This window comes from Caballeronia sp. INML1, assembly GCF_023631085.1.
Lineage (GTDB): Bacteria > Pseudomonadota > Gammaproteobacteria > Burkholderiales > Burkholderiaceae > Caballeronia > Caballeronia turbans.
Genome location: NZ_JALQDT010000053.1, coordinates 1 through 55,345 on the forward strand (window position 1 = coordinate 1; position 55,345 = coordinate 55,345).

The window sequence follows — 55,345 nt, forward strand, 5'->3', positions numbered from 1 at the left end:
GTCACTTTCTTTGCAGCAGCAAAGAAAGTGACTGCCGCCCCGCATAGGGGCAACGCTAATAAACCAATACGAAAACGGGATCCGGCGAAAAACGAAACCCAAAAGCAATCCACCGTACAAACGCACAAAAAGCAAACCCACTACCATAGGAAAGCCCCCACCTCCGCCCTCGCCCTCAAAAACAAATGCCAGAAACCCTCTGGATTCTTCTGACAGCGATCGCGCTGCTCTACGCCATTGCCTTGGCGGGACTCTATTGGCTACAAGGCCGCCTGGTCTATCCATTGGAAAAGATCGAAGCTTTCAAGAACGCGGAACTGGAGGAGCAAACCGAAGCGGTCCGCATAAAAACCGAAGACGAACTCACCCTGACCGTCCGCTACAAAGCACCCAAACAAAAAACCGCCTCGACAATCATCCTCTTCCACGGCAATGGCGAAGACCTCGCCCAACGCGGCCACATCGCGCTCGAGCTGATCGAAGCAGGCTACGGCGTGCTCCTCGCCGAATACCGCGGCTACGGCGGCAACCCCGGCAGGCCGCACGAAGCCGGCCTCTATGCCGATGCACGCGCCGCCTACGCCTATGCATCGGCGCGTTCATCGAACATCGTGCTGCACGGCTATTCGCTCGGCTCGGGCGTCGCCGTGCAGCTCGCGAGCGAAGCAAAAATCAACGCGTTGATGCTCGAAGCCCCGTTCACGAGCATCGTCGATGTGGCGGCGATGCGATTCCGGCTCTTCCCGGTGCGGCTGCTCGCACGCGATCGCTACGATAGCCTTTCGAAGATCGCATCGGTGCGCGCGCCGCTTCTGATCTACGGCGGCACCAAAGACGGGGTGATCCCGCCCGCGCACTTCCAGCGCCTCTTCGACGCCGCACGCGGCGACAAGCGCCTCGCGCTCATCGAAGACGCCGATCATCTCGACGTCTGGACGATGGGCGGCCGCGAGCACGTCATGCAATTCCTCTCCTCGCTGCAACCGGCGCGGGACACGCTGCAAGCCTAAGCGCCCGCCGCTTTCCTGCGCGTGCGCCCGAGCTTGAGCGTGACCCATGTCGGCGCATGATCGCTCGCATGCGGCTCGCCGCGCACCCATGTATCCACGCCCGCGCTCTCGAGCTTCTTCGCCAGATCCTTGCTGAGCAAAATATGATCGATGCGCAGGCCCGAGTTGGTCTGCCAGTGATTGCGGAAGTAATCCCAGAACGTATAGATGCGCTCGTCGGGAAACGTCTTGCGCAACGCATCCGTCCAGCCTTGCGCAAGGAGATCCGCATATGCCGCGCGGCTTTCGGGCTGCAGGAGCGCGTCCTTCAGCCACGAGCGCGTGTTGTAGATATCCTCGTCGGTGGGCACGACGTTGTAATCGCCCGCGAGCACGACGGGATGACCGCTGTCGAACAACGCTTTCGCGTGCGCATTGAAACGCTCGAACCACGCGAGCTTGTAGTCGAACTTCGGGCCCGGCTGCGGATTGCCGTTCGGAAGATACAGACAACCGATCAGCAATCCGCCCACGGCCGCTTCGATATAACGGCTATGCGTGTCGTCCTCGTAGCCGGGCAGCCCGCGCCGGACCAGCACCGGCTCGGCATCCTTCGCGAGAATCGCCACGCCGTTCCACGACTGCTGTCCGTGCCATAGCGCGCCATAGCCCGCGCTCGCGATCGCATCGGCGGGAAACTGCGCATCCGTCGCTTTCAATTCCTGCAGACAGACGATATCGGGCGACTCGCGTTCGAGCCATTTCAACAAGGCGTCGAGACGCGGACGAATGCCGTTGATGTTGAAGGTCGCGATTTTCACTCGGCGTCTCTCCATCGGTGGATCGGGATCGATCGTACACGCGTCGCAGTTTGCGTGCCGCAACGTGCGCGAGCGCATCGGCGCAAAATCTGCGAAAGTCACGCGAACTCCGCGACCTCCTTGCATCCATGTCCGAAGGCTCCGCTCACTGGCAGCGCAATCTCTACGTCTGCGTATTCGGCTCGTTCACCACCATCATGGCGATGACGCTGCTCCTGCCCTTCCTGCCGCTCTATGTGCAGCAGCTCGGGGCCTCGTCGGTGGACGCGGCGGTGCAATGGTCCGGCGTCGCTTTCGGCGCGACGTTTCTCGCGGCGGGGCTCGTCGCGCCGCTATGGGGGCGTCTCGCCGACCGCTACGGCCGCAAGCCGATCCTGATCCGCGCGAGCCTCGGCATGGCGATCACGATGTCCCTGCTCGGCGTCGTACAGACCGTCTGGCAACTCGTGGCGATGCGCTTTCTCGCGGGGCTCGTCGGCGGCTATGCGAGCGGCGCCATCGTGATGATTGCAACGCAGACGCCGAAGCACCGCACCGCATGGGCGCTCGGCACGCACGCGGCCGGCATGATGGCCGGCAATCTCGTCGGACCGCTCGTCGGCGGACTCCTGCCGGGACTGATCGGCATACGCGCGACGTTCTTTCTCGCGGGCGGCCTCATCTTCTGCTCGTTCATCATGACGACGCTGCTCGTCAAGGAAGCGCGCCGCGCGCCCGATCACGCGAAGACAAGGCCTCGCGGCGGCTGGCGCGACGTGCCGCTGCTTACGCCCGTCATCGCGATGCTCGTGAGCGCGATGCTCCTCATGTTCGCGAACATGTCGATCGAGCCGATCATCACGGTGTACGTGGCGCAACTCGTGAAGGACGCGAAGCAGGTCACGCTCGTCGCGGGCTTCGTGATGTCGGCCGCCGCGCTCGGCAGCGTGCTCGCGGCGCCGCGCGTCGGACGGCTTGCGGATCGCATCGGCGCACCGAAGGTGATCGTCGCGTGTCTTGCCGTCTGCGGCGTGCTGCTGATTCCGCAGATGTTCGTCACCAACGGCACGCAGCTCGTCGTGCTGCGCTTTCTGATGGGCCTCGCTTTGGGCGGCCTGCTGCCCGCGATCACGAGCGTCGTGCGTCACAACGTGCCCGATCACGCAGCCGGATACATCCTCGGCTACGCGACATCGGCGCAATACATCGGGCAGGTGACGGGACCGCTCGCGGGCGGCTTCATCGCCGCGCATTCGGGCATGCACTCCGTCTTCGCGATGACGAGCGTGCTGATGTTCGCCGGCGCCGCGTTCAATGCGTGGGTGTTTCTGCGCGCACGATGAGCGCTTAGTTTTTCTCGCTGTCGAGGTGCGCCATCTGCACGGCCTCATAGCGATCGCCCGCCGCCGCGCCCCTCGGCACCGCCGCTTCGATCGCGGCGAAGTCATCCTTCGTGAGCGTCACGTCGAGCGCGCCGAGCGATTCCGTCAGGCGATCGCGGCGGCGTGCGCCGATCACGGGAACGATGTCATCGCCCTGCGCCAGCACCCATGCAATGGCGATCTGCGCGACGCTCACGCTTTTCGCATCCGCGATCTTGCGCAGCGCATCGACGAGCGCGAGATTGCGTTCGACATTGCCTTGCTGAAAGCGCGGACTGTTCGCGCGCCAGTCGCCCGCTTGCGCGGCGTCCTTCCTCCAGTGTCCGCTGATGAGCCCCCGCGACAGCACGCCATACGCCGTGATGCCGATGCCGAGTTCCCTGCATGCCGCAAGGATCGCGTCCTCGATGCCGCGCGAGATCAGCGAATACTCGATTTGCAGATCGCACACCGGATGCACGGCCGCCGCCTTGCGGATCGTTTCCGCGCCCACTTCCGACAGCCCGACATGACGCACATAGCCCGCCTCGATCATGTCGGCGATGGCGCTGACGGTATCTTCGACCGGCACGTTCGCATCGAGCCGCGCGGGGCGGAAGATGTCGATATGGTCGACGCCGAGCCGCTGCAACGTGTACGCGAGCGCGTTCTTCACGGCAACGGGACGTCCGTCGAACCCGATGAAATTGCCGGCCGGGTCGCGCATGCCGCCGAACTTGACGCTCACAATCGCCGAATCGCGCCGTGAAGGCGGCGCGCTTTTCAGCGCCTCGCCGATCAGCATTTCGTTGTGGCCCATGCCGTAGAAGTCGCCGGTGTCGAGCAGCGTGATGCCCACTTCGAGCGCCGCGTGAATCGTCGCGATGCTCTCCGCGCGATCCGATGGCCCGTACATGCCCGACATGCCCATACATCCGAGCCCGATGGCCGACGATTGCGGTCCGGTCTTCCCGAGTCTGCGTTGTTCCATGATGGTTCTCTCCTGAAGGACGTGGAGAGGATTATGGGAGCAATTGACACGTGCGATAATCCGCCTCAATGCGAATGGGCTGTGCGCCCATGCGAACAATGAGCAAACCATGGACGAGCCGGATTTGTCGGACCTTCACGCGTTTCTGGCCGTCGCGCGCTCGCGCGGCTTCAGGCAGGCGGCGCTGTTGCGCGGCGTGTCGGCGTCGTCGCTGAGCGAGGCGATCCGCAGGCTCGAAACACGGCTGGGCGTGCGCCTTCTCAATCGCACGACGCGTAGCGTCACGCCGACCGAAGCGGGCGAGCGGCTGATCGAACGCCTTGCGCCCGCCTTCGCGGAAATCGCGGGCGCGCTCGATACCGTCAACCACTTTCGCGACAGCCCGACCGGCACGCTGCGGCTAAACGTGCCGAGGATCGTCTCGCGCGAAATACTGCCGCCCATCGTCGCGCGCTTTTTGACGGCGCATCCGGGCATCAAGCTGGAAATCAGCGCAACCGATACGTTCATCGACGTGCTCGCCGCCGGTTTCGATGCGGGCATTCGCTACGACGAGCGCATCGAGCGCGACATGATCGCGGTGCCGATCGGGCCGCGCACGCAGCGCTTCGTCGCGGTTGCGGCGCCGTCCTATCTCGCCGCGCACGGCGAGCCGAAACATCCGCGCGATCTCGTGAACCACGCGTGCATCGGGCATCGCTTCGACAGCGGCGTGCTGGCGGTGTGGGAATTCATGCGCGGCAAGGAAGTGATGCGCATCGCACCGCAGGGTCCGCTCGTCACGTCGTCGATCGAAATAAGCAGAAGCGCGGCGATCGCCGGGCTGGGTCTCGTCTATACGTTCGACGAATTCGTGCGCGAGGCGATCGACGCCGGCGCGCTCGTGCCGGTGCTCAAGCCGTGGTGGCAGAGTTTCACCGGCCCGCGGCTCTACTATCCGAGCCGCGCGCACATGCCGGGGCCGCTGCGCGCATTCATCGACTTCATTCGCGACGGAAATTGATCGCGGTTATTGCTGCACGCCCCAGCGACGCACCGTGACGCGCTCGACGGTATCGAACACGAGATGCTCGACGGCGAGGCCGATCACGATGACCGCGGCGAGCCCGGCGAACACGCGATCCGTGTAAAGCTCGTTGCGATTCTGGAAGATGTACCAGCCGAGGCCGCCCTTGCCCGAGCTCGCGCCGAACACGAGCTCCGCCGCGATCAGCGTGCGCCACGCGAATGCCCAGCCGACGCGCAGCCCCGCGAGAATCGACGGCATCGCGGCGGGCACGAGGATCAGCATCACATGACGCATGCCGGTGAGACCGTAGTTGCGGCCGGTCATGCGCAAGGTCGAAGGCACCGCCTGGAATCCGGAATACGTATTGAGCGCGAGCGGCCACAACACCGAATGCACGAGCACGAAGAGCAGGCTTCCCGTCCCGAGGCCGAACCACAGCAACGCGAGCGGCAACAGTGCGATGGACGGCAGCGGATTGAACATCGCCGTGAGCATAGAAAGGATGTCGCGGCCGATGCGCGTCGATACCGCAAGCGACGTCAGCACGAACGCGAGCGCTGCGCCGAGCGCATAGCCGCGCAGCAATACCGACATCGAAATGCCGACCTTCGCGATCAGCTCGCCCGACGCAATGCCCTGCACGAACGCGACGAAAGTCGCGCTGAAAGTCGGCAGCAGGAGATCGTTATCGACGGCGCGCGCGGCGATTTCCCAGATCGCGATCAACACGATCGCGATGATGGACTTGCGCAGCCACGCGCGATCCGCAAGCCGCTTCGCAAGCGGCAGCGGCGCTTCGTGTTCGACCCCGGCAAGCGCGGCGGGCGTGACTTCGTATTCGGGCCGCACGGGCGGCACGATCAGATGCGGCGTGCTCATTGCGCCTCCTCTTCGAACAGCAGACGATGAATGCGCGCAACGCTTTGCTGAAACTCTCCGCGACCCATGCTTTCCTGCGTGTATTGATGACTGTTCAGTTCAGCGCGCACGCGCCCCGGATGCGGCGTCAGCAGCAGAATGCGATTGCCGATGATGAGCGCTTCCTCGATCGAATGCGTGACGAACAGCAACGTGAAGCGCTCGTCGCTCCACAGGCGCAACAGCTCTTCCTGCATGCGGCGGCGCGTGAGCGCATCGAGCGCGGCGAAGGGCTCGTCCATCAGGAGCACGCGCGGCTGCATCGCGAGCGCGCGCGCAATGGCGACGCGCTGCTTCATGCCGCCCGATAGCGTGTGCGGATAAGCGTCGGCGAATTTGGCGAGGCCGACCTTGTCGAGATAATGCAGCGCGCGCTCACGCGCTTCGGCGCGGCCGAGCTTGCGCGCGACGCGCAACGGGAAGGCGACGTTTTGGAGAACCGTCTTCCACGGCGGCAACTGGTCGAATTCCTGAAACACGACGATGCGATCCGCGCCCGGCCCGCGCACGCGCTCGCCGCCGATTTCGATGCTGCCCGCGACAGGCTCGATGAAACCGGCGACGGCCTTGAGCAAGGTGGACTTACCGCAGCCCGACGGCCCGAGCAGCACGAAGCGGTCGGCGCCGTACACATCGAAACTGACATCGTGCGTCGCGCGCACGAGACGCTCGGGCGTGCGGTATTCGAGCGTGACGTTCTTCGCGCTCAGAAGCTTGCCGCTCATGGAAGTGTGACGATCGGCTTCCTGTGAATAAAGCGCTTGGGGATTGGCGGCCATGATCTGTCTGCTGGATGGCAAACGAACACGATACCGGCGCGCTCGTCTCGAGCGAACCAATCAATGCGCATATCCAATTCGCGCTCGCCGATAAGCGCGCCTGTTCAGCTTCCGTCCTTCGTCGCGGGATCGGAGAAGAAGTAGTCCTGCCACGACTTCGGCTCGTTCTTGATCGCGCCGACGCGATGCATGAACTGCGCAAGCGCGAACGTGTTTTGCGGCGCGACCTTGAATTGCACCGACGGATCCTTGATCACCTTGATGAGCAGATCACGATCGATTTTCGCGTTGTTCACGCGCAGATAGATATCGGCGGCCTGATCGGGATGCTGCGTGATGTAGCGCGCGGCATCGGCGAGACCGGCGACGAACGCGCGATATGTCTTCGGATTCTCGTTGCGGAACTTCTCGGTCGCGTAGAGCACGGTCGCGGAACTCGGGCCGCCGAGGACATCGTATGAATTGAGCACGATATGCGCTTTCGGATTGCCCGCGAGTTCCTGCTGCTGAAACGGCGGATTGCCGAAGTGCGCATTGATCTCCGTGCCGCCCGCGATGATCGCCGCGGTCGCATCGGGATGCGGCACGGCCTGCGTGAGCTTGTCCAGGCGATCATATTGCTTGTCGCCCCATTGCTTGGCCGCCGCATATTGCAGGATGCGCGACTGTACGGACACGCCGACCGCCGGCACCGCGATGCGGTCCTTTTCGCTGAAATCGGCGATGGTCTTCACGCGCGGATCGTTCGATACGAGGTAATACGGAAAATTGCCCAGCGACGCGACGCCCTTCACGTTCTGCCGTCCGTGCGTACGGTCCCAGATCGTCAGCAAGGGGCCGACGCCCGCCGCCGCGATATCGACCGAGCCGGACAGCAGCGCGTCGTTCACGCTCGAACCGCCCGACAGCTTCGCCCAATCGACCTTGATATCAAGGCCTTCTTTCTTGCCTTCCTGCTCGATGAACTTCTGATCGCGCGCCACATTGAGCAACAGATAGACGACACCGAACTGCTCGGCGATACGCAATGTGCCTTCCGCATGCGCGCTCGCCGACGTGATGCCGAGCGAGACCGCGAGCGCGGCCATGAAGGCGCGCGGCGCGCCCTTCCCTGATCGAGAATGCATCGAAAAACCCCGTGAATGAAGCGATATTCGTATTTAGAAAGGCGCGTCGCCTTCGATGGTCGTGCGATACAGCTTGCGGCGCTGATCGTCGGGCGTGCCCGCCGCGAGATGCATGACCGAGCGGTTGTCCCAGAACACCATGTCGCTCTCGCGCCATTGATGGCGATAGATGAACTCTGGCCGCGTGCTGTGCGCGAACAGTTCCGCGAGCAAGGCGCGGCTTTCGTCTTCGGGCAAGCCGATCACGCGCGTCGTGAAATGCTCGCTGACGAAGAGCGCGCGGCGCCCGGTTTCCGGATGCGTGCGCACGATCGGATGCGTGACCGGCTTGACCTGCGCGATCTGCTCCGCCGAAAGATTGGGCCGCCATGGGCTGCGCTGTTGCAGCTCGGCGTATTTGGCGAGATACGTGTGCTCGGCCGCACGGCCTTCGACCGCATCGCGCAGATGCACGGGCAGCGTGTCCCACGCGAGATGCTGGTTCGCAAAGAGCGTGTCGCCGCCGACCGTGGGCAATTCCTGCGCATGCAAAAGTGACCCGAGACTCGGCTTGTCCTTGTACGAGAGATCCGAGTGCCAGAAATGGCCTGCATCGCCGAGGCCGATCGGCTTGCCGTTCTCGACGATGTTCGACACGATCAGCACTTCCGGATGTCCCGCGAGCGCGAACTGATGCAGCACGTGAATCTGCAACGGGCCGAAACGCTTGCTGAACGCGACCTGCTCATCGGGCGTGATCCGCTGATCGCGAAACACGAGCACGTGATGATCCAGGTGCGCGCGGTGAATGCGCGCGAAATCGGCTTTCGATATCGGCTTCGACAGATCGAGCCCGATCACTTCGGCGCCGAGCGGCGCGTCGAACTGGCGAATCTCGATGGGTTGATCGGCGGCTTCGCGGGATGTGGCAAGGGAAGCGAGAGCGGGATTGAAAGCGGTCTGAATCGTCACGGTCGAATCGATAACCATCGATAACTTCGGGGAAGCGAACAATCTAACGCGCGTCGATTGAGCCGGCAACGAAGGATCCGAGCTTTCGTTATGCGCCGCTGCGATAAAGCCCGCTCAGAGCGGTGAACCAATGAAAGACTTCTGTATTGATCAGCCTAATAGGCATTGGGTGACGAGTGCGCCGTACGGGGAAACGCTTAGTCGCCGGCGGCGTCGAACGGTAATTCGACCTGCACCGGCTCGGCGAAACCACTCTCATCGCGCCCCGCGAGCGCGCTGACGCGCACGCCAAGCAACCGGATGCGGCGATCGAGCACGATTCGCTTCAGGCATTCGGTCGCGGCGCGGCGGATCTCGACCGGATCAGCGGTCGCAACAGGCACGGTGAGATCGCGCGTCACGGTGCGAAAGTCGTCGAAGCGCAGCTTGATGCCCACCGTGCGCCCGACATAGCCTTTGCGCTGCAAGTCCTCGGCGACACGCGTGCACAGGCCCGTGAACTCCGCGGAGAGCGTCGCGCGATCCTGCTTCGGATGAAAGTCGCGCTCGAACGTGGTCTCGCGGCTCATCGACTTGGGTGTCGAACTCACGACGACAGGCCGCTCGTCCTGTCCCTGCGCGATGCGCGCGAGCCATGCGGCATACGTGCCGCCGAAGTGCGTCTGCAGGAACCCGGGATCGGCGGCGGCGATATCGCCCACAGTGACGATGCCGAGCGCCGCGAGTTTTTCGCTCGCCTTCGGGCCGATGCCGTTCACCTTGCGCGCGGCGAGCGGCCAGATGCGCGTCGGCAGGTCGGCCATCGTGAGGATGGTGAGGCCGTCGGGCTTGTCGAGCTCGGAGCCGATCTTTGCGAGCAGCTTGTTCGGCGCGATGCAGATCGAGCACGTGAGCCCGGTCGCCTCGCGCACGGCGTCCTTCATCCGCTGACCGATATCGGCCGGCTCGCCAGGCAGATCGCTGACGTCGATATAAATCTCGTCGATGCCGCGATTCTCGATCTGCGTCGTAAACGTCGCGATCGCGGCCTTGAAGAGGCGCGAGTAGTGGCGATAGGACTCGAAGTCGGTCGGCAGAAGGATCGCGTCGGGCGCGAGCTGCGCGGCCTTCATCATGCCCATTGCGGAAAAGACGCCGAACTTGCGCGCCTCGTAAGTGGATGTGGTCACGACGCCGCGGCCCGCGTAATCGCGCAGGCGCCTGAAGCGGCGCGAGCCGTCGGGGAGCGTCTCGGGCGTGGCGCTGCGGCCGCCGCCGACCACGACGGGCATGCCGCGCAGTTCGGGATAACGCAGGAGTTCGACCGACGCGAAGAACGCATCCATGTCGAGATGCGCGATGCGGCGCGGCGCGGGTGTCGGAGACGGCGTGTCCATTGCGGCGATCAGAACGTCGCTGCGCAACGAGACGCGCTCAAGGCGAAATCGACAGAGGAGAACGCACCGAACATGCTAAGGCAGTGCCGCCAGGCAATAAAAATGGCTTACTGTACATCCATACAGTAATTCGCGCTAGAGCCTGCCCGTGCGCGCGAGCACGTCATTCCGGCGTGCGCTTTTCGGCGAGTGCGCGGCGGCAATCGTCGAAGACCTGCCGGACGACATCCGATTGATAGTTGAGGTCTTCACTGTCGAGGATTTCCTCGACGGCGTCGCGCGCCCAGTCCGCTTCGAGCAGCGCGCAATGCTGCGTGGCGATCTCGCGTGCAATGGCGGCGAGCTTGGCGACCGTGAGCCAGTCCGCGAGGCGCTGATGCCGGTCGAGCCATTTATGCGCGGCCTGCACGTGAAACGAGGCGGCAGGCCAGTCGCCATTCAGGTAATACGCGCCGAGACTGCCGCACGTGAGCCAGCAGAGCAACTCGACGCGGTCGCGGGCACTGAGGATACGAGACACATCGTTCATGGCGGCCTTCACGAGAGACGATCGACGAACGCGGATGACGCACGGCGTTTCGTATCGAAACCCGCATGTAACCCGTATAAAAGCACGATAGCACGGGATGGTGCGGCGCGGCAGTGCCTGCCCGCAGTGCGATCGGATTCACGGTGCGTTGGCGAACGCTTCGTCATGCGAAGGGCGCAATCGCGCATCGAAGGCATGCGATTGCGCTCTCATTCCTTTCTAATTCGCCGGGCATAACCTGCTTTCGTCGGCCCCACTCATATCGGCCTTTTTTCAACGACGGGAGCACATCATGTTTGCACGTCTTTCGCAGTCCATCGACCATCTCTTCTCGATTCACACGCCGGACGAGGCCCGCGACGCCTATCTCGCATCATCGAGCGATCTCGCCGATCTCGAACGCCGCATGCGTCAGGTCGAAACGCAGGATCACGACTACAGCATGTATTTCTGCGGCGCCCTCGGGCGGCATCACGATCGGCCCTGAGCGCCGCGCCGCCGATGCAACGCGCGCTACTTCGTTTCCTCGCGGCCCGCCTGCCCGAGCATCACGGTCCAGCCGAGCCCGCGCACGTTGCGGATCACGCCCGCGCCGAATTTCTTGCGCACCGAATGGATCAGCACGTCCACGGCGTTGCTCTCCACTTCCTTGCCCCAGCCATAGAGCCGGTCTTCCAGTTGGTCGCGCGAGAAGATCGTGCCGGGACGTTCGAGCAGCGCGTGCATCAGCGCGAATTCACGTGCGGACAGCACGCCCGAATTCTCGCCGCAGGTGAGCGTGCGCTGGTCGAGATTGAGGCAGATCGAATCGTCGCCGAGACGCGAGACCGCGTAGCCCGCCTTGCGCCGCAGCACCGCGCGGATGCGCGCAAGGAGTTCGGGCATATTGAAGGGCTTGAGCAGATAGTCGTCGGCGCCGAGATCGAGGCCCTGAACGCGTGTGTCGACATCATCGCGCGCGGTGAGGATCAGCACCGGCGTCGCGTTTCCGCCCGTGCGCGCCTGTCGCAACAGCTCGATGCCCGTCACGCCCGGCAAGCCGAGATCGAGCAGCACGACGGTGTATTCGGCGGCGTTGATCGCCTCGCGGCCCGCGTTGCCGTCGCGGACCCAGTCCACGGCATAGTCGGCATCCTTGAGCGCACGCATGAGGCTCGTGCCGATCTGCACGTCGTCTTCGATCAGGAGAATTCGCATGTTCCACCCCGCGCCTCGCGAGAATGGCGCGCGCCACGCGCCTAGGAATGCGGCCCGAAAAATCCAAACGCACGACCGGTCTATTTAATTCTTCTACTGACCGGTGAAGATCGCTTTGTGCCGCGCAGCGAATGCATTGTAATCGTCGTAAAAGCGCGCGCAAATCCCTACGTGTTGAATACAGGCGCAGGCACGTTTTCGCTGACTTCTTCGACCGGAAAGCTGATTGAAGCGACGATGCCCGATTGGCCGTCGCTGCGGTTTCTCAGCGTGACGTCGCCGCCGTAGCGCGCGGCGATAGCCTTCACGATGGACAAGCCTAGCCCGCTGCCCTCCACGTCCGGATTCGCCCGGAAAAAGCGATCGAACACGCGCGGCAGCAGTGCTTCGTCGATGCCCGGGCCGTTGTCGATCACGTCGATCCAGACCATGTCGCCGTCACGCCGCATGCGCAGGTCGATGGTGCCGCCATCCGGCGTATAGCGCACCGCGTTCGACACGAGATTCTTCACCGCCATCCCGATGTCCGTCTCGACCGCGCGCACGTGCGCGTTCACCATTTCCTCCGCGCCGATGTCCATGCCGCGCGAGATCGCGATCGGCAGCACGTCGGCGACGGCGCCCGTCACCACTTCCGAGAGGTCTACGCGCGCGAGCGGTGCGCCGTTCACCGGTGCATCGGCGCGCGCGAGCCGCAAGAGTTGCGCGATGAGCTTGCCGCTGCGCGCGATGCCCTTGCGCAATTCCTGAAAGCGCTCCTGATTGCCGGCGACGATATGCGGCGCGAGATTGTCGGCCTGAAGCTGAAGCGCGGTGAGCGGCGTGCGGAGTTCGTGCGCGGCGTCGGCGATGAACTTGCGTTCCTTTTCGATCGAGGTGGCCAGGCGCTCGATCATCGTGTTGATCGACTCGATGAAGGGCGTGATTTCCGTCGGCACGCCGACGGTCGGCAGCGGCTGCAGATGACCCATGTCGATGGCCCGCACCTGCGCGCCCAGCTCGTTCAACTGACGCAGCGAGCGCCGCACGACGAGCGCGACCGCGATCCATATGAGCGGCAGCAGTACGGCGATCGGCCAGAGCGTTTGCGTCGCGGCTTCCTGCGTGATCTCGCGGCGCACGGACGAACGTTGCGCGACCTGAATGGTCATCGTCGGCTCCTGACGGGTGAAGACGCGCCAATGTTCGTCGTTGACCTCGACGCCGGAGAAACCCGCTTGCGCGTCGCGCGGAAAATGCAGTGACGGATCGGTCGTGCGGAACGGGAAAGTGGCATCGGGCTTCCACACGACGACGACGACATCGCGATCGTCCTGCGAGCCGCGCGCGGGATTCTGCGGTATGCCCTCGGCGAAGCCGTCGCGCATGCGCGCCGCCACTTGTTCGAGCCGCATGTCGAGGAGCGCGCTCATGCCGGTCTTGCTCAACTGATACGAACTCACGCCCTGCACGACGCCGATCACGCTCACGAGCAGCCCCAGCGCGACGACGAGTTGATTCTTCAGTGATTTGATCATCCGGGTGCGCCGCTTCGGAAAGGAACGGGGCGATTCAGCTGCCCGTTCGATTTTAGGCGACATTCCCGGAGATTTCGGTCTGAAAGACGACATGTGCGTGACAGCTGCGCGTGAGCGCCGGAAGAAAAAGGGCGTCGGTCCGATGACGGCCGACGCCCAAGGGCTGAGGAGTTACGAAAAACGTGAAACGAGCCGCAAAGTGCTGGGGCAAGCGCCGCCCGTCCACATGAAGAAGCGTAGGCGCGAAGAATTAGCGTTGAATGAGGGCGCGTCAGGCGTCGCCGAGCAGCGTTTCCCGCGGCGGGATAACATTGCATCCGGCGCTTCTTCATCGGCGACATTGCTTCGGCTGCAAGGAATTCGCAAGCCTGGGCGTCGCCGCCGCAATTCCATCTTTCGAGCATGACCGCTTCGCGCGCATCGCATCCGGTTCGCGCGGCGCGCGATCTGCCATTCATCACCGCATGTCACAGAACAGACAAACCGCCCGTCCCCTCGTCATTGCAGCGGTCATGGCCTCGATGGCCATGGTCGCGATCGAAGCCACCATCGTCTCGACCGCGATGCCGCAAATCGCGACGCAACTCGGCGGGCTCAATCTCTACAGCTGGGTGTTTTCTTCCTTCCTGCTCACGCAGACGGCGCTCACGGTGGTGTTCGGCAAGCTCGCGGACCTGTACGGCCGCAAGCCGGCCATCCTTGCGGGCATCGCCATCTTTCTGATCGGCTCGGTGCTCGCGGGCTTCGCGTGGTCGATGCCCGCGATGATCGTGTTCCGGCTGATCCAGGGTGTCGGCGCGGGGGCGATCCTGCCGGTCGCGCTGACGGTGGTCGGCGATCTCTATCCGGCGCGCGAGCGCGGCAAGGTGCAGGGCTATCTCGCGAGCGTCTGGGCGGTGTCCGCCGTGCTCGGGCCGATGGTCGGCGGCCTGCTGATCCGCCAGTTCTCGTGGGCGTGGATCTTCTGGATCAACGTGCCGATCGGCATTCTGGCCGCGCTGCTTTTCATCCTCTTCCTGCACGAGGAAAAGCGTCACGGCCGTCCGGCGATCGATTTCGCGGGCGCGTTCTTCTTCACCGCCGCCGTCGCCGCGCTGATGATGACGCTCACCGACGCCGGCCACGCGAGCAATGCGCGCGTCGGCATCGAGATCGCGGTGCTGGTCATCGCCAGCGTGTGCTTCGTGGTTCAGGAGCGCCGCGCCGCCGATCCGATGATCTCGTTCGGCCTGTGGTCGCATCGGCCGATCGCGGCGAGCAACGTCGCGACCCTGCTCGCCGGCATGGCGATGATGGGCCTCACCACCTTCCTGCCGATGTACGTGCAGGGCGTGATGCATCGCACGCCGGTCGAAGCGGGCCTCGCGCTCACGATGATGATGATCGGCTGGCCGAGCGGCGCGACCTTTACTTCGCGCTCGTTCAGCCGCATCGGTCTGAGGCGCCTGTTGATGATCGGCCCGGTGTTCATTCCGCTCGGCGCGTTGCCCTTCGTGCTGCTCGGTCCGCAATCGAGCGCGATCTGGGCGGGCGTCGGCTCGGCGGTGCTCGGCTTAGGCATGGGCATCACGAGCGTGTCGTGTCTCATCCTGATCCAGGAAATCGTGCAGCCGCACGAGCGAGGCAGCGCGACCGCATCGAACCTCTTCTCGCGCAATCTCGGCAACACGCTCGGCGCCGCCGTGTTCGGCGCGGTGCAGAACTACGGCCTCACGCATACGGACGGCCTGCCGCCCGTGCACGCGGACCAGTTGAAGCAACTGCTCTCGTCCGTGCCCGGCGACTTCGCGACGAACAACGAGATCCGACTCGTGCTGCATCACTCGCTGCATCTGACGTTCGCGGCAATGTTCGTGATCGCGCTCGGCACCGTCGTCGCGATGCTGTTCATGCCGAAGATCGAGATCGGGCGCGCGAAGGAAACCGTCGGGAACGTCGGCGCGGACGGCGCATCGAACGCCGCGAAAAACGCGGCGAATCAGGCGTTCCATTGAATCGTCGGCGATGATCTCGACCCAGTACATCAGCCGCATTTCGCCGAGCGTCGTCAGTCCTGCGACTGAAGCAGCGGGCTGTCGTGCTTCACGGTCGCGACACTCGCGCTCGCGGGCTGACTGTCGCTTGCGAGCGTCTGTGCATCGGCGAGATAGCGCGACAGCAGCGCGTTGTCGTCCATGTAGTACGTCATGGGACCATGGCCGCGTGCGAGCGCATAGCATCCGGCGACCAGCGCCGCGATGAGGACAATGCCGATGAGTCTTCCTGTCATGGTCGTGCTCCTGAAGGTTTCGAAGGTTCACTTCAAGGGCCTCTTCGCACTGCCTGCCACAGGCTCGACCCTCCGAAATGTGCCCGCAGTGTAATTGCGTGCGCTCGACTTGAAATCCCCCCGGAAGAACGGCTCACCATGGGTGTCACCGCATCGGCGGATTCAGGACGAGCGCGTCCCGCCGGCATGACCGGCAGGACGCGAAGTCATCGCAGACGTGCTCAGTCCTGCGCCTGCATGAGCGGGCTGTCCTGCTTCGACTTGTCGACGCTCGCGTCGTTGGTTTGCTGTGCATCCTGTGCGATGGTCTGCATGTTCATGCCTTGCTGCGACATGGGCGCGCCGTCCATCGGCGAGTAATACGGTGCAGGGCCATAGCCGCTCGCCATTGCATGGGAAGCGCCCGCGAGCGCCGCGACGAGGAAGATGCCTTTGAGTTTGCCGGTCATGATAGTGCTCCTGAGGGTTTCACATAGCCACTTCAAATCGGCCTCATTGCACTGCCTGCCAGCAACCGACCTCATGAAATGTGCACGCAGTCTACGTGCGCGGATCGGCGTTGAAATCCCCTCAAAAGCACGGATAGGAATGGATGGATCGATCGCTTGTGTATGAAGCGCGTTGTGCATTCATACGTTGTCCTCGACAGCGACGGATACCGCGCCCGCATTGATCGTCAGTCGCGTGCGCTTTTGCAGCGGGCTTTGCGGCGCAGTGCCGTCGGCATTGAGGAACTTCATCTTGTTGAAGATCGCGACGAATTGCGTGGGCGTGAGAGTCGCCGATGCGTAGCCGATGCCGTCGTGATCGGCATACAGCATGTCCGGATTGTTCTGGCGGATGAAGCTGTCCAATAGCGCCGATGAACCGATCAGCGAGGCGAGGGGCATGCCCGCCGCATACGTCTTCACGTCTTCGAAGAAAGGCTGGCTGCTGATGCCCGCCGACATCAGATCGATCATCACCGGCGTGCCCGTCGCGGGATTGGGCACGTCGCGCACGATGCCCGCCTGGAACGCATGCAGATCGCCCGTGATCGCGACGAGATTCGTGATGTTCTGCGCCTTCACGAACGACAGCAGATCCGCCTTGTGCGACGGATAGCCATCCCACGCGTCGCAATCGAGCACGAACACGACGTTATCGGGCGCGGGCGCGATCGACGTGAGATCGAGCCACAGTCGGTTCATCATCACTTCGTTGCCCCATACCTTCCATATCGAGGTGGAAGCCTTCAGCGTGTCCTTCCACCATTGCGTCTGCGCGGGACCGAAGATAGAGGGTACGCGCCCGAGCCGTTGCGTATCGGCTGCTTCGAATCGCGCGAGCACTTGCTGGGCCACGAAATAACGCGAGCCGACGAGATCGTTGCCGTTGACCGGATCGTGCCCGAGCGCCTGCGCGATGGCCGCTTCGCTCACGACGTGATCGTCGCGATAGAGCCGCTCGTCGGTCATCACGAGATGCATGAGCGAGCCGAAGTGGAAGTCGCGATAGATGCGGATGTTGTCGTAGGCCGTGTTGTTGAGATCGAACGACACGTCGCCCCAGTCGACCGGCAAGTACTCGGCCCACGCCTGATTCGCATTGCGGCGTCGCGCGGTCTGCTGAAGATTGGCGTTCGTATAGGTCTGATGATCCTGCCAGCAATCGTCGGAGAATTCGTGATCGTCCCAGATCGCGATGACCGGGAAGCGCGCATGCACGTTCTGCAGGCGCGCGTCGCCGCGATATGTGCGATATAGCGTGCGGTAGTCATCGAGCGTGCTGGCATAGGCGCCGCCGCTCGGCAGCGTGATCGCCGGATGCGCCGGCTCCACGGTGCCGGGTTGCGCGGCGAAGCCCGCCTCGTAGATGTAATCGCCCAGATGCACGACGAAGTCGAGATCGGTTTCAGCGGCCAGCAGCGACATTGCCTGCCAGTGATTCGCGCTCCAGTTCTGGCACACGAACCAAGCGAAGCGCAGTTGCGGGATGGCTTCGTTCGCCGCGGCCGCGGTGCGCGTCGTGCCCGTCGCGCTGATGTCGCTGCCCGCGACGAAACGGTAGTAGTACGTCGTCTTCGCGGCGAGACCGGTGACCTTGGTCCGCACGGTGAAGTCGTAATCTGCGACGGCACTCAACGGCACGCTGGCGACGAGCTGCGCGAAGTTCTGCTGCGCTGACACCTGCAACGTCACCGCGACGGGCGACGGCGACGCCGCCGCATTGCTGCCGTTCGCGACGCAGCGGGTCCAGAATACCGCGGAGACGTCGCGCGGATCGCCGCTCGCGACGCCTTGCGGGAACGCAAATGCGCCCGCGGGCGGCGGCGTCGAACCGCCGCCCCCGGCGTTGCCGTTGTCGTCGTGATCGCCCGAATGGCAGGCGGCAAGCGTGCCGGTGGCGGCCGCGACGGTATAGAACGCGGACAGCGAGAGGAAGCGACGACGGTCCATGAGAGCCTCCGTTTGCAAACGTCAGGGCGGTGCGCAACAGACGAGTTCGCTGGATGCGTCGAGCGGCCGATCCGACGGATGAGCGAGGCTCTTTTCGGGATTGAAATGATTAAAAGCTATAAATCACACCGCGCGCTGTCAAGGGACGTTTACGGGACGGCCAGCCGCCGCCTACCGCTTGTTACAAAGGCTTCGGTGCGAGGCGCCGCCAGCGGGTAAACTGTCGTAAGCGACTTTTGTCCAGGCGATGTCCACCGGCCACGCACCGGCTACACGGAAATGCGATACACCACATCACCGCTGCGCTGACTACAGACCCATGACCAGATCGAGATCCGCCGTTCCCCAACTCGGCGTCGCAGGCCCGGCTTCGAGCGGGCGCGCAATGACCGACGCGCAGTATCACGCGCTCGTCGATGCGATCGAAGACTGCGCGATTTTCATGCTCGACCTCAACGGCCGCATCACGAGCTGGAACAGCGGCGCACGCAAGATCAAAGGTTATGAGGCGCACGAGATCATCGGCCAGCATCTGTCGCGCTTCTACACGGCGGAGTCGGTGGCGCGCGGCTGGCCCGAATACGAACTGAAGCAGGCGTACGCGACCGGCCGCTTCGAGGATGAAGGCTGGCGCGTGCGCAAGGACGGCTCGCTGTTCTGGGCGAACGTCGTCATTACCGCGGCGCGCAATACGAAGGGCGAGATCATCGGCTACGCGAAATGCACGCACGATCTCACCGCCAAGCGCGCCGAGGAGGAAAAGCTGCGTCTGTCCGAAGAGCGCTTCCGTTTGCTCGTGGAAAGCGTGAGCGACTACGCGATCTTCATGCTCGATACGGGCGGCCATATCGCGAGCTGGAATACGGGCGCGATGCGCATCAAGGGCTATCAGCCATCGGAGATTCTCGGGAAGCACTTTTCGACGTTTTATTGCCCCGAGGATCTGGCCGCGAACCTTCCCGAGATCGAACTACAGACCGCGATTCGCACTGGCCGCGTGGAAAACGAAGGCTGGCGCGTGCGCAAGGACGGCTCGCTCTTCTGGGCGAACGTGATCATCACGGCGGTGTACGACGAGCATCGCGTGCTGCGCGGCTTCGCGAAGGTCACGCGCGACATGAGCGAGCGCAAGCGCCTCGAGCAGCTCGAGGTATCGTCGCGGCGCATCAGCGAGTTTCTCGCTACGCTCGCGCACGAGCTGCGCAATCCGCTCGCGCCGGTGCGCAATGCCATCGGCGTGATGCAGATGGAAACGGACATGCCGCAGCGCGTCGCCGCGTGCCGCGACATCATCGACAGGCAGACGTCGCATCTCGGCCGGCTCGTCGACGATCTGCTGGACATGGGCCGCATCACCACGGGCAAGATCGATCTGCGCATGGCGCGCGTGGACGTGAGCGATATCGTCGCGCGCAGCACCGAGCTCGTGCATCCTTTCACCGATGAGCGCATGCAGCGCGTCGTCACGAAGCTGCCGCAGGAGCCGGTTCATGTGGTGGGGGACAGCACACGGCTCGTGCAGGTCGTGCAGAACCTGTTGAACAACGCGTCGAAGTTCTCGCCGCGGGGGAGCACGATCAGCGTTGTCGTCGAGCCTGAGCCGACCGCCCTGCTGCTGAAAGTGATCGACACCGGGCGCGGCATTTCGCAAAAGGGCCTCGCGTCCATCTTCGATCTCTTCGTGCAGGAGGATCACTATCTCAATCCCGGCGAAGCGGGGCTCGGCATCGGACTCACGCTGTGCCGGTCGATCGTCGAGATGCATGGCGGCTCGATCAGCGCGGTGAGCGCCGGGCCGAATCAGGGCAGCACGTTTACGGTGCGCCTGCCCTATGCGTCCGACGACGATGCGCCGCGGCCGCATCGCGTGCTCGCGCAGAACGCGACGCAGGCCGCGGGCGATGGTCTGCGCGTCGTGCTGATCGACGACAACCAGGATTCAGCCGACAGCCTCGCCATGCTGCTGCAGATGAAGGGGCATGACGTGCGCACCGCGTATCACGGCAAGGAAGGGCTCGAAGTCATTCGGCATTTTCCTCCGGATCTGGTTCTGCTCGATCTGGCGTTGCCCGATATGGATGGGTACGCGGTGCTGCGGACGCTGCGCGCGCAACGGCTCCTTGGACCCGCCAAAGTGGTCGCGATGACGGGGTTCGGGCAGGAGAGCGACAAGGAACGCTCCGCGCAGGCGGGCTTCGATATGCATCTCGTGAAGCCGGTCGATTTCGACGTGCTGGACAGGTTGCTGGAGAAGGTGGCGGGGCGTTGAGCTGGTTGGGTTAGCTGGTGCTTTTGCGCTTTCGGCAGTTGCGTGTTCGCGTTGGTTTATCAGCGTTGCGCCGTGCGGGGCGGCGCTTACTCGCATAACGCTCGAATTCAAGAAGCGTCAGCTTTGCGCAGCTTCATCGACACAACATTTCGCCTGCCTGTTTCGTTCTGACTTCAAATCCGATAACTTTGCTATCCAAAAGAAGAGGGAGCACCGCGGCGCCAAAAACCACCACCCTACCCCCTCACCACCCGCAACGGAAAAATAACCCTCGACGCAAGCAACCCCAACGCCCCACCCAAAAGCGTCTCCCAGGCCCGCGCCGTCAGCAGTTCCACGGAATGCACCCCGCTCGCCGCCATCGTCACGATGAGCACGAACGCAAAGGCCCCACACGCGACGTCATACCGCTCCGGCAACGCCATCGCATAAGCGATCATCGCGAACGCGGACAAGATCCAGACGACGAGCGGCCAATGCTCCGCAAGCGGCAGGCAAACGATGCCGATCGGCACCCCGACGAGCGTCCCGTAGATGCGTCGCCGCACGCGCTCCGCCGTCCCGACCGCCGACGTCGCGACGACATACACGCAAGCCGTGATCGCCCACGCCGATTCCGCCAGCCCGAACGCGCGGTTCAGCACTACGACGACGAGCGCGCCGCACGCCGCCTGCAGGCCCATCGCGAACGCCGGCGATATCGCGTGACGTCCATACGCAGGCTCGGACGCCAACGCCGGCAGCACGGCCGGATGCTCGGCCGGCCCGCTCAACATGCGCGGCACGATGGCAGCAAGCATCCCGATCAGCAAGGCGATCAGAATCGCCCGTGAATCGCCGGGCCTGAGGTCCATCCCATAGGCGAGAAGCTGTCCGATGTAGAGCTGCGAGCCGATACCCGCGCCGGTCACTCCGAACCGCTTCAGGTAGCCCGCCAGAAAGGCGCCCGTCACGAGAATCAGCTCGGCGCCGCCGCGCCCGAGCTCGCGCAGCGACGGGCCGAACAGAGCAAAGGTCAGCGCACCGAACGCCGCCGCGATGCACAGCACGACGAGATCGCGGCTCGATTCGAAACGCGTCGCGCGCGCCTCCGACACGCTCGCCCAGAGCGCGAACCCGCCCGCGAGCCCGCCGACGGACACGCCCGGCGGCACGCTCTGCGTCACGTCCTGCAACGCGCCGAGCGCCGCCGCGAGGCCGTACGCGGTGACGAGCCGCAATCCCTTGATACGCCGATGCGTGCCGGGATCGACGCGATCGAGCCACGCGAGCGCCGCCTCGGCGCGACGTGCGCCCGATCGCGCGAGCGTCAGCGCCGTGTCCGCGAGGCCGGATCTCGCGTCGCCGATATCTTCCTCGTCATCCATGGGCATCCACCGAAGGGAACGCGTCTGCAACGCATTCTAGGCGATGCCGCGCCCCGGGTTCCGCCTGCGTGCGCGTCCGACAGGCGTTTTCGCCGCGCCACGCCCCGCCGCCTCGACGATGCAGCCCGCGAGCCGCGTCGCCGCATCCGGCTCGTCCGCACGCAGGCGCCGCGCGCGCTCGACGAGACCGATCTCGCGATGGAACGTGGCATCGCCGAGTTCGAGCGCGACCGCACCGCGCGGCCACGCACCGATGCCGTCTGACACCGGCAGAAGCGCCACGCCCAGGCCCCGCGCCACCAGTTGCGCGATGCCCGGCAGCTCGTCGACTTCGATCGAGTCGCGCACCGCGATGCGGCGCTTGGTCAGAAACATATCGACTTGCCGCCCGCCGAACGAGCGCCGGTCATAACGGATGAACGGCTCCGTTTCGATCAGTTCGCGCCAGTCAGCGCCTTTCCTGGCGGCGGGCGCGAGCAGCACGAACGGCTCCGCGACGAGCGTGCGCCATCGCAGCTCTATCTGCAGCGCGAACGGCGGACGGATGATGACGGCCATGTCCATCTCGCCCGCATCGACGCTCGCCAGCAGATTGAGCGAAACGCCCGGCACGAGCCGGATGCGCCAGGCGGGCAGCACGCGCCGGAATGCGCCGATCGCTTCGGGCAAAAGCACCGCATGGGCCGAGGCGATCGCGCCCACCGAAAGCAAGCCGCCGCGCCCGTCCTCGCCTTCCGGTTCGGCCAGACGCGCGTACAGTGCGATCAGTTCGTCGGCGAGTTCGAGCGTGCGTCTGCCCGCCTTGTTGAGCGTCGCGGAGCGGCCGGTGCGGTCGAAGAGCGTGACGCCGAGATGCGCTTCGAGGCGCTGCATCTGCGCGCTCACCGCCGACTGCGTGAGGCCGATATGCGCGCCCGCGCCCGCAAACGTACCGTGGCGCGCCACCGCGATGAAGGTCTGAAGTTCGCGCAGCATGTCGATTCATCGAAAATATTGGAGGTGACTCACGCAATATATCGTTTTTCAACAGATTTATTTATCAATACACTGGGGTTTCGTTCCCCACATGTCGATTAAAGGATTCACGCCATGAGCACGACCCAGCACGCCATGCCGCCCTTCCATCTCGCGTTCCCCGTTCACAGCCTCGCCGCTGCGCGCGAGTTTTACGGCGAATTGCTCGGCTGCCCGGAAGGCCGCAGCTCCGACGCCTGGGTCGATTTCAATTTCTATGGGCATCAGATCGTCGCGCATCTCGCGCCCGAGGAAGCCGGGCATCGTTCGACGAGCGCGGTCGACGGCGACGCGGTGCCGGTGCGCCACTTCGGCGTCGTGCTGTCTGTTCCGCAATGGGAAGAACTGGCCGGCAGACTGCGCGCCGCGGGCACGCGCTTCATCATCGAGCCGCATGTGCGCTTCAGGGGCGAAGTCGGCGAGCAGGCGACGATGTTCTTCCTCGATCCGTCGGGCAATGCCGTGGAGATCAAGGCGTTCGCGGATATGTCGTCGCTGTTCGCGAAGTAAGACGTCGATCAAAAGCCCAAAAGCAAACGGGACGCCAGCGGCGTCCCGTTCGTCATTTCATCGCGCGTTTCCCGTTACTGACCCGAGCCGCTCGCGCTGACCGGCGCGCCCGGTCCGCTCGGCGCCGCCGTGCCGCCCGGCGCGGTGGACGGGCCCGCGTTCATCGGGCTCTTCTGCATCTTCTTCGAATGCGTGGATTTGTGGGATTTCGACTGCGCGTGCTGCGTGGTCGTTTGCGCGTTGTCGCCGGCCTGCAGGCCCGTGCTCGAGCTCGGCGGATTGTCCTGCGCGAAAGCGGATGCACAGACGAGAGCGAAGGCGCCGGCAGCGGCGGAAAGGGCGAAACGTTTCATATCGGACACTCCTGTTTGCGGTTTGCGAAATGCGATGCTTGCGGCTTGTTCTGCCTGCTGGCCGCGACGCTTGAGCCGCGGCCGGTTCGCACGATACGAATCAGCACGCGACATGCCACGGTCTGACGATTCGCAAACGGAGTGTCGTCGAATGAAAGGCGTTCAGGTTCTGAACACGGAGACCGCGCGCTTCAGCTCTTCGGCCTGAACGGCGAGCGCGGCAGCGGCGGCCGTCGCCTGCTCGACGAGCGCCGCGTTCTGTTGCGTGACGGCGTCCATCTGCGTGATCGCGACGCCGACCTGTTCGATGCCCTGCGTTTGCTGCGACGAGGCCGACGAGATCTCGTTCATGATGTCGTTCACGCGCGTGACGGACGTGAGAATCTGCTTCATCGTGTCGCCGGATTGCTGCGCGAGATCCTGCCCCGCCGTGACGTTCGTCACCGATTCGTCGATGAGCGTCTTCACGTCCTTCGCCGCGGCCGCGCAACGCTGCGCGAGCGCGCGCACTTCCGATGCGACCACCGCGAATCCGCGCCCGTGCTCACCCGCGCGCGCCGCCTCGACGGCCGCGTTCAACGCGAGAATGTTGGTCTGAAACGCGATGCCTTCGATCACGCCGATGATGTCGACGATCTTCTCCGAGCTGCCCGCGATCTTGTCCATCGTCGCCACGACGCCGAGCACGACGCCGCTGCCGCTTTCGACCGTCGACGACGCGCTCGCCGCGAGCTGGCTCGCCTGGCCGGCGTTATCCGAATTGAGGCGCACGGTCGAGGTGAGCTCTTCCATGCTCGATGCGGTTTCCGCGAGCGAAGCCGCCTGCTCTTCGGTACGCGAAGACAGATCGTGATGACCGTCTGCAATTTCCCGCGACGCCGCCGTGATGCCATCCGCGACGAGCTTGATCTGCGCGATCGTCTGCGTGAGACGCGACTGCATCGTGTGCATCGAATGCATGAGACTCGAATCGTCGCCCGGCTTCACCTGCACGGCCTGCGCGAGATCGCCCGCCGCGATGCGCTGGCAGACGATCGACACATCCTGCGGATCGCCGCCGATGCTCTTCAGCACGCCGCGGATGATGAGCGCCATCGCGAGCGTCAACGCCGCGCCGATCACGCCGATGAGCAGCAGCGACTTGAGCACGATCGCATGAAAGGCCGTGTCGATATCGTCGATATACGCGCCCGTGTAGATATGCCAGTCCCATTCGCGCACGTAGTCGCCGTATGTGATCTTTGGCAGCGGCTCGGTCTCGCCGGGCTTCGGATAGAGATAGGTCGTGATATGCGAGCCGTCGAGACCGTGCTTGACGATTTCGCCGGTGAAGTGCTTGCCGGTGCTGTCGACGAAATCATTGATCTTGTTTTCCGTGTCCGGGCGCACCGAGTTCAGCACCTGAAACATCTTCGAATCGAGGATGGCGAGATAGCCGTTCGTGCCGTAACGGATCGCGCGCACGCTGGCGATCGCGAGCTTCTTCGCGTCTTCCGCGGGCAGCGCGCCGCTTTGCGCCTGCTTGACATAGAACCTGACGACGCTCGTCGCCGATTGAACCTGTTCGGCGAGCGCGTTTTCACGGTTGCGCATCAGCGAGTGTTTCGTGGAGATCGCATTGAGCGCGCACAGAAGAATCAGACTGAGCCATACGAAGCCCACGGTGCTCATGAGCTTGGTCTTGAAGGATATTTTTTTCACGATCTGGTTGAAGGAGCCGATGAAAGCGCCGGGGCAGGCGCTTGCTGTGCGGCTTGCGATCGTGTGCCGTTTTACGTTTGCGTGAAAAGGCGCATCGTGGCCCTGCGATCGAAAGCCGTATGGGAATTAACGGCAGACAGATGCCGTTCTTGAGGCGCTGGACCTCGCGCGACGCGGGTCATGCAAAGAAAAACGCCCCGCGAGACCGAAGCCACGCGGGGCGCTATGCCTGCACGAAACTGCGTCGAATCAATGCCCGACCGGTTCCGTCGCCTTGAGGTCGCTCGCCATCGCCGTCTCCGGATGCGCCGCCTGCTTGATCAGGAGCGCGACAGCCGAGACGATTCCCGCCACCGCGATCGTCGCGAAAATGCCGCCGAAGCTGAAATGCAGGCGCGTCAGTTCGGCGACGAGGAACGATCCCGCGATGCCGCCGAAGCGCCCGATGCCGAGCATCCACGCGACACCCGTGCCGCGTCCCTGCGTCGGATAGAACGCCGCCGCCAGCGCGGGCATCGACGATTGCGCGGTGTTCATCAGAACGCCCGCGAGGAACACGACGAGCACGAGCATGCCGACGTTGCCCACGGCCTGACCGATCAGATACACGCTCACGGCGGTGAGCGCATAACACGCCGCGATGATGCGGTTGGCGTTGAACTTGTCCATCAGCACGCCGCACAGCACCGCGCCGACGCCGCCGAGCGGGAACAGCGCGGAAATGAGCGTCGCTTTCTGCGGCGTCAATCCGGATTCCTTCAGCAGGATCGGCATCCAGTTGATCGATGCGTAGAAGATCACGAGGCCCATGAAGTAGGCGAGCCACAGCATGACCGAGCCGACGATGTACGAGCGCGACAGCACCACGCTCATGCCGCTCTGCCCCGCCGCGGCGGGCGCGGCTTCCGTCATGAAGAACGAGCCCGCCTGCATGGCGTCGGAGGAGATGCGCGCGAGCGTCGCGCGAATCTTCTCGACTGGCTTCGCCTTCGCCACCATATAACGCACCGATTCCGGCAGCTTCACGATGAGCAGCACCGACAGCACGAGCGGCGCCACGCCGCCCAGCATCAGCACGCTGCGCCAGCCGAAATGCGGAATCATCCATGCCGCGAGAAAGCCGCCGAACGCCGCGCCGAGCGGAAAGCCGCAGAACATCAGATTGATGAGCGTCGCGCGGCGGTTGTCGGGGCAGAACTCGCTCATCATCGTGACGGCGTTCGGCATGGCCGCGCCGAGGCCGACGCCGGTGATGAAGCGCAGCGTCGTCAGTTGCGTGAGGTCCGCGGCGAACGACGACGCGAGACACGCCACGCCGAAGAGCAGCACCGACGAGAGCAGCATCGCGCGGCGGCCGAGCTTGTCGGACAGCGGCCCGGAAAGCAGCGCGCCCGCGGCGAGCCCGAAGAGCGCCGCGCTCAGAACGGGCGCGAGCGCCGGCCGGCTGATATGCCATTCGTTGACGAGCGAAGGCGCAATGAAGCCGATCGCGGCGGTATCGAAACCATCCAGAAGGACGATCACGAAGCACATCACGAAGATGAGCCATTGAAACGGCGAGAACGGATGCTCGTTGATGAACGTCTGTACGTTCACGGCAGGACTTCTACTCACTTCATTCCCTTTTCGATGATGGGCGCGCGCCTCGCAAGGCCGCATCCCGGAACTGAAACCGCTTCCCGCCGGCGTTTTTGTCGTTGTCGTGCGAGCCGCAGACCCGGTCGTTGCATGGAAATCGGCGCGAATGTTCGTTAGACGAACACCGATTCACATAGCGAACACGCGTGTGAGGGTACTGAAGAAGCTCGCGCTTCGTCAACGCGGGCTTACCCGCGTATGACGAAGCGCTGACCTGTGGCTATCGGCGGGATGGGAATGAAGCGCGGCGTGTCAGGCTACGCGCCGTCCCGCGCGATACGTCTCGCGTGGAACCTGCAATCCGTCCACCGACGCGACGCGCACGAAGTCCGCGCGCAGGCCCGCCGCGATGGCGCCGCGATCGGTCAGGCCGGCCGCATGCGCCGGCGCCCACGACACCGTCGCGACCGCGCGCGGCAGCGACCAGGCCGCTTTGCTCACGAGATCGAATACAGCGATCAGCAGACTGGACGGCACGTAGTCCGAGGACAGGATATCCAGCAGCCCTTCGCGCGCCAGTTCGAGCGCCGACACGTTGCCCGAATGCGAGCCGCCGCGCACGACGTTCGGCGCGCCCATGATGGTCGCGATGCCGTGGTGGCGCGCGGCGCGGGCGGCGTCGAGCGTCGTCGGGAATTCGGCGAGCGCGATGCCGTCGCGCGCCGCTTCCTCGACGTGCTCGACGAGCGTGTCGTCGTGACTCGCGAGCGAGATGTTCAGGGACTTGCAACGCCCGACGATTTCCGCGCGATGCTTCGCGGCATAGCGCGCCTGATGTTCCGCCAGCTCGGCGAGGATCTTTTTCGTGTGCTCGTCGCTCCACTTGCCGTGACGCTCCTGATATTTGCGCCACTTCTCGTGGTCCTGCCATTGCCGTTGCCCCGGAGTGTGATCCATCACCGACGCGAGCCTGAAAAGCGGATGAGACGAGAGCGAATCGAACACTTCGACGACATCCGTCGTGCCCACTTCGCAACGCAGATGCAGAAAGTGATCGGCGCGCAGGAGATCGCGCTCGACGAACTTGCCGATCGACTTCGCGCATTGCACCTGGAGTTCGCGGCCGCGCACGCCGTCTTCGGGACGCGAGCCCACGCCGAGCGCATCGAACACCGTCGTGATGCCGGCGGATGCCACTTGCGCGTCATGGACGATGATCGCGGCCTCGTGATTCCACAACACGCCCGGACGCGGCGCGAGATGCTTTTCGATGTTGTCCGTATGCAGTTCGACGAAGCCCGGCAGCAGATAGTCGCCGTCCCAGTCGACGGCATCGCGCGCCGATGTATTGCCCGGCGCGATGTCGGCGATGCGTCCGTCCTCGACACGCACGGTGCCCGCGAACTCCTCGTCGCGCGTCACGATGCGCGCATTCTTGATCAGCATGTCTGCCACACTCCGGAATCGGTTTGAACGGAAGCGCCGCCGGCGCTCGCGAGCCGCACGATGCGGGTCGCGACGCGCTCGCGCGTGTCCTCGTCATGAAAGATGCCGACGATCGCCGCGCCTCGCTCGCGCGCCTCGACGATGAGGTCCGCGACCACGTCGCGGTTCTCGGCATCGAGCGACGCGGTGGGTTCATCGAGCAAAAGAAGAGGATGCGCCGCGATCAGCCCGCGCGCGATGTTCACGCGCTGCTGTTCGCCGCCCGAGAACGTCGCGGGCGCGAGCGCCCACAGGCGTCGCGGCACGTTGAGGCGTTCGAGCAACGCGCATGCGCGAGCGCGCGCTTCGTCTTCGTCCACGCCGCGCGACACGAGCGGCTCCGCAACGAGATCGAGCGACGACACACGCGGAATCGCGCGCAGGAACTGGCTGACATAGCCCATCGTCGTGTTTCGCAAGCGGATGATCTCGTGCGGCGCGGCTTCGGTCAGCACGACGTGGCGCGATGCACGGCTGTCGTCACGAATCGCGATGGTGCCGCGCGTCGCGAGATAGTTGCCGTACATGCAGCGCAGGAACGTGCTCTTGCCCGCACCCGATGCACCCGCGAGCACGACACATTCGCCGCGCTCGACATCGAGCGAAACGCCCGACAGCGCAGCAATACGGACGCCCCCCTGCTGATGCAGCGTAAAGGTCTTTTCGATGCCGCGTGCCTGCAGCATCAGCGTGTCGTTCGTGACAAAGGCATTCATGGTCATCTGTCGCACCTCAAACGGGCAGCACGGACGCGACGAGCGTCTGTGTGTAAGGATGTTGCGGATCATCGAGCACCTGGTCCGTAAGACCGCTCTCGACGACGCGCCCGTCCTTCATCACCATCAGCCGATGCGCGAGCAGACGCGCGACGCCGATGTCGTGCGTGACGATCACCGCGGCGAGATGCAGCTTGCTCGTCAACGTGCGCAGCAGGTCGAGCAGGCGCGCCTGCACGGATACATCGAGGCCGGCGGTCGGCTCGTCCATGAACACGAGGCGCGGCCCCGTCACCAGATTACGCGCGATCTGCAAGCGCTGTTGCATGCCGCCCGAAAACGCCGAAGGCAATTCGTCGATGCGCGCCGCATCCAGTTCGACGCGGCTCATCCAGTCGGCGGCAGTTTCGCGCAACCGTCCGTAGTGACGCGCGCCGATCGCCATCAACGGCTCGCCGATGTTCGCGCCCGCGGATACGTTGCGGCGCAGGCCGTCGCGTGCGTTCTGGTGCACGAAGCCCCATTCGGTGCGCGACAGAAGACGCTTGCGTGCTTCGGCAAGCGTCGATAGATCGAGCGCCTCCCCTTCGCGCGTGGTGTAGGTGAGCGCGCCGCCGTCTATTTCGCTGCGCAACGCGAGCGCATTCAGCAAGGTCGATTTGCCCGAGCCCGATTCGCCGACGATGCACAGCACCTCGCCCGGATAGACCTCGAGATCGATATCGACACAACCGCCGCGTCCGTCATAACGCTTCGTGAGGCGCGTCGCCTTCAGCAGTGCGTTCATTGCGCGACCTCTTCGTCGTCGCGACGGCTATGGCAGTAATCGCTGTCGGAGCAGACGAACATGCGCGTGCCCTGATCGTCGACGATCATCTCGTCGAGAAAGCTTTCATGCGAACCGCACAGCGCGCACGCGTGCTCCCACTTCTGCACGCTGAACGGATGATCCTCGAAATCCAGGCTCTTCACTTTCGTATAAGGCGGTATCGCATAGATGCGCCGTTCGCGGCCAGCGCCGAAGAGTTGCAATGCAGGGTTCATGTGCATCTTCGGGTTGTCGAACTTCGGGATCGGCGAGGGCGATGTGAGATAGCGGTCGTTCACCAGCACCGGATAATCGTAAGTCGTCGCAATGCTGCCGTGCTGCACGATATCCTCATAATATTTCACGTTGATGAGGCCATAGTCCGCGAGCGCGTGGAGCTTTCTGCACTCCGTCACGCGCGGTTCGAGACGGAACAGCGGCTCGGGCATCGGCACCTGATAGACGATGATCTGCTTGTCCGTCAGCGGCGTCTCCGGAATGCGGTGGCGCGTCTGCACGATGGTCGCCTCCGCCGTGCGCGTGGTGGTCGCCACGCCCGCGGTGCGCGCGAAGAAGCGGCGGATGTTCACCGCGTTCGTCGTCTCGTCGGAGCCTTGATCGATAACTTTCAACGTATCGCTCTCGCCGATGATCGCCGACGTCACCTGCAAGCCGCCCGTGCCCCATCCATACGGAAGCGGCATTTCGCGCGACGCGAACGGCACCTGATAACCCGGCACCGCCACCGCCTTGAGCAGCGCACGGCGAATCATGCGTTTGGTCTGCTCGTCGAGGTACGCGAAGTTATAGCCTTCGGTGAGTGCGTTCATGCCGCATTCTCCTTGTTGTCATCCGCGCCATGCGCCGCACGCAGGCGGCGAAGCAGCTCCAGCTCGGACTGGAAATCGACGTAATGCGGCAATTTCAGGTGTTGCACGAAACCGGACGCTTCCACGTTATCGCTGTGGTACAGCACGAACTCGGCATCCTGCGTGGGCGAAGCAACGGACTCACCCAGTTCTTCCGCGCGCAATGCGCGGTCCACGAGCGCCATCGCCATCGCCTTGCGCTCCGAATGACCGAAGGCGAGGCCATAGCCTTGCGTGAACGTCGGCGGCACATCGCCGCTGCCCGCGAACTGGTTGATCATCTGACACTCGGTCACTTCGATATCGCCGATCTCGACCGCGAAGCCCAGCTCATCGACGACCATCTCCACCGCCACTTCGCCGTGACGGATCTCGCCCGCGAACGGATGACTGTGCGCATAGCCGCGCTGCGTCGCATAGCCGACCGCGAGCAGAAAGCCTTCGTCGCCGCGCGCGAGGTTTTGCAGGCGCGTCGAGCGATCGGCGGGAAACGACAGCGGCTCGCGCGACAGATCGCCCGGTGGCGGCGCGTTCTCGTGCGAACGTTCCTGCTCGATGAGGCCTTCCTTGTCGAGCATGGACAGCACGCGCGGCATCGCGCTTTCGCCGGAAGCCTTCGCCGCGATAGTTGCATCGCCAACTTGTTCGCCTTCGGCGAGCAAGGTGAAATCGAGCAGGCGCTGAGTGTAGTCGTAGGTACCGCCCAGCATCTGGCCGCCGGGAATGTCCTTGAACGCCGCCGAGATGCGGCGCTCGACGCACATGGCTTCCGTGTCGATCGGCAGCGTGTAGCCGAAGCGCGGCAATGTCGTGCGATAGGCGCGCAGCAGGAAGATCGCTTCGACGAGATCGCCCGCCGCCTGCTTGATGGCGAGCGCGGCGAGGTCTTCGTCGTAGACGGAGCCTTCAGTCATCACGCGCGCGACGGCAAGACGCATCTGCTCGCGAATCTGCGCGACGGAAAGCTCGGGCACGGCGACATCGCCACGACGCTTTTTCGCGAGCACGTCCCATGACCGTTCGATGGCGCGTTCACCACCCTTGACCGCGACGTACATCAGCTCACCTCCACGTGCGTCGTGCGCGGCAGGCCGACGAGCGAGCCGCCCGCGACGAAGTAGCAATCGATGCCGCAAGGAAAGAGCGCGGTGAGCGCCGCGCGCTCGCGCCAGAACTCGCGCGACAATCCCGCAATGCCCACCGTGCGCGACGCCGCGATGCCGGGACCGCGCCATGCAAGCGGTTCGCCTTCGGTCAACGAGGGCACGCGAATGAACAACGTCGCGGAGTCCTCGGGCGATTCGGGATCGCCGTGCGAAAACGTATCGAGCGAAGGCATGTCGCGCGCATCGTCGATATAGGCGAACGCGGCCGCGCGGCGATCGCGCGTCAAGGTCGCGCTCGCGTGAAAACGCAGGGCGTCGCCCAGCACGCCGTCTTCGCGCTCGATGAAAACCGGCGTCGAATAATCCGTCAGCGCGAGCAGCGACGCGAACGCCGCGAGCGGCACGCGTGCGGCGAGCGCATCGCGCATTGCGTGATTGTTCGGCAACGCGGCATCGATCGCGACGATGCTGCCCGGGCGCGACAGCGCATCGAGCAACGCGCGGAACACGCGCTGCGCGTCGTGCACCGTGTCGTTGAAGCCGGGCACGAGCCGGGTCATGTCGATCTGCATCATTCGCCTCTCACCATCGTGAAAAATTCGACCTTGGTCGCGGCCGCTTCGGCTTCCTTGCGACGCCGCTCATCGGCGATGCGTGCGGCCAGCGGTGCAACCAGTTGCGTCTGCAACTTGTCCGCATAGCGGGGCATCTGCAGGAGCGCGTCGGCGAGCGCGGCGAGCGTTGCGCGCTCCTTGTCGCGGCCCATGTGTACCGCGACGCCGACTGGCGCGCTGCCGTCGTCGAGCACGAGACGCAGCGTGGCGCGCGTGACGGTCGTCTCGCCGAGATTGAACGCATCGCCCGTGCCGCCGATGCGCCCGCGCACCATCGCAAGCCCGATGTCCGGCGCGCGCAGCCACACATAAGCGGGCACCTTCGCGCCTTCGAGCGCCGCATCGAGCGCCTGTTTCAGCGCGTCGCGCGGCGTGCGCGCGAGCACCGCCATCCATTCACGGCGGCCGAAAGCGTTCCGCGACTCCATTGAATTACTCATCGCTTTCCCTATGTTCGAAAGGATCCGGCCGTCCTATGCTACTCGTCGCCTTATCTAGTCGTCTAGACGTTTGGTCGTGTAGTGAGGCTTTTCACATTTCCATCACGAGTTGCGCACTACAATCCGGAAGAACGATATTCAAACCGACAGGAATGACAGCGCCATGACATCCAGCGAAAATGCCGCGCCTCTCCATGCGGTCGAGCGCGGCGCGGGGGTTGCGGTCTGGCGGCAGATCGAGCAGATCCTCGCCGCGGAGATCGCCGCAAAGAGCTTCGGCGACGAAGGACGTCTGCCGAGCGAGGCCGAACTCGCCAGGCGCTTCGACGTGAACCGTCATACCGTGCGCCGCGCGATGCTTCGGCTCGCCGCGACGGGCCTCGTCAGCGTCGAGCAGGGGCGCGGCACGTTCGTGCAGCCGGGCGCGATCGACTATCAGATCGGACGCCGCACGCGCTTCACGGAGAACCTGCGCCGCCAGAAGCACACGTCGGCGGGCGTCGTGTTGAGCTCGGAGCGCGTGAAGGCCGATCCGGCCGTCGCGAAGGCACTCGGCGTGCGCGCGGGCACGCTCGTCTATCAGATCGAAACGCGCCACGATTCCGACGGCATCCCGATGACTTACGCGCGTAACTGGTATCCGGCCACGCGCTTCAACGATCTGCCCGCGTCGATCGAAGCGGCGGGCGGCATCAGCGCTGCGCTTGCGAAGTTCGGCGTGAAGGACTACACGCGCAAATGGAGCCGCATCGGCAGCGTGCTTCCTTCGTCGGACGTGGCGCGGCGCTTGCAGATCAATCGTCAGCAGCCGGTGCTGTGGGTCGAGAACGTCGATGTCGACGAGAACGGCGTGCCGATCAAATACGGCATCACGCATTTCGCGGCGGACCGCGTGCAGTTGATGGTCGAGCACGATCTATGAGCGTTGCCGCCCATCCGCGCGTGGCGCTCTATTACGCCCCGCCCGCCTCCTCCGCATGGTGGCGCGACGGTTGCGAGTGGCTCGGGCGCGATCCCGAGAACGGACGCGAGACCGCGACGGCCGTTCATGACGTCACGCATGCGCCGCGCCGTTACGGCTGGCACGCGACGCTCGTCGCGCCCTTCCACATGGCCCCCGGCATCGAACTCGCGGACGTGCTCGCGTGCGCTCGCGCATGGGCAAGCGCAGTGCCGCGCTTCGAGATGCGCGTCAAGGCGGCCGAACTGGGCCGCTTCGTCGCGCTGCGGCCCGCCGAAGCCAGCGACGACGCGACGCTTCGCACGCTCGCCGCCAGTGCCCTGCAGGCGCTTTCCGGGCTACGCGCCACGCCTTCGCCTGAAAGCCTCGAACGGCGCATTCACGAGGACATGAGCGCGCGCCAGGTCGAGCTTCTGCGCGCATGGGGCTATCCGTATGTCTTCGACGAATATCGCTTTCACATGACGCTTTCAGATTCGCTCGACGACGCGAACGCGCGCGCGTCGATCGTGTCGGAATGGATGCGGCGCATCGATGCGCTCGGCCCGCTGCCGGTGCACGGCGCGGCGCTTTTCATCGAACCCGAGCCGGGCGCGGCCTTCACGCTGTGGCAGCGCCTGCCGTTCAACAACGCACAGGATGTGGCATGACCGAAGTCGATAGCTCGAAACTGATCTACGTGATGGGACCATCGGGCGCGGGCAAGGACTCTTTGCTCGGCTTCGCGCGCGAACGCATCGGCGCGCAGGTGATGTTCGCGCATCGCTACATCACGCGCGCGGTCGGGGAAGGGGAGAACCATATCGCGCTGTCGCATGACGAGTTCACTTCGAGGCTTTCATATGGCCTCTTCGCGATGCATTGGACGAGCCTCGGGCTGCGCTACGGCATCGGCATCGAACTGGATGCGTGGCTTGCGCGCGGCATGCCCGTCGTCGTGAACGGTTCGCGGCAGCACGCGGGACTCGCGCTCGACCGTTATCCCGACGCGCGCTTCGTGCATATCGATGCAACGCCTTCGGTCCTGGCCGCGCGTCTCGCGCGCCGCGGACGCGAGGATGCGCGGCAGATCGAAGCGCGGCTTGCGCGCCGCCCCGCGTTCGAATTGCCGTCGCACGCGCGCGTCGTGAACATCGACAATTCCGGCATGCTCGCCGACGCCGGCACGCAATTCCTCGACGTGCTCGCGGTCGCGGGCCGCGTCTAGGCTCACCGCGCCCTTCTCTCTTCCGCGACGGGACAATTCACGGTGGCCGAGGAATTTTGAGGCAGACACGCAAATGCCGCCACGTCCTGATGTCGTGACGCAGCTCAGATCACGCGCTCGCGCACCCAGCCGGATACGAGGTCGATCAGCGACACGATCACGATGACGATCAGCATCACCGCGCATGTCTGCGCATAGTTGAACGAGCGGATCGCCTCATAGAGCACGACGCCGATCCCGCCCGCGCCCACCATGCCGACGACCATCGCGGAGCGCACGTTCGACTCGAAGCGATACAGCGCGAACGAGATCCACAACGGCAACACCTGCGGCAGCACGCCGTAGACGATTTCATCGAGACTGCTCGCGCCGGTGGCGCGCACGCCTTCGGCGGGCCTCGAATCGACGGCCTCGACCGCTTCCGCGAAAAGCTTCGCGAGCACGCCCGTCGTATGCACCCAAAGCGCGAGCACGCCGGCGAACGGACCGAGCCCGACCGCGACGATGAAGAGCATCGCGAAGACCATTTCGTTGATCGCGCGGCACGCGTCCATCAAACGTCGCACCGGTTGCGAGACCCACGCGGGCGCGATGTTCTGCGCCGAAAGCAAGCCGCACGGCACTGCGCAAACCAGCGCGAGCGCCGTGCCCCACACCGCGACCGCGAGCGTCACGATCATTTCATGCGCATACGTGCGCCATTCCGTGAAGTCGGGTGGAAAGAAGTCGCGTGCGAACTCGCTCATGTTGCCCGATGCGCCGAGCAGATCGAGCGGACGCATGTCCGCGCTTTTCCATGACAGCCCGAGCACGGCGATGACGACGATCCAGCCGAGCATCGACGTCCAGCTTCGCCTGGGTGCGCTCGTCGTGATGGGCCGGACGACGCCGGCCTCGAACGTGGCTACGTCGAGCGGCTTCATTTACTTCGCCGCCGTGCTGTCGAGCGCGGCGATCTTCTGATCGAGCGCTGCGAGCTGCGCTTCCTTGTCGGCGGCGTCGAGATGCGCATCGTTCTGCACCTGCTCCTTCTTCTGAAAGAGTGACATCTGACGAATGGGCACGAGCTGCGCGTTCGACGAATCCGCGAAGCCCGAATAACCCGATATCGAAGCCATCACCGCCTGCTCGCGCGGATCCTTTTCAGCGTAGTGATCGAAGAAGCTGCGCAGCTTTTCCTTCGTCGCCTGCGGCAGATCGCGGCGCCACACGAGCGGGTCGGACGGGATCAGCGGCGACTTCCACAGCACGCGCACCTTCGGATACAGCTCCGGATGCTGCTTCTTGATGGTGTCGAGCATGTCGGTGTTGTTGGTCGCGACGTCGATCTTGTCGTTCACGACCGCGAGCATGTTCGCCTCATGACTCGACGGCAACACGCTCTTGAACGCGCGCTTCGCATTGATACCGTTCTTCGCGAACAGATAGTACGAAGGCACGAGCGTGCCCGACGTGGAGTTCGGATCGCCGAAGCCGAGATTGATGTCCTTCGTGTTCTTCAGCACCTGATCGAGCGACTTCCACTTGCTGTTCGCGTTCGTGATGAGCAGCGAGTAATAGCCCGCTTCGCCGTTCTTGTACTTCACTTTCGCGAAGACTTCGCCATTCGAACGATCGACGGCTTCGATCGCCGAAGCATTCCCGAAGAAGCCGATCTGCACCTTGTTGAAGCGCATCGCCTCGATGATGCCCGCATAGTCGGTCGCGAAATACGCCTTCACGTCGAGGCCGGTCTGCTTGTTCAGATCGTCGATGAGCGGCTGCCAGCGCTGCTTGAGCGCGGCGGACGAATCGGTGGAGATGATGCCGAAGTTGATCGTCTCGGCAAGAACGGTCTGCGTCAGAAGGCAAGACGCGAGCGCGGCGCCGGCCAGGAAGAGACGGGCTGTTTTCATGATGCGATCCAGGGTTGATGTTCGGTTCGAAACTTAAACGCCCGCGGCCGAGGCGAATGCCTGCGAAGCTTGCGTGTGCGCGCTCGGCGCGCTGCGATGCGTGAGCAGTTCGTCCGCCGACGAGCCGTACAGCTCGCGCAGCACGGCGGACGTGAGGCGCTCGCTCGCGCCGTCGAACACGACGCGGCCATCGCGCAACGCGATCGTGCGCGGGCAGTACTTCATCGCCACATCGATCTGATGCAGCGACACGACGACCGTCAGGCCGTGCTCGCGATTGAGCGCCTGCATCAACTCCATGACGCGGCGCGCCGATTCGGGATCGAGCGATGCGATGGGCTCATCGGCGAGCACGATGCGCGCGCGCTGCACGAGCGCGCGGGCCAGTGCGGCGCGTTGCTGCTGGCCGCCGGACAGATTGCTCGCGCGCTCGAATGCGTGCTCGCCGATGCCCATCGCGGTGAGCGATTCCATCGCGAGCGAGCGCTCGCCGCGCGGGAAGCGGCCCGCGAGACGCCGCCACAGCGATACGCGCGACAACGCGCCGATCAGCACGTTGGTCAGCACCGAAAGGCGTCCGACTAGATTGAATTGCTGAAACACGAAGGCGACGTCGCGGCGGATCGGGCGCACTTCGCGCACGATCCTGCCGTTCTGCTGGATCGGCCGGCCGAGCAACGTGACGTGCGATGGCGCGGGGTCGGATGCCGTGAAGCCCGCGATGTGCCGCAGGAGCGTCGATTTGCCGGACCCCGATGCGCCGATGAGCGCGACCATTTCGCCCTCCTCCACGCGCAGATCGACGGAATCGAGCGCCTTGCGGCCGTTTCCGAACGTCTTGGTGAGACGCTCGATGCGAATTGCGTCCATAGCTTCCCTCGATGGGCGCGCTCAAACGGCGCGCTGAAACGTTCGGGAGATTCTAGGAAGCGAACATGACGAGACAGTGACGCGCATGAGACGTCTAGATGAATACATGACTTCATCGCGCCGTCGTCTGAGACGATCGAGCAGGAAATCGATCCGAACGAGCATTCGCGTTTCGTGTGGCGCGCGTCATGATGGTTGCAAATGCAACAACCATTCGGGACTTCATCATGAACACGATCCATACGGATGTCGCCATCATCGGCGCGGGCAGCGCGGGACTTTCCGCGTATCGCGCGGCGAAGGCGGCGGGCGCCTCGGCGATTCTCATCGAAGGCGGCGCGCACGGAACGACGTGTGCGCGCGTCGGATGTATGCCTTCGAAGCTGCTCATCGCTGCGGCCGACGCGGCGTATCACGCGACTCACGCCGATGCATTCGGCGTGCATATCGACGGCGCGGTGCTTATCGACGGGCGCGAGGTGATGGCGCGCGTGAAGCGTGAGCGCGATCGCTTCGTGGGCTTCGTCGTTGCGGGTGTCGATGCGATGCCCGATGCGGACAAGCTCATCGGCTATGCGCGTTTCATCGACGACAACTTGCTGCAAGTGGGCGAGCACACGCGAGTGCACGCGAAGAGCGTCGTGATCGCGACCGGATCGAGCCCCGTCATGCCCGCGATGTATCGCGCGCTCGGCGATCGCGCGGTCATCAACGACGACGTGTTCGCATGGGACGACCTGCCGAAGCGCGTCGCGGTGATCGGCGCGGGTGTCATCGGGCTGGAACTGGGTCAGGCGCTGGCGCGGCTCGGCGTGCGGGTATCGGTATTGGGTGCGCGCGGACGCGTCGGGCCCTTGAGCGATCCGGATGTGCGCGGCTATGCCGAACGTGTATTCGCAGAAGCGCTTCATTTCGAGCCGCGTGCGCAAGTCGAAGCCGCTTTGCGCGAAGGCGATGAGGTGCGCCTGCGTTATGTCTCCGGTGCCGGGGAGCTGATCGAGGACACGTTCGACTATGTGCTCGTGGCCGCGGGACGCAAGCCGAATGTCGGCGGGCTTGGTCTGCACGACACGTCCCTCGCACTCGATGACGATGGATCGCCGCTCCATGATGCGCTGACCTTGCAGGCGGGCACGCATCCGGTATTCATCGCGGGCGATGCGAACGGCGTGCTGCCCCTGCTTCACGAAGCCGCCGACGAAGGTCGCGCCGCAGGGACGAATGCAGCGCGTTATCCGCATGTCGTGGCGGTCGAGCGGCGCGCGCCGATCGCGATTGCGTTCACGGATCCGGGCATTGCGATGGTCGGTGCGCGTTACGTGGACCTAAAGCAAGGCACTTTCGTGACGGGCGAAGTGAGCTTCGAGGATCAAGGGCGCAGCCGCGTGATGCTCAGGAATCGCGGGCTGATGCACGTGTATGTCGATCGCGCGAGCCGCCGCTTCGTCGGCGCGGAATGGATCGGGCCGGATGCGGAGCATATTGCGCATCTGCTTGCGTGGGCTTTGCAAATGACGCTTACCGTCGATGAGATGTTGCGGATGCCGTTTTATCATCCGGTGGTTGAGGAGGGGCTGCGGACGGCGTTGCGGGATGCGGTAGGCAAGCTTGGCTGAAGGTTCGATTCGGAAGGCGTTGGTGGCCCGGTCATGGACGCAGTGCGTAAAGAGGAATTACGTCGTGTTGTTTGACGCGCTGCGCGGACCTCACCTGCGCACCGGACCCGGGCGCCGCGACGCCCGAAAGTCTTCCTCCTTTCAATATCTCGTAATATGAAAGTAATCCGATCTGATTCGATCCCGCTCTAGCGGCGCGAGCGCAAACGAGCTATCGCGGGCGCTAACTTGCGCAGCATGCACCCCGAATGCTGCCGCATTGCCGATCACGACTGCCGCACACGTAAAATGGGCCTCATGCCGAATGCATCTCCCACACCGCCGCGGCAAGAGCCCGAGTTGCCGCTTCACACGCCGAGCACCGCGTCGCTCGCGCTCGCCGCAGCCATCGCGATGATCGCGTGGCTCGCGTTCGCCGCGCAAACGGATATCACCATCGCGCGCGTGGTGCATCGCGGCTTCACCGTGTTCGATGGCATCGCTCGCATGAGCAGCTATCTGACGAACGTCACCGTACTGCTGACCGCACTTTGCTTCACATGCGTCGCGACACGCGCGCACTTCCCCATCGCGCGATTTTTTCGCAGGCCCACAGTGATTACGGCGATCGTCGTGTATATCGTGTTCGTCGGGATAGCCTATAACGCGTTGCTGCGATATCTCTGGACGCCTTCAGGTTATCGCGCGCTCGTCAATGAATCGCTGCATACGATCGTGCCCGCACTCGCGGCGTTGTACTGGTTTTTATTCGTGCCGCGTTTTCATCTGTCATTGCGACGATGTGCGCTCTGGCTCGTCTATCCGCTGTCTTATCTCTGCATCACGTTATGGCGCGGAAGACTTTCCGATTTCTATTCCTATCCATTCATCAACGTCACGGAACTCGGCTATGAGCGCGTGCTCATTAATGCCGCGATGCTCGTCGTCGCGTTTCTCGTGTTGATGAGCGTATTTCTCGCGATCAATCATCGGCGCGAAGACCTGAGCGTGACCGATCCGGAGACCGAATCCGGCGACTCGTCCTCCGGCCGGATCGATTAGGCTTCGACTCGCTTGCGGTTCACGATGAGGTCCGCGACGAACGCGACTGCCAGTGCAAAGGCACCGCACGCGAAGATCAGCGCGTAGTCGTTATGCGTATGCGAGAAGAGGAACGAATAGCCATATCCCGCGAGCGCCTGGCACAGCGCGAATGCCGATGTCGCCCGGCTCCACGCCGCGCGCTGCTCGACATGATCGTGCGGCAGGAGCTCATGCACGCGGCCGAGCGCGAGCGGCACGATGCCCGTCGTGGAGACGCCGAGCGCGACGGTCGCGACACCGATCACATACGGATTCGCGCATAGCGCCAGCAACGCCACTGCGCCCGCCTGCAGCGCCAGCACGAACCGGTACGCCATGCCGAAGCCGATGCGATCGCCCGCATTCCCGCAGATGAGCGGCCCGAAGATCGCCGCGACGCCATATAGCACCCAATAGCTCGCGCCCACTTCGGCGCCGCGTCCATAGCCACGCGCGATGCAATCGACGAGCAGAATCATCACGGGCACGAGACCGAGTGCATTCGCCGCGTATTGCGCGTACAGGAGCCGCAAACGCGCGCCGCCGAGCGCATCGGCTTGCATCGTGGCGGCTTGCGCAGCCACGGCGGGCGCATTGGCCGCAGGCCAGCCGAACCACGCGACTGCGGTTAGCGCGAGCGAGAACATGCCGAGACCCATCCACGTATCGTGCAGGCCGTGATGCAGGAGCCTTGGAATCAGCGTGCCCGATGCCGCGATACCGAAGCCCAGCCCGATAAAGATCATTCCGCTTGCGAAGCCGCGACGCGCGGGCGGGATATGCGGCAGGATCGTCGTTGCGACGAGCACCATGATCGCGCCGCCGGACAAGCCCGACAGAAAGCGCCATGCGAAGAACCACGCGATCGATAGCGGAAACGCGCACGCAAAGAACGCGGCCGTTGCGATCGCCATCAAGAGGCGCAGCGCGTGTCGATTGGTGAATGCCCGGGCAATCGCGCGGCCGAAAATCGCGCCTGCGAAATATCCCGCGAAATTCGCAGCACCGAGCGTCACCGCTTGCGATGACGTGAACCAGTGCGCTTCGATGAGCGGCGGAATGAGCGGCGTGTAAGCGAAGCGCGCGAGCCCGATCGCGACGAGACTCGCGCAAAAGCCCGCGAGCATCGCGAAAAGCGCGCGGGCATCGAGCGAAGTGTGCTGACCGCTGCGAATAGGCGATACCGTTTGATCCGACATGATGACGACTCCTGCGGCCAGGTGCGCGTGCACGCGGCCGGACAAAGTGACGTAAAAAAGGTGCGAGAGGTTTAGCGCTTTCCGGCGCTCAGGCCGAGAGGCGGCAGCTTGAGCATCGCCAGCGTCGGTCCGACGGCATTGCTCAGCAACGCAGGCTTCGGATCGACGCGTGCCAGCACGCGCACGCCGAGCAGCACCGCGAGGAGGCTGGTGGCGGCGGCGTCGGCGGACATCACGCGCTCGATGGCGCCGCTCTTCAGGCCAGCCTTCATGCAGCGCTCGAAGAACGCTCGCATCAGCGACATCTCTTCGGCGATGAGTTCGCGAAATTCTTCGTCTTCGGGCGACATCCCGAGCGCCGCGTTGACCAGCATGCAGCCCCGCCGATGTTCGTCCGACACGGAACGCTCGACGATCTCGCGAAAGAAGGCGGTAATGGCCCGGTCAGGCGGCATCGACGATTCGAGCCGCTGGATGCGCTCGCGCAAGGTGTGCTCGAGATAGTGATCGAGCGCACGCAGAAAGAGCGCGCGCTTGTCGCCGAAAGCGTTATAGAGACTCGGTTGTGTGAGCCCCGTGTACTGCACGAGGTCGCGCGTGGACGTGCCTTCGTAGCCGTGCGTCCAGAACGCTTCGGCAACGGCATCGAGCACGCTGTCCTCGTCGAAATTGCGCGGTCGCGCCATGATGCTGCTCCATCGAAATCGAAGGGGCCGATGTTTTATATCGGCTGATACAGAACGTATTGTATCGATGGATACAAAACCGTGCAGCATCCCCATTCGGCGATGCGGGTCATGCGTTGCGGGGAAATGAACCGAGGAAAGACGATGCGCTTCGGAAGACGCACTTGCGTCTCCGAAGGCGTGAGCGGTATCAGGCCTCTTTCGAATCGAACATCAATAGCTCGACGCCAGCCTGAGCGAAGTTGGCGAGATCGCCGGCGGTCTTCTGGCCTTCGGGCGAGCCGAGCGCGGTCTGGATCGCTTCGAGCGAATCGAACTGCAACAGCGCGACGAGGTGATAGGGCGAATCGCCCGACGCGGCCACGACCGGCCCGGTGCTGATCTCGTAGCGCCGCAAGCCCGGCAGCGTCTTCGCAAGCGGCGCATGGGTCGAAGCATAGTATTCGTCGAATGCTTTCGGGTCGGACGGGTTCTTGTATAGCGCTACGAGCTGAGCCATCGTCGTGTCTCCTGGTGGTTGTACGGCGTTAGAGAGAAAGATGCGGCAACGGTTTACTGCTTTTCGAGCTGAAGATAGATGCGCTGCACGTTCTGCGGCTGCGCGATCGCATAGAGCTTGTCATGCTCGAACGCGGGCACTTGCACGGTATGCATCGCCTCGGTGAGGCCGACGCCGTTCTTGTAGGCTCGCTTCACCGCTGCATCGAGTTCGCGGAGATAGTCGCCCGTGCGCATGATGCCGTCGCCTCGCAAGGGCGCGCCGAAGCCCGGAATAACCGTCTTCAGGTCGAGGGCATGCAGGTTTTCCAGCGCGGCGAGCCAGCCGGGAATCTGCTCGTTGCGCAATTCGGGGATGCGTCCGTTCGAGACGAGCCCGCCCGCGAAGAGCACGCCGCTTTGCGTGTCGAGCACGGCGAGGTCGCCGGGCGTGCTCGCGGGCCCGAAGTGCAGCAATTGCAGCTGGCGCCCGCCGCTCTCTATTTCCGTCGTGCCGTTCACCGTCTTGTCGGGCACCGTCACACGCGAGCCGGCCATTTCATCTTCGCCGAGCGTCTTGCGCAGATTGGCGAGGCAGATCGAGCAGCGCTCGCGGATCAGTTGCGCGGCGCGCGCGTGTGCGAGGATCGGCACGCCGTCGTCACGGAACGCGGCCGCGCCGAACACGAACTCGGGCGCCTGATGCGTGATGATGACGAGCTTCACCGGCAACGGCGTGATCTTGCGGATCGCTTCGATCATCGCGCGGCCATAGCGATACGACGCCCCCGTGTCGATCACGGTCACGCCCTCCGGCCCGACGATGAAGCCATTGTTCGCGACGATGCCGTGATTCGCGGGCGCAACCGCATCGTTGTCGCCAAGGAACGCGTACACGCCCGGCGCGATCGCGACGGGCGCGGGCATGCCGCTCATCGCCGCGCGCGCGAGCGTGCTCAACGCGAAGAGCAGCATGCAAACGAGCGCTCGCCAGCGGCTCGCCGTCATTTCATCGCCGATGTTTGCGCGCCGCCCGGTTGCGCGCTGATCGCCACGGCGCCGTCCCACTGCTTGTTCTTCGTATCCTCGATATGCGCTTTCAATTCGCCGCTGCCGCCCGGCACGAAATAGAAGCGGAAATTCGGGTTCTCGCTGATCGAGAAATTGACATTCGCGATCATCACGGGTTTATCCGCATACGTGACCGAGACCTTGCGAATGAAATACGCCGTTGCGTAGTTGCGCGTGACCTGATTCATCGCCATGCCGGTGCGATTCGGATGGCGCACCATCAATTGCGCGAGTTCGGGCTTGCCCGCGACGGCCTGACCTTCGGCCTGAATCCTGACTTGTCCCGCGGTGCGTTCGGCGGCGTCCTCGTCCTTGTCGGCGGGCGCGGAGCAGCCGCCGGATGCCTTCACGAAGCGAATTGCGCTATAGAGCTTGCCGTCGTTGGTCTCGGCGATCACACGCATGAACGTGTAGTCCTCCACGCGCACGCGCGTTTCGATCGTCGCGAGTCCCGATTCCGGTGTGAACTCGAACGAACCCGCATAAGGCTCGGGATTCTCGTCGATGAAAAGATAGAGCTTCCTGATGTAATGCGTGGGCGTCTGGGGGAATTGCGCGTTGACCGCGATCGGCACGACGGCGGCATCCGCCGCGCGCGCGGGCGCATCGAGCTTGATGACCGCATCGCCGTGCGGGTCGATCGCGCGGCCCTTGAACGTGCCTTCCTTGAAGTCGAGCCAGCGCACCACTTTCTCAGGATCGTCGTCGGGTTGCGCCGCTCGCGCGGCATACGGCGCGAAGAGCGCGGCGGCGAGGGTCGCGACCGTCACCGCGCGAGTGCCGGACCATGTTGTCTTCATGATGTCCCTCCAATGCTGCACTACTGCTCCCATTCGAGCTCCGCGTAAGCGGCCGTCACATTGCGACGGTGATAGATGTCGGCGAGGAGCCACGCATCCTTCCCGTCGATGCCGATACCATCGACGGCCTGCCGGATCGTTTCGCCCTTCTTGATGGCCGCACGCACATCGCGCGCCAGATCGGCGAGATAGCGTTCTTCGGCATCGAGCGATTGCCGCCACGGCGGGTCGAGCGGACCGTGCCCCGGCACGACATGACGCGGATTCATCTGGCGAATGCGCGCAATATCGTCGAGCCAGCCGGTCACGCTGCCATCGACGACGGGAAGGCAGCGCACGAACAAAAGATCGCCCGTCCACAAGGTGCCGCTCTTCTCATCGTATACCGTCAAATCGTTGTTGGTATGCGCGGTTTTCCATGTGCGCAGCGTGAGCGTGCGTCCGCCGAGGTCGAGCGTGCCGACGCCGTCGATCGTCATCGTCGGCGCGACGATCTCGCTGCCCGCCGCCGCGCTGCCGAGCTCGCGGTTCAGCGCGCGCATGTAGTTGTCCGCACGCGAGGCTTCGGCCTGCGCGAGCGCCACGCTGCCGACGAACTGCGGATGATCGTCCTTGAATGCCGCATTGCCGAAAATGTGATCCGGATGCATGTGCGTGTTGATGACATAGCAAACCGGCAGCGGCGTGACCGCGCGTATCGCGGCGCGCAACGCGCGGCCTTCGGCGAGCGTGCCGCCCGTGTCGATCACCGCGACGCAGCGCGTCCCGACGATGAAGCCCACGTTCGCGATATCGCCGCCGTTGTCGGGCGTCGCGATATCGTCGTGACCGCGATGCGCGTAATCGCCCGGCGCGATCTGGGTGATCGAAAGCACTGGCTCGCCATGCGCGATAGCTGCGCATGCAATTAGTATGACGAAGACGCCATGACGCCAGGCGAAGGCGACGCTCATCGGACGCCGCCTGATTCGGCGAGGCGTCTGGGTCTGCGCAAGCCGAACTGCGCGTATTCGCGCTCGAGGAACGGCTCCGCGTTTTCGAGGAGGAAGCGACGAAATGCGAGACAGGTCGGCGAAAGTTGTTTCGAGCGTGAGTGCACGAGCTGCCAGGTCCGTTCGACAGGCGTGCCGTTCACGTCGAGCACGGCGATTTCGTCAGTGCGCAATTCGAGCAAAAGCGTGTGGAGCGAGATGAGGCTCACGCCCATTCCCGCCATCACGGCCTGCTTGATTGTTTCGTTGCTGCCGAGCGTGACGCTGCGCGCGGGCACGAAAAGGTTCTGCCGGAATACATGCTCGGCGACCGCACGCGTGCCTGATCCCGGCTCGCGCAGGAGGAACGTGTCGTTCGCGAGTTCCTGGAGATCGAAGGCCTTCGCATGACGCAACGGATGCGAAAGCGGCGCAACGATCACATGCGGATGATAGGCAAGCGGCTCGGCCGTGGTGCCGAGCTCGGGCGGCGGCCGGCCCATGATGGCGAGGTCGGTCGCATTGTCTTGCAGCAAACGCAGGAGCGTCTCGCGATTGCCGACGGAGAAATGCACATCGACTTTCGGATACTGCTGGCGATATAGCGCGAGCAGCTTGGGCGCGAAGTATGTCGCCGAGCTGACGATGCTTACCGCGATCGAGCCGCTGTCGGCTTGCGTGAGCGACATCATCGCGTCTTCGGCGTCTTTGATTTCGCCGAGTATCCGGCTTGCGTGATGCGAGAGCCGCTCGCCGGCTTCCGTCAGCGCGAGACGGCGGGCTACGCGTTCGAACAGCGGCAGACCGATGGCTTCTTCCAATTGGCGGATTTGCATCGATACTGCGGGCTGGGTCAGGTGCAGTTCCTCGGCTGCGCGTGCGAAGCTCGGACAGCGGCTTGCTATCACGAAGATTTGTAGCTGGCGCAGGGTTAGGGAACGGATGAAATTCACAAGGGGTTTTTGGGGGAGCTTGGGGTTCGCTTGGGCTTCTATGGAATCCTGATTTCGTATCGGACTATTAGCACTGCCCCTCCCCGGGGCGGGGGTCACTTTCTTTGCTGCTGCAAAGAAAGTAACCAAAGAAAGCAGCTCCACACGCCCGCGGTCACACGCACTTTGGCCATGCTTGCCAGGTGACCGTGGGCTGCCTAAGTGTCGCCCTCAAAGGACTAACCGGGCTTGGCTCGCGCACGGTCTGTCGCCTCGCATCGCACAGCGGAGCGGTTCAGCACCAAATGGCTCCGGCCCGCTTCGCGGCCGTTGGGTCAATCGGGTCCGCCCGTAATGTCTTGCTAATGCTTCCATCTCACTGCGTGGGTGCTTCGCTGGTTTCCCTTGTGGACCCGGCGGCAGCGCGTAGCGCTGTGCCGAAGCTATTTGGTGCTGAACCAATTGGCTATGCGACGCGGGGCGACAGACCGTGCGCGAGCCAAGCCCGACTGGGCCTATGAGGGCGACACTTAGGCAGCCCACGATCGGCTGGCACGCGTGGCCAAACTGCGTGTGACCGCGGGCCTAACAAGCTGCTTTCTTTGGTTACTTTCTTTGCAGCAGCAAAGAAAGTGACTGCCGCCCCGCATAGGGGCAACGCTAATAAACCACAGACAAAACGGGATCGGGCGAAAAAAAACCGATTCACCGACTAGCCCGCGGCGCATTCGAAGCCTTAACCGGTGCACTCCCCGGCTGGTTCATATTTCTGAACATCCCCTGATAGGCAATCGTGTCCTTCTGCAAAGGATGTGCAAAATCGTTACCTTCCCCCGGCACTTCGGTGCGAATCATGAGCAACCGCCCGGGCACATCGTCGGCCATGACGAACGTATAGCGCTTGCCCGTGTACTTGCTAAAGCGCTCGGCATTGGGATCGTTCAAATAAGGCTGTATGACGATTTGCCGGGCCTTCTCATGCTTGCCGAGCCCAAGCGACTCACTCGACACTGGCGTGATCGCCGGCCCCGCCGCAAGCGCCATGCGCACGCGCTGCTGGAAATAGCGCCGCTGACCGCCCGTCAACTGCTCCATCTCCGCGATGTCGTGCTCGAGAAAATAGATGATCGCCGGATTGCACGGCAGCCCGCCCGGCACATTCACGTCGCCGGTCCGATCTGACACATGCGCGTCGTTCTTGTTGTTACCCGGACTCACGACGAGCACGCGCAGCGTATCTTTCACCCGGGATGGCGGCCCGGAATAATCCACCGCGTAGTCGAGCTCGGTCTGCGGCTCGACACCGTTCATGTGCGGCTGCATGAAGATCAACTGCTCGGCCGGCTTGATGTCGACGCCCGGCGCGGACGCGCCCGCAGCCGGCGCATCGGCTGCGGCCACACCGGCCGACATCGACAGCGCAGCGCACGCAACGGCCCACGCGCGAAGGGAACGCCCGTATGTTCGCTTCATTGCGCGCTTACCGGCTGCAACGGCAGCAATGGAACCTGATAGCTCGACAGAATCTGATCGATCTTCGGCTGATTCGATGCGATCCAGTTATCGACCTTGTCACGCCACGCCTTTTCGCCGTATCGCACGCCCATCGAAATCTCATAATCGAAACGGATCGGCTGGCCCGGCGGGAACGGCACGAGGCGGACCTTGTTATCGGAGCGATTCACGAAGTAGCCCGCGATCGGCCCCCATACGAAAGCCGCATCCACGTTGCCCTGCGCCAGATCACGCTCGATCATCTCGCCCGGAAAGGCCTCAGGATCGCCGCTTTGCCCCTGATACGACACCGCCTGCCCGATCAGGTCATGACTGAGCAGCCAGTCCGTCGCGGGGCTCTTCACGAAGATGCCGAGCTTCATCTTCTTCAACTGCTCGGGCGGCAGATTCATCAGGTCCGACGGCGATTTGATGCTCGCGTATTCGGGCTTGTTCGGGAACACCATCGCGTAGGTGGAATGCAGATAGGGACGCGTGGTCGCAGTGAGCTCGTAGCCCTTCGGCACGCCGATGATCAGATCGCATTTGAAGCGCTCCGTCTGCGGCACCTTCTCACGCAATGTGTTGCGCACGAATCCCATGCGTTGCGGCCAGTACGTGTATTCGAGCTTGTAGCCGAAATCGCTGGCCATCTGGCTCGCGATCTTGTTCTCGTAACCCTCGCCCTTCTTGTTCGAGAGCGGCATGTTGTTGGGATCGGCGCACACGCGCAGCACGCCGTCCGCGCCATCGTTATTCGGCAAGTCGGGGGGTGGTCCGCCCGCGCCTTGCGCGAGCACCTGTTGCGCCGAGAACGTCGCGAATGCCGCGCACAGCGCGGCCAGGAATCGGAACGAAGCGGCGCGGCTTGCATTACGATCAGACATCCACACCTCCGGGTATGAGAGCAATCATCGGACGTTAGCCGTTCATCGGCCGTGCAACGTCCTTATTTTGCATCGATTGCCTGCAGGTCGCCCGGGTTGATCTTGCCATCGGAGCGTCCCTTCAGATAGGCGAAGAGGTTCTCCCAGTTCTTCTGCATCATCTGACTGGAACTGAAATCGGGCATGCCCTTGTCCACGCGCCCGCCGAATACCGTGCGATGGAACTCGTTCTTGTCCAGCGTCTTGAATGCATCGATCAGCGACGGGCCGACCATCCCTTCCTGCTTCGCCCCGTGACAACGTTCGCACGCCAGCGCGCGCCAGGTCTTCCAGCCTTGCAGCGTGTCGTTGTCGACCTTGTTGCCATCGACGACCTTGTACGCGACCGGCTTCATTTGCCCCGTGCCCGCAGGCGTCTGGGCAAACGAAGCGGACGACGCAACGAGCGTCATCGCCAGCAGCAAGAGTGATCGGCCTTTCATACGTCTGACTCCTTGAACATGTCTTGTATATAGGGGTACTTCGGCGCGGCGGCCGTTGCAGCCGCCGCGCATCGCCATCGACTGGCGCACATCAACTACGCGGATCAACCGCCGGGAATCGCGAACACGAAGAGCGTGCCGCCGAGCGCCGTGTACTTCGCGAGCTCCTTGTAGCCGCCGACCGCGCCCAGGCCTTCCGTCGACTTCTCGAGACCCGCCGCCATGCCGATGCCGGCCCAGCCGCCGATGCCCGAGTACACGCCGACATATTGCTTGCCCTGGTACTGGTACGTGAACACGTTGCCGATGACGCCCGACGGCGTCTTGAACTTCCACAGCTCCTTGCCGTCCTTGATGCGCACTGCCTTGATATAGCCTTCGAGCGTGCCGTAGAACACGATGCCGCCAGCGGTCGCGAGCGCGCCGGACCATACCGAGAACTTCTCCGGCTTGGACCACACGATCTTGCCCTTCGCCGCATCCCACGCGATGAAGTTACCCATTGCGCCGTTCTCGTTCGGGCCCGGGTACATCGAGAGCGTTGCGCCGACGAACGGCTGACCCGACACGTAATCGACCTGGAACGGCTCGTAGTCCATGCAGACGTGATTCGTCGGCACGAGGAACAAGCTGGAGTTCGGATCGAATGCGGCCGGCTGCTGGTCCTTCGAGCCGAGCGCCGCGGGGCAGATGTTCTTGACGTTGTGATCGGGACCGGCCTTCTGCGTCGAATAGCTCGCATTGCGGATCGGCAGACCGCTCTTCAGATCGACGCTGTCGGCCCAGTTCACCGCCGGGTCGTACTTCTGCGCGACGAGCAGTTCGCCCGATTCGCGATTCAGCGTGTAGCCGAAGCCGTTGCGGTCGAAGTGAACGATCGCCGGCACCTTCTTGCCGCCGATGTTCAGATCGGAGAGGATCATCTCGTTGACGCCGTCGTAGTCCCACTCGTCGTGAGGCGTCATCTGATAGACCCACTTCGCCTTGCCCGTGTTGAGATCGCGCGCGAAGATCGTCATCGACCACTTGTTGTCGCCCGGACGCTGCGTCGGGTTCCACGTGCCCGGATTGCCCGAGCCGTAGTACACAAGGTTGAGCTTCGGATCCCAGGCGTACCAGCCCCACGTCGTTCCGCCGCCGTACTTCCACTGATCGCCCTGCCAGCTCTTGAGCGACGAGTCCGCACCGACGGGCGCCATCTTGCCGTCGGCCCAGGTCATGGTCGACTGCGGGTCGATCAGCATTTCGTTGTCAGGGCCGACGCTGTATGCCTTCCAGACTTCCTTGCCGTCCTTGATGTTGTATGCGACGAGACGTCCGCGCACGCCGAACTCACCGCCCGAGATGCCGGTCAGCACCTTGTCGCCGAAAACGTGCGGCGCGTTGGTGTTTGTTTCGCCCTTCTTCGGATCGCCGTTCTGCGCGGTCCAGACCACGTCGCCGGTTTTGGCGTCGAGCGCGACGAGCTTCGTATCGGCTTGCTGGAGGAAGATCTTGCCGTCGCCATATGCAAGGCCACGGTTGACCGTATCGCAGCACATCACCGAGATGACCTGATTGTCCTGCTTCGGCTGGTATTGCCAGATGAAGGTCTGATCCTTCAGGTTGATGGCGATAACCTTGTTGGGAAACGGCGAGTGGATGTACATCGTGTCGCCGATGACGAGCGGCGAGCCTTCATGGCCGCGCAGCACACCAGTCGACATGGTCCAGGCAACCTGTAGCTTGCCGACGTTGTTTTCGTTGATTTGCTTGAGCGTGCTATAGCGGTGATTCGAATAATCGCCCGCTTGCGCCGCCCAGTTCGAGGGATTCTTGATCAGGCTGTCGAGCTGCGAGTCGGCCTGGGCCACATATGAATTCAGGCCAGCCGTCGCGACCACCGCCAGTCCAAGAACCAGGGTGCGTAAGTTCATGTCTCCTCCAGAATGGTGATGCCTCCGACCCAGGGATGACCACGCTACCAGGTTGCATCGTGCGCGCCTTCAAATGCAGGTAACGAGCTGCGCTTGGTCCGGTACATAGCCGGACGCTTGCGTAGAGAGGCCAATTGCATATTCCATGCCGGTTTAAGTTGCACAGCTTCAAATCGGGAATTGGGCGGGGAAAGGTGTCGCAAGCGGACGGGTGCTTGTCGGGTGGCGACACATACTGTGTCAAATACGCGAAAAATTGAACGGCGGCGGCGGATCGTGTGACATGACGCGATGCAGCATGTTTTGTTTGGCGCATACTTGGGTGGTTCGCTGCTCTCTTATGGAGGCTTTGCCATGGCTCAAGCCGAAAAGGTCTATTCCGACGAGGAAATCAAGCAACGTCTGACTGGCGCGCTCAAGCACTGGTACGTGGAGGATGGCTGGCTCAGGCGCAAGTTCAAGACCGAAAGCTGGAAAGGCACGCTCATGGTCGTCAATACCGTGGGGCATCTCGCGGAAGCGGCGTGGCATCATCCGGACCTCACCGTTTCTTATGCGTTCGTTATCGTCAAGCTCAAGACGCATTCCGCTAAAGGGATCACTGATAAGGACTTTGCTCTGGCCTCCAAGATCGAAGAAGTTATTCAGTGGCAGCCGGGGAAGGAAGATGGGCCTTTGGATGGGACACCTTCCGATGATCAGCGGTTTCGCTATATCAAGTATGACGAGGCTTCGTAGGGCTTTTTTGCTTTCGGCGGGACCCGTTTTGGTGTTGGTCTATTAGCACTGCCCCTTTGCGGGGCGGCAGTCGCTTTTTTTGCTGCTGCGAAGAACGGCTTTCGCCGGATCCCGATTTCTTTTTGGTTTATTAGCACTGCCCCTGTGCGGGGCGGCAGTCACTTTCTTTGCTGCTGCAAAGAAAGTAACCAAAGAAAGCAGCTCCACACGCCCGCGGTCACACGCAGTTTGGCCACGCTTGCCAGCCCATCGTGGGCTGCCTAAGTGTCGCCCTCATAGGCCACACCGGGCTTGGATCGCGCACGGTCTGTCACCGCGCGTCGCACAGCGGAGCGGTTCAGCACCAAATAGCTCCAGCCCGCTTCGCGGCCGTTGGGTCAATCGGGTCCGCGTGCGCTTCTTTGCTGACGCTTCCACCTCAATGCACTGCCCCTGTACACCGTTGGTTTCCCTTGCAAACCCAGCGGCAGCGCGTAGCGCTGTGCCGGCGCTATTTGGTGCTGAACCAGCGTCTTTTGAGTACTAGCTTGTCAGACCGTGCGCGATCCAAGCCCGATTAGTCTTGTGAGGGCGACACTTAGGCAGCCCACGATCACATGGCAAGCATGGCCAAACTGCGTGTGACCGCGGGCCTAACAAGCTGCTTTCTTTGGTTACTTTCTTTGCTGCTGCAAAGAAAGTGACTGCCGCCCCGCACAGGGGCAGTGCTAATAGACCAACACCAATACGGGATCCAGCGAAAAAAAAACCCAAACCCTCCTGGTACAGGATTTGCCTATCCAAAAGGCCGTAAAAAAAACCCGCGCTTAAGAGGAAGCCCACCCCGATGCCGACCACCTCCCGACGCATATCGCCCGCGGCGATCACAGTGGAATCCCCATCGCGCCTGCATCTCGGCTTCATCGATCCGAACGGCTCGCTGGGCCGCGCCTTCGGCAGCGCGGGCCTCGCCATCGACGCCCACGGAACGCGACTCACCGCGCGGCAAGCGCCAGCATCGAGACAAACCCCGATCATCGAAGGCACGATCAACGACGGCCAGCGCGAACGCATCGAACAGCATCTCGCGCAACTCGAAGCGGCAATGGGCCACGGCCCGACAGTCGATATCGAAGTACACGAAACACCGCGCGCCCACACGGGCCTCGGCTCCGGCACACAACTGGCACTTGCGCTAGGAACCGCATTCGCCCGCGTGCGCGGCCATGCCACCACCACCGCCGATATCGCCCGCATACTCGGGCGCGGCGCGCGCTCCGGCATCGGCATACATGGATTCGATCACGGCGGCCTGATCGTCGATGGCGGGCGCGACGTACGCAACGCGTCCGCCACATCACTGCCGCCGCTCATCGCGCGCCAGCCGTTCCCGGAAGCATGGCGCGTGCTGCTCATCGACGACACCTCGCGCGAAGGCCTCCACGGCGACGAAGAAAAGCGCGGCCTCGCGTCGCTCGCGCCCTTCCCCGCGACGCTCGCCGCGCATCTCTCCCATCTCGTGCTGATGCGCATCCTGCCCGCCGTCGCGGAAAGCGATTTCGACACCTACGCCGACGCCCTCTGCGACCTGCAGCAGACCATCGGCGAATACTTCGCGCCCGTGCAAGGCGGCGTGTTCGCAAGCCCCGCCGTGGCGCGGGCGCTCGAAGCCGTCGCCGCCGAGGTGAAAGCGGGCATCGGCCAGACGTCGTGGGGCCCGGTCGGCTTCGCGTTCGTCGCGAGCGCACAGGACGCCGGGCGCGCGCTCGCGGCCGCGCAACGCGTCTCGCAAGGCGTGCCGCTCACGTTCACGGTCGCCGCGGGACGCAATCGCGGCGCGACGTGGCGCGCGGCCGATCATCGTCATCACGGCGCGAACGCGGCCTGAGCACGCAGCGCGCATCGACAGATTCAATCGACACCAACGCCCAACGAGTCCATCGCCATGCCCGAAGCCACCGAACGACCCTACGTCCTGCACATGTTCACCAGCACGCCGCAAATGAGCCCGTTCGACGTGAACATGGCCGCCGACGCTGGCTATCAGATCCTCGTGCCCTACTGCAATGTCGACGAGGACAGCGTCGTGCAGCTCACGCAGGACGCGATCTTCTCGCGCGGGCCGAAGGGCGTGTCGCGCACCGGCATCTTCATCGGCGGGCGGGACGTGATGCTCGCCGCCGACATGCTCGAAAAAGCCCGCAACGCGATGGTCCCGCCCTTCGAGGTCTCCGTCTTCGCCGATCCGAGCGGCGCGTACACGACGGCCGCGGCGCTCGTCGCGCTCGCGGAAAAGCATCTGCGAGCCGCGCATTCGGTCGATCTCGGCGGCAAGCGCGTGCTCATACTCGGCGGCACGGGCGCAGTCGGGCGCGTGGCGGCGGCGATGGCCGCATCGCTCGGCGCGGACGTCGCCGTCGCGAGCCATTCGAGCCATTCGCGCGCGACGCAGGTGAGCGACGAGATCAATCGCCGCTTCGATATCGCGACGTCGGGCATCGCGACCGGCTCGCCGGATCAACTGCATCGCGAGCTCGCCCGCGCGGAAGTGGTGTTCGCCACCGCCGTGGCCGGCGTGCAGGTGATGACCTCCGCCGATCTCGCCCACGCGAAGAACCTGCTGATCGCCGCCGATGTCAACGCCGTGCCGCCCGAAGGCATCGCCGGCGTCAACGTGATGGACGACGGCAAGCCGCTCGCGGGCGCCGCGCGCGCGGACGCCGTAGGCATCGGCGCGCTCGCGATCGGCAACGTGAAGTATCAGGCCGAACACCGTCTCTTCCTGCGCATGCGCACCGGCGGCAAACCCGTTTATCTCGGCTTTCCCGAAGCGTTCGACGAAGCCCGCGCGATCGTTGCCGGACAAAGCTCATGACTTCAGCCGATGAATCCCGCGCGCCGCGCGTCGCCGTCGCGGGATTGTCGGCGCGGCTTGTCGCGCAATCGGCGGCGCGCGCGGGGCTGAATGTCGTCGCGCTCGATATTTTCGGCGACCGCGACACGCGCGCGCACGCGGGCATG

Annotated in this window: 57 protein-coding genes (1 of these 57 cut by a window edge); 18 read left to right on the forward strand and 39 right to left on the reverse strand. The window is 63.8% G+C overall.

All coding sequences use genetic code 11. The features are described 5' to 3' along the window. Together NCR38_RS19635 and NCR38_RS19640 are read left to right on the forward strand one after the other, a co-directional pair. The coding region (locus tag NCR38_RS19635; RefSeq protein WP_250477506.1) for a hypothetical protein at window positions 1–213 on the forward strand (213 nt) is incomplete at its 5' end. After that, entirely contained in the window at window positions 186–1,010 is an 825-nt protein-coding gene (locus NCR38_RS19640; RefSeq protein ID WP_061120764.1) for an alpha/beta hydrolase, read from the forward strand. The genes NCR38_RS19635 and NCR38_RS19640, both read left to right, overlap by 28 nt. On the opposite strand, the gene NCR38_RS19645 is transcribed toward NCR38_RS19640, so the two are convergent. After that, entirely contained in the window at window positions 1,007–1,825 is an 819-nt protein-coding gene (locus NCR38_RS19645) for an exodeoxyribonuclease III (RefSeq protein WP_061120789.1), read from the reverse strand. The two genes, NCR38_RS19640 and NCR38_RS19645, sit on opposite strands and share 4 nt — an antisense overlap. Window positions 1,826–1,938: 113 nt before the next feature. On the opposite strand from NCR38_RS19645, the gene NCR38_RS19650 reads away from it, so the two are divergent. Beyond that, the gene (locus NCR38_RS19650) at window positions 1,939–3,132 is read left to right on the forward strand and encodes an MFS transporter (RefSeq protein WP_061120763.1); all 1,194 of its coding nucleotides are present in this window, start codon (window positions 1,939–1,941) and stop codon (window positions 3,130–3,132) included. A gap of 4 nt (window positions 3,133–3,136) precedes the next feature. On the opposite strand, the gene NCR38_RS19655 is transcribed toward NCR38_RS19650, so the two are convergent. Beyond that, complete coding sequence (locus NCR38_RS19655; RefSeq protein WP_061120762.1) at window positions 3,137–4,141, reverse strand: aldo/keto reductase; 1,005 nt, start codon at window positions 4,139–4,141, stop codon at window positions 3,137–3,139. 109 nt (window positions 4,142–4,250) lie between these two features. On the opposite strand from NCR38_RS19655, the gene NCR38_RS19660 reads away from it, so the two are divergent. Continuing rightward, window positions 4,251–5,144 carry a LysR family transcriptional regulator gene (locus NCR38_RS19660; RefSeq protein WP_061120761.1) on the forward strand — a complete coding sequence of 298 codons (894 nt, stop codon included), beginning with the start codon at window positions 4,251–4,253 and terminating at the stop codon, window positions 5,142–5,144. A gap of 6 nt (window positions 5,145–5,150) precedes the next feature. On the opposite strand, the gene NCR38_RS19665 is transcribed toward NCR38_RS19660, so the two are convergent. From NCR38_RS19665 to NCR38_RS19690, 6 genes are all read right to left on the reverse strand, one after another. Further along, a complete protein-coding gene (locus NCR38_RS19665; RefSeq protein ID WP_061120760.1) occupies window positions 5,151–6,029 on the reverse strand; it encodes an ABC transporter permease in 879 nt (292 codons plus the stop codon). Then, the gene (locus tag NCR38_RS19670; protein ID WP_061120759.1) at window positions 6,026–6,847 is read right to left on the reverse strand and encodes an ABC transporter ATP-binding protein; all 822 of its coding nucleotides are present in this window, start codon (window positions 6,845–6,847) and stop codon (window positions 6,026–6,028) included. The genes NCR38_RS19665 and NCR38_RS19670 overlap by 4 nt, the downstream gene beginning before the upstream one ends. A 104-nt stretch (window positions 6,848–6,951) precedes the next feature. Beyond that, window positions 6,952–7,974, reverse strand: a complete 1,023-nt coding sequence (locus NCR38_RS19675) for an ABC transporter substrate-binding protein (protein ID WP_061120758.1) — start codon at window positions 7,972–7,974, stop codon at window positions 6,952–6,954. A 33-nt stretch (window positions 7,975–8,007) separates the two neighbouring features. Further along, window positions 8,008–8,943, reverse strand: coding sequence for a TauD/TfdA family dioxygenase (locus NCR38_RS19680; protein WP_061120757.1), 936 nt, complete (start codon window positions 8,941–8,943; stop codon window positions 8,008–8,010). A gap of 179 nt (window positions 8,944–9,122) precedes the next feature. Continuing rightward, window positions 9,123–10,301 (reverse strand): DNA polymerase IV, encoded by a 1,179-nt coding sequence (gene dinB / locus NCR38_RS19685; RefSeq protein ID WP_061120788.1) that lies wholly within the window; start codon window positions 10,299–10,301, stop codon window positions 9,123–9,125. Between the two features lie 163 nt (window positions 10,302–10,464). Further along, window positions 10,465–10,830 carry a hypothetical protein gene (locus NCR38_RS19690; RefSeq protein WP_061120756.1) on the reverse strand — a complete coding sequence of 122 codons (366 nt, stop codon included), beginning with the start codon at window positions 10,828–10,830 and terminating at the stop codon, window positions 10,465–10,467. A 292-nt stretch (window positions 10,831–11,122) separates the two neighbouring features. Here NCR38_RS19690 and NCR38_RS19695 point away from each other — a divergent pair, with 292 nt between their 5' ends. Further along, window positions 11,123–11,317 carry a DUF3563 family protein gene (locus tag NCR38_RS19695; RefSeq protein WP_061120755.1) on the forward strand — a complete coding sequence of 65 codons (195 nt, stop codon included), beginning with the start codon at window positions 11,123–11,125 and terminating at the stop codon, window positions 11,315–11,317. Window positions 11,318–11,343: 26 nt separating this feature from the next. On the opposite strand, the gene NCR38_RS19700 is transcribed toward NCR38_RS19695, so the two are convergent. Together NCR38_RS19700 and NCR38_RS19705 are read right to left on the reverse strand one after the other, a co-directional pair. Continuing rightward, window positions 11,344–12,027: a response regulator transcription factor gene (locus tag NCR38_RS19700; protein WP_061120754.1), complete on the reverse strand. Its 684-nt coding sequence runs from the start codon at window positions 12,025–12,027 to the stop codon at window positions 11,344–11,346. Between the two features lie 167 nt (window positions 12,028–12,194). After that, window positions 12,195–13,544 carry an ATP-binding protein gene (locus NCR38_RS19705; protein ID WP_061120753.1) on the reverse strand — a complete coding sequence of 450 codons (1,350 nt, stop codon included), beginning with the start codon at window positions 13,542–13,544 and terminating at the stop codon, window positions 12,195–12,197. Here NCR38_RS19705 and NCR38_RS19710 point away from each other — a divergent pair. Then, on the forward strand, window positions 13,537–13,950 hold the full coding sequence (locus NCR38_RS19710; RefSeq protein WP_143756416.1) for a hypothetical protein: 414 nt from the start codon (window positions 13,537–13,539) through the stop codon (window positions 13,948–13,950). The two genes, NCR38_RS19705 and NCR38_RS19710, sit on opposite strands and share 8 nt — an antisense overlap. A 58-nt stretch (window positions 13,951–14,008) precedes the next feature. Further along, window positions 14,009–15,538, forward strand: a complete 1,530-nt coding sequence (locus NCR38_RS19715; protein WP_061120787.1) for an MDR family MFS transporter — start codon at window positions 14,009–14,011, stop codon at window positions 15,536–15,538. A 53-nt stretch (window positions 15,539–15,591) separates the two neighbouring features. Here the strand turns inward: NCR38_RS19715 and NCR38_RS19720 are convergent, their stop codons facing one another. The 3 genes from NCR38_RS19720 to NCR38_RS19730 all read right to left on the reverse strand — a co-directional run bounded on the left by NCR38_RS19720 (window position 15,592) and on the right by NCR38_RS19730 (window position 18,251). Further along, on the reverse strand, window positions 15,592–15,813 hold the full coding sequence (locus NCR38_RS19720) for a hypothetical protein (protein ID WP_061120752.1): 222 nt from the start codon (window positions 15,811–15,813) through the stop codon (window positions 15,592–15,594). 221 nt (window positions 15,814–16,034) lie between these two features. Beyond that, complete coding sequence (locus NCR38_RS19725) at window positions 16,035–16,262, reverse strand: hypothetical protein (RefSeq protein ID WP_061120751.1); 228 nt, start codon at window positions 16,260–16,262, stop codon at window positions 16,035–16,037. A gap of 180 nt (window positions 16,263–16,442) precedes the next feature. Continuing rightward, window positions 16,443–18,251, reverse strand: a complete 1,809-nt coding sequence (locus NCR38_RS19730) for an alkaline phosphatase (protein ID WP_061120750.1) — start codon at window positions 18,249–18,251, stop codon at window positions 16,443–16,445. Between the two features lie 385 nt (window positions 18,252–18,636). On the opposite strand from NCR38_RS19730, the gene NCR38_RS19735 reads away from it, so the two are divergent. Further along, a complete protein-coding gene (locus NCR38_RS19735; protein WP_250477507.1) occupies window positions 18,637–20,520 on the forward strand; it encodes a PAS domain-containing sensor histidine kinase in 1,884 nt (627 codons plus the stop codon). 236 nt (window positions 20,521–20,756) lie between these two features. On the opposite strand, the gene NCR38_RS19740 is transcribed toward NCR38_RS19735, so the two are convergent. Continuing rightward, window positions 20,757–21,887 carry an FUSC family protein gene (locus tag NCR38_RS19740; RefSeq protein WP_061120748.1) on the reverse strand — a complete coding sequence of 377 codons (1,131 nt, stop codon included), beginning with the start codon at window positions 21,885–21,887 and terminating at the stop codon, window positions 20,757–20,759. Window positions 21,888–21,923: 36 nt separating this feature from the next. Continuing rightward, window positions 21,924–22,862: a LysR family transcriptional regulator gene (locus NCR38_RS19745; protein ID WP_061120747.1), complete on the reverse strand. Its 939-nt coding sequence runs from the start codon at window positions 22,860–22,862 to the stop codon at window positions 21,924–21,926. A gap of 114 nt (window positions 22,863–22,976) precedes the next feature. Here NCR38_RS19745 and NCR38_RS19750 point away from each other — a divergent pair, with 114 nt between their 5' ends. After that, window positions 22,977–23,411 carry a VOC family protein gene (locus tag NCR38_RS19750; RefSeq protein WP_061120746.1) on the forward strand — a complete coding sequence of 145 codons (435 nt, stop codon included), beginning with the start codon at window positions 22,977–22,979 and terminating at the stop codon, window positions 23,409–23,411. A gap of 74 nt (window positions 23,412–23,485) precedes the next feature. Here NCR38_RS19750 and NCR38_RS19755 read toward each other — a convergent pair whose 3' ends face one another. The 10 genes from NCR38_RS19755 to phnG form a co-directional block, all read right to left on the reverse strand. Then, window positions 23,486–23,764 (reverse strand): hypothetical protein, encoded by a 279-nt coding sequence (locus NCR38_RS19755; RefSeq protein WP_061120786.1) that lies wholly within the window; start codon window positions 23,762–23,764, stop codon window positions 23,486–23,488. Window positions 23,765–23,926: 162 nt separating this feature from the next. Further along, the gene (locus tag NCR38_RS19760; protein WP_250477508.1) at window positions 23,927–25,465 is read right to left on the reverse strand and encodes a methyl-accepting chemotaxis protein; all 1,539 of its coding nucleotides are present in this window, start codon (window positions 25,463–25,465) and stop codon (window positions 23,927–23,929) included. Between the two features lie 249 nt (window positions 25,466–25,714). Further along, entirely contained in the window at window positions 25,715–27,079 is a 1,365-nt protein-coding gene (locus NCR38_RS19765) for an MFS transporter (RefSeq protein ID WP_061120744.1), read from the reverse strand. 276 nt (window positions 27,080–27,355) lie between these two features. Beyond that, window positions 27,356–28,489 (reverse strand): alpha-D-ribose 1-methylphosphonate 5-triphosphate diphosphatase, encoded by a 1,134-nt coding sequence (locus NCR38_RS19770; RefSeq protein ID WP_061120743.1) that lies wholly within the window; start codon window positions 28,487–28,489, stop codon window positions 27,356–27,358. After that, entirely contained in the window at window positions 28,483–29,250 is a 768-nt protein-coding gene (gene phnL / locus NCR38_RS19775; protein ID WP_061120742.1) for a phosphonate C-P lyase system protein PhnL, read from the reverse strand. Before phnL ends, NCR38_RS19770 begins: the two co-directional genes overlap by 7 nt. 10 nt (window positions 29,251–29,260) lie before the next feature. Next, entirely contained in the window at window positions 29,261–30,031 is a 771-nt protein-coding gene (gene phnK / locus NCR38_RS19780; protein WP_061120741.1) for a phosphonate C-P lyase system protein PhnK, read from the reverse strand. Beyond that, the gene (locus tag NCR38_RS19785) at window positions 30,028–30,882 is read right to left on the reverse strand and encodes an alpha-D-ribose 1-methylphosphonate 5-phosphate C-P-lyase PhnJ (RefSeq protein WP_061120740.1); all 855 of its coding nucleotides are present in this window, start codon (window positions 30,880–30,882) and stop codon (window positions 30,028–30,030) included. The genes phnK and NCR38_RS19785 overlap by 4 nt, the downstream gene beginning before the upstream one ends. Beyond that, window positions 30,879–31,979: a carbon-phosphorus lyase complex subunit PhnI gene (locus NCR38_RS19790; protein ID WP_061120739.1), complete on the reverse strand. Its 1,101-nt coding sequence runs from the start codon at window positions 31,977–31,979 to the stop codon at window positions 30,879–30,881. Before NCR38_RS19790 ends, NCR38_RS19785 begins: the two co-directional genes overlap by 4 nt. After that, window positions 31,979–32,602: a phosphonate C-P lyase system protein PhnH gene (gene phnH / locus NCR38_RS19795; protein WP_061120738.1), complete on the reverse strand. Its 624-nt coding sequence runs from the start codon at window positions 32,600–32,602 to the stop codon at window positions 31,979–31,981. The genes NCR38_RS19790 and phnH overlap by 1 nt, the downstream gene beginning before the upstream one ends. Further along, on the reverse strand, window positions 32,599–33,081 hold the full coding sequence (phnG, locus tag NCR38_RS19800; RefSeq protein ID WP_061120737.1) for a phosphonate C-P lyase system protein PhnG: 483 nt from the start codon (window positions 33,079–33,081) through the stop codon (window positions 32,599–32,601). Before phnG ends, phnH begins: the two co-directional genes overlap by 4 nt. A gap of 163 nt (window positions 33,082–33,244) precedes the next feature. Here phnG and phnF point away from each other — a divergent pair, with 163 nt between their 5' ends. From phnF to phnN, 3 genes are read left to right on the forward strand one after another with little or no spacing between them, the layout of a single operon-like run. After that, window positions 33,245–34,003 (forward strand): phosphonate metabolism transcriptional regulator PhnF, encoded by a 759-nt coding sequence (gene phnF / locus NCR38_RS19805; RefSeq protein ID WP_061120736.1) that lies wholly within the window; start codon window positions 33,245–33,247, stop codon window positions 34,001–34,003. Continuing rightward, entirely contained in the window at window positions 34,000–34,692 is a 693-nt protein-coding gene (locus NCR38_RS19810) for a DUF1045 domain-containing protein (protein WP_061120735.1), read from the forward strand. The genes phnF and NCR38_RS19810 overlap by 4 nt, the downstream gene beginning before the upstream one ends. Beyond that, window positions 34,689–35,249: a phosphonate metabolism protein/1,5-bisphosphokinase (PRPP-forming) PhnN gene (phnN, locus tag NCR38_RS19815; protein ID WP_061120734.1), complete on the forward strand. Its 561-nt coding sequence runs from the start codon at window positions 34,689–34,691 to the stop codon at window positions 35,247–35,249. The genes NCR38_RS19810 and phnN overlap by 4 nt, the downstream gene beginning before the upstream one ends. A gap of 104 nt (window positions 35,250–35,353) precedes the next feature. Here phnN and phnE read toward each other — a convergent pair whose 3' ends face one another. The 3 genes from phnE to phnC all read right to left on the reverse strand — a co-directional run bounded on the left by phnE (window position 35,354) and on the right by phnC (window position 38,014). Next, window positions 35,354–36,088 (reverse strand): phosphonate ABC transporter, permease protein PhnE, encoded by a 735-nt coding sequence (gene phnE / locus NCR38_RS19820; protein WP_250477514.1) that lies wholly within the window; start codon window positions 36,086–36,088, stop codon window positions 35,354–35,356. Between the two features lie 84 nt (window positions 36,089–36,172). Continuing rightward, window positions 36,173–37,144 carry a phosphonate ABC transporter substrate-binding protein gene (gene phnD, locus NCR38_RS19825; protein ID WP_250477510.1) on the reverse strand — a complete coding sequence of 324 codons (972 nt, stop codon included), beginning with the start codon at window positions 37,142–37,144 and terminating at the stop codon, window positions 36,173–36,175. 33 nt (window positions 37,145–37,177) lie between these two features. Next, window positions 37,178–38,014, reverse strand: a complete 837-nt coding sequence (phnC, locus tag NCR38_RS19830) for a phosphonate ABC transporter ATP-binding protein (protein WP_061120731.1) — start codon at window positions 38,012–38,014, stop codon at window positions 37,178–37,180. Window positions 38,015–38,241: 227 nt separating this feature from the next. Here phnC and NCR38_RS19835 point away from each other — a divergent pair, with 227 nt between their 5' ends. Beyond that, window positions 38,242–39,630: a dihydrolipoyl dehydrogenase gene (locus tag NCR38_RS19835; RefSeq protein WP_061120785.1), complete on the forward strand. Its 1,389-nt coding sequence runs from the start codon at window positions 38,242–38,244 to the stop codon at window positions 39,628–39,630. A gap of 297 nt (window positions 39,631–39,927) precedes the next feature. Next, complete coding sequence (locus NCR38_RS19840; RefSeq protein WP_250477511.1) at window positions 39,928–40,671, forward strand: Pr6Pr family membrane protein; 744 nt, start codon at window positions 39,928–39,930, stop codon at window positions 40,669–40,671. On the opposite strand, the gene NCR38_RS19845 is transcribed toward NCR38_RS19840, so the two are convergent. The 11 genes from NCR38_RS19845 to NCR38_RS19895 all read right to left on the reverse strand — a co-directional run bounded on the left by NCR38_RS19845 (window position 40,668) and on the right by NCR38_RS19895 (window position 51,607). After that, entirely contained in the window at window positions 40,668–41,891 is a 1,224-nt protein-coding gene (locus NCR38_RS19845; RefSeq protein ID WP_061120783.1) for a YbfB/YjiJ family MFS transporter, read from the reverse strand. The two genes, NCR38_RS19840 and NCR38_RS19845, sit on opposite strands and share 4 nt — an antisense overlap. A 71-nt stretch (window positions 41,892–41,962) precedes the next feature. Then, on the reverse strand, window positions 41,963–42,577 hold the full coding sequence (locus NCR38_RS19850) for a TetR/AcrR family transcriptional regulator (protein WP_061120730.1): 615 nt from the start codon (window positions 42,575–42,577) through the stop codon (window positions 41,963–41,965). Between the two features lie 190 nt (window positions 42,578–42,767). After that, on the reverse strand, window positions 42,768–43,076 hold the full coding sequence (locus tag NCR38_RS19855; protein ID WP_061120729.1) for an EthD family reductase: 309 nt from the start codon (window positions 43,074–43,076) through the stop codon (window positions 42,768–42,770). A 53-nt stretch (window positions 43,077–43,129) separates the two neighbouring features. Further along, window positions 43,130–44,062: an MBL fold metallo-hydrolase gene (locus tag NCR38_RS19860; protein WP_061120782.1), complete on the reverse strand. Its 933-nt coding sequence runs from the start codon at window positions 44,060–44,062 to the stop codon at window positions 43,130–43,132. Then, on the reverse strand, window positions 44,059–44,925 hold the full coding sequence (locus NCR38_RS19865) for a quinoprotein dehydrogenase-associated SoxYZ-like carrier (protein ID WP_061120728.1): 867 nt from the start codon (window positions 44,923–44,925) through the stop codon (window positions 44,059–44,061). The genes NCR38_RS19860 and NCR38_RS19865 overlap by 4 nt, the downstream gene beginning before the upstream one ends. Window positions 44,926–44,945: 20 nt before the next feature. Beyond that, a complete protein-coding gene (locus NCR38_RS19870) occupies window positions 44,946–45,878 on the reverse strand; it encodes a quinoprotein relay system zinc metallohydrolase 2 (RefSeq protein ID WP_061120727.1) in 933 nt (310 codons plus the stop codon). Then, the gene (locus NCR38_RS19875) at window positions 45,875–46,849 is read right to left on the reverse strand and encodes a LysR family transcriptional regulator (RefSeq protein WP_061120726.1); all 975 of its coding nucleotides are present in this window, start codon (window positions 46,847–46,849) and stop codon (window positions 45,875–45,877) included. The genes NCR38_RS19870 and NCR38_RS19875 overlap by 4 nt, the downstream gene beginning before the upstream one ends. Before the next feature lie 684 nt (window positions 46,850–47,533). After that, window positions 47,534–48,301, reverse strand: a complete 768-nt coding sequence (locus NCR38_RS19880; protein ID WP_061120725.1) for a hypothetical protein — start codon at window positions 48,299–48,301, stop codon at window positions 47,534–47,536. Then, complete coding sequence (locus NCR38_RS19885) at window positions 48,298–49,209, reverse strand: substrate-binding domain-containing protein (RefSeq protein ID WP_061120724.1); 912 nt, start codon at window positions 49,207–49,209, stop codon at window positions 48,298–48,300. Before NCR38_RS19885 ends, NCR38_RS19880 begins: the two co-directional genes overlap by 4 nt. Window positions 49,210–49,271: 62 nt before the next feature. Next, entirely contained in the window at window positions 49,272–49,691 is a 420-nt protein-coding gene (locus NCR38_RS19890; protein WP_061120723.1) for a c-type cytochrome, read from the reverse strand. Between the two features lie 104 nt (window positions 49,692–49,795). Then, entirely contained in the window at window positions 49,796–51,607 is a 1,812-nt protein-coding gene (locus NCR38_RS19895) for a methanol/ethanol family PQQ-dependent dehydrogenase (protein WP_061120722.1), read from the reverse strand. A 354-nt stretch (window positions 51,608–51,961) separates the two neighbouring features. Here NCR38_RS19895 and NCR38_RS19900 point away from each other — a divergent pair, with 354 nt between their 5' ends. From NCR38_RS19900 to NCR38_RS19915, 4 genes are all read left to right on the forward strand, one after another. Then, window positions 51,962–52,345 (forward strand): 4a-hydroxytetrahydrobiopterin dehydratase, encoded by a 384-nt coding sequence (locus NCR38_RS19900; protein WP_061120721.1) that lies wholly within the window; start codon window positions 51,962–51,964, stop codon window positions 52,343–52,345. Window positions 52,346–53,171: 826 nt separating this feature from the next. Continuing rightward, window positions 53,172–54,212: a beta-ribofuranosylaminobenzene 5'-phosphate synthase family protein gene (locus NCR38_RS19905; protein WP_061121945.1), complete on the forward strand. Its 1,041-nt coding sequence runs from the start codon at window positions 53,172–53,174 to the stop codon at window positions 54,210–54,212. Between the two features lie 57 nt (window positions 54,213–54,269). Beyond that, on the forward strand, window positions 54,270–55,199 hold the full coding sequence (locus NCR38_RS19910) for an NAD(P)-dependent methylenetetrahydromethanopterin dehydrogenase (protein ID WP_061121946.1): 930 nt from the start codon (window positions 54,270–54,272) through the stop codon (window positions 55,197–55,199). After that, window positions 55,196–55,345: the start of an ATP-grasp domain-containing protein gene (locus tag NCR38_RS19915; protein ID WP_061121947.1), read on the forward strand. 1,026 nt of this gene lie beyond the right edge of the window; 150 of the gene's 1,176 nt are visible here — the first part of the coding sequence; the start codon lies at window positions 55,196–55,198; the stop codon falls past the right edge of the window. Before NCR38_RS19910 ends, NCR38_RS19915 begins: the two co-directional genes overlap by 4 nt.

Excerpts from the sequence above, each read along its gene's own strand:
- NCR38_RS19640 (WP_061120764.1), top strand. The coding sequence starts at position 186 with ATGCCAGAAACCCTCTGGATTCTTCTGACAGCGATCGCGCTGCTCTAC.
- NCR38_RS19645 (WP_061120789.1), bottom strand. The coding sequence starts at position 1,825 with ATGGAGAGACGCCGAGTGAAAATCGCGACCTTCAACATCAACGGCATT.
- NCR38_RS19650 (WP_061120763.1), top strand. The coding sequence starts at position 1,939 with ATGTCCGAAGGCTCCGCTCACTGGCAGCGCAATCTCTACGTCTGCGTA.
- NCR38_RS19655 (WP_061120762.1), bottom strand. The coding sequence starts at position 4,141 with ATGGAACAACGCAGACTCGGGAAGACCGGACCGCAATCGTCGGCCATC.
- NCR38_RS19660 (WP_061120761.1), top strand. The coding sequence starts at position 4,251 with ATGGACGAGCCGGATTTGTCGGACCTTCACGCGTTTCTGGCCGTCGCG.
- NCR38_RS19665 (WP_061120760.1), bottom strand. The coding sequence starts at position 6,029 with ATGAGCACGCCGCATCTGATCGTGCCGCCCGTGCGGCCCGAATACGAA.
- NCR38_RS19670 (WP_061120759.1), bottom strand. The coding sequence starts at position 6,847 with ATGGCCGCCAATCCCCAAGCGCTTTATTCACAGGAAGCCGATCGTCAC.
- NCR38_RS19675 (WP_061120758.1), bottom strand. The coding sequence starts at position 7,974 with ATGCATTCTCGATCAGGGAAGGGCGCGCCGCGCGCCTTCATGGCCGCG.
- NCR38_RS19680 (WP_061120757.1), bottom strand. The coding sequence starts at position 8,943 with ATGGTTATCGATTCGACCGTGACGATTCAGACCGCTTTCAATCCCGCT.
- dinB (WP_061120788.1), bottom strand. The coding sequence starts at position 10,301 with ATGGACACGCCGTCTCCGACACCCGCGCCGCGCCGCATCGCGCATCTC.
- NCR38_RS19690 (WP_061120756.1), bottom strand. The coding sequence starts at position 10,830 with ATGAACGATGTGTCTCGTATCCTCAGTGCCCGCGACCGCGTCGAGTTG.
- NCR38_RS19695 (WP_061120755.1), top strand. The coding sequence starts at position 11,123 with ATGTTTGCACGTCTTTCGCAGTCCATCGACCATCTCTTCTCGATTCAC.
- NCR38_RS19700 (WP_061120754.1), bottom strand. The coding sequence starts at position 12,027 with ATGCGAATTCTCCTGATCGAAGACGACGTGCAGATCGGCACGAGCCTC.
- NCR38_RS19705 (WP_061120753.1), bottom strand. The coding sequence starts at position 13,544 with ATGATCAAATCACTGAAGAATCAACTCGTCGTCGCGCTGGGGCTGCTC.
- NCR38_RS19715 (WP_061120787.1), top strand. The coding sequence starts at position 14,009 with ATGTCACAGAACAGACAAACCGCCCGTCCCCTCGTCATTGCAGCGGTC.
- NCR38_RS19720 (WP_061120752.1), bottom strand. The coding sequence starts at position 15,813 with ATGACAGGAAGACTCATCGGCATTGTCCTCATCGCGGCGCTGGTCGCC.
- NCR38_RS19725 (WP_061120751.1), bottom strand. The coding sequence starts at position 16,262 with ATGACCGGCAAACTCAAAGGCATCTTCCTCGTCGCGGCGCTCGCGGGC.
- NCR38_RS19730 (WP_061120750.1), bottom strand. The coding sequence starts at position 18,251 with ATGGACCGTCGTCGCTTCCTCTCGCTGTCCGCGTTCTATACCGTCGCG.
- NCR38_RS19735 (WP_250477507.1), top strand. The coding sequence starts at position 18,637 with ATGACCGACGCGCAGTATCACGCGCTCGTCGATGCGATCGAAGACTGC.
- NCR38_RS19740 (WP_061120748.1), bottom strand. The coding sequence starts at position 21,887 with ATGGATGACGAGGAAGATATCGGCGACGCGAGATCCGGCCTCGCGGAC.
- NCR38_RS19745 (WP_061120747.1), bottom strand. The coding sequence starts at position 22,862 with ATGCTGCGCGAACTTCAGACCTTCATCGCGGTGGCGCGCCACGGTACG.
- NCR38_RS19750 (WP_061120746.1), top strand. The coding sequence starts at position 22,977 with ATGAGCACGACCCAGCACGCCATGCCGCCCTTCCATCTCGCGTTCCCC.
- NCR38_RS19755 (WP_061120786.1), bottom strand. The coding sequence starts at position 23,764 with ATGAAACGTTTCGCCCTTTCCGCCGCTGCCGGCGCCTTCGCTCTCGTC.
- NCR38_RS19770 (WP_061120743.1), bottom strand. The coding sequence starts at position 28,489 with ATGCTGATCAAGAATGCGCGCATCGTGACGCGCGACGAGGAGTTCGCG.
- phnL (WP_061120742.1), bottom strand. The coding sequence starts at position 29,250 with ATGACCATGAATGCCTTTGTCACGAACGACACGCTGATGCTGCAGGCA.
- phnK (WP_061120741.1), bottom strand. The coding sequence starts at position 30,031 with ATGAACGCACTGCTGAAGGCGACGCGCCTCACGAAGCGTTATGACGGA.
- NCR38_RS19785 (WP_061120740.1), bottom strand. The coding sequence starts at position 30,882 with ATGAACGCACTCACCGAAGGCTATAACTTCGCGTACCTCGACGAGCAG.
- NCR38_RS19790 (WP_061120739.1), bottom strand. The coding sequence starts at position 31,979 with ATGTACGTCGCGGTCAAGGGTGGTGAACGCGCCATCGAACGGTCATGG.
- phnH (WP_061120738.1), bottom strand. The coding sequence starts at position 32,602 with ATGATGCAGATCGACATGACCCGGCTCGTGCCCGGCTTCAACGACACG.
- phnG (WP_061120737.1), bottom strand. The coding sequence starts at position 33,081 with ATGAGTAATTCAATGGAGTCGCGGAACGCTTTCGGCCGCCGTGAATGG.
- phnF (WP_061120736.1), top strand. The coding sequence starts at position 33,245 with ATGACATCCAGCGAAAATGCCGCGCCTCTCCATGCGGTCGAGCGCGGC.
- NCR38_RS19810 (WP_061120735.1), top strand. The coding sequence starts at position 34,000 with ATGAGCGTTGCCGCCCATCCGCGCGTGGCGCTCTATTACGCCCCGCCC.
- phnN (WP_061120734.1), top strand. The coding sequence starts at position 34,689 with ATGACCGAAGTCGATAGCTCGAAACTGATCTACGTGATGGGACCATCG.
- phnE (WP_250477514.1), bottom strand. The coding sequence starts at position 36,088 with ATGCTCGGCTGGATCGTCGTCATCGCCGTGCTCGGGCTGTCATGGAAA.
- phnD (WP_250477510.1), bottom strand. The coding sequence starts at position 37,144 with ATGAAAACAGCCCGTCTCTTCCTGGCCGGCGCCGCGCTCGCGTCTTGC.
- phnC (WP_061120731.1), bottom strand. The coding sequence starts at position 38,014 with ATGGACGCAATTCGCATCGAGCGTCTCACCAAGACGTTCGGAAACGGC.
- NCR38_RS19835 (WP_061120785.1), top strand. The coding sequence starts at position 38,242 with ATGAACACGATCCATACGGATGTCGCCATCATCGGCGCGGGCAGCGCG.
- NCR38_RS19840 (WP_250477511.1), top strand. The coding sequence starts at position 39,928 with ATGCCGAATGCATCTCCCACACCGCCGCGGCAAGAGCCCGAGTTGCCG.
- NCR38_RS19845 (WP_061120783.1), bottom strand. The coding sequence starts at position 41,891 with ATGTCGGATCAAACGGTATCGCCTATTCGCAGCGGTCAGCACACTTCG.
- NCR38_RS19850 (WP_061120730.1), bottom strand. The coding sequence starts at position 42,577 with ATGGCGCGACCGCGCAATTTCGACGAGGACAGCGTGCTCGATGCCGTT.
- NCR38_RS19855 (WP_061120729.1), bottom strand. The coding sequence starts at position 43,076 with ATGGCTCAGCTCGTAGCGCTATACAAGAACCCGTCCGACCCGAAAGCA.
- NCR38_RS19860 (WP_061120782.1), bottom strand. The coding sequence starts at position 44,062 with ATGACGGCGAGCCGCTGGCGAGCGCTCGTTTGCATGCTGCTCTTCGCG.
- NCR38_RS19865 (WP_061120728.1), bottom strand. The coding sequence starts at position 44,925 with ATGAAGACAACATGGTCCGGCACTCGCGCGGTGACGGTCGCGACCCTC.
- NCR38_RS19870 (WP_061120727.1), bottom strand. The coding sequence starts at position 45,878 with ATGAGCGTCGCCTTCGCCTGGCGTCATGGCGTCTTCGTCATACTAATT.
- NCR38_RS19880 (WP_061120725.1), bottom strand. The coding sequence starts at position 48,301 with ATGAAGCGAACATACGGGCGTTCCCTTCGCGCGTGGGCCGTTGCGTGC.
- NCR38_RS19885 (WP_061120724.1), bottom strand. The coding sequence starts at position 49,209 with ATGTCTGATCGTAATGCAAGCCGCGCCGCTTCGTTCCGATTCCTGGCC.
- NCR38_RS19890 (WP_061120723.1), bottom strand. The coding sequence starts at position 49,691 with ATGAAAGGCCGATCACTCTTGCTGCTGGCGATGACGCTCGTTGCGTCG.
- NCR38_RS19895 (WP_061120722.1), bottom strand. The coding sequence starts at position 51,607 with ATGAACTTACGCACCCTGGTTCTTGGACTGGCGGTGGTCGCGACGGCT.
- NCR38_RS19900 (WP_061120721.1), top strand. The coding sequence starts at position 51,962 with ATGGCTCAAGCCGAAAAGGTCTATTCCGACGAGGAAATCAAGCAACGT.
- NCR38_RS19905 (WP_061121945.1), top strand. The coding sequence starts at position 53,172 with ATGCCGACCACCTCCCGACGCATATCGCCCGCGGCGATCACAGTGGAA.
- NCR38_RS19910 (WP_061121946.1), top strand. The coding sequence starts at position 54,270 with ATGCCCGAAGCCACCGAACGACCCTACGTCCTGCACATGTTCACCAGC.